Annotated in this window: 37 protein-coding genes and 5 pseudogenes; 6 read left to right on the forward strand and 36 right to left on the reverse strand. The window is 35.3% G+C overall.

What is annotated here, in order from left to right; genetic code table 11:
* Window positions 1-803 precede the first annotated feature (803 nt).
* A complete protein-coding gene (locus tag ACQKMR_RS17730) occupies window positions 804-2,042 on the reverse strand; it encodes an MFS transporter (RefSeq protein WP_427698471.1) in 1,239 nt (412 codons plus the stop codon).
* 228 nt (window positions 2,043-2,270) lie between these two features.
* Here ACQKMR_RS17730 and ACQKMR_RS17735 point away from each other — a divergent pair, with 228 nt between their 5' ends.
* Complete coding sequence (locus ACQKMR_RS17735) at window positions 2,271-3,122, forward strand: LysR family transcriptional regulator (RefSeq protein WP_427698472.1); 852 nt, start codon at window positions 2,271-2,273, stop codon at window positions 3,120-3,122.
* 207 nt (window positions 3,123-3,329) lie between these two features.
* Here ACQKMR_RS17735 and ACQKMR_RS17740 read toward each other — a convergent pair whose 3' ends face one another.
* The 22 genes and pseudogenes from ACQKMR_RS17740 to ACQKMR_RS17845 form a co-directional block, all read right to left on the reverse strand.
* A complete protein-coding gene (locus tag ACQKMR_RS17740) occupies window positions 3,330-3,467 on the reverse strand; it encodes a hypothetical protein (protein ID WP_427698473.1) in 138 nt (45 codons plus the stop codon).
* A 724-nt stretch (window positions 3,468-4,191) separates the two neighbouring features.
* A complete protein-coding gene (gene truA, locus ACQKMR_RS17745; RefSeq protein WP_427698474.1) occupies window positions 4,192-4,929 on the reverse strand; it encodes a tRNA pseudouridine(38-40) synthase TruA in 738 nt (245 codons plus the stop codon).
* A gap of 706 nt (window positions 4,930-5,635) precedes the next feature.
* Window positions 5,636-5,956, reverse strand: a pseudogene (locus ACQKMR_RS17750) (HTH domain-containing protein); the annotation flags it as partial.
* 305 nt (window positions 5,957-6,261) lie between these two features.
* Window positions 6,262-6,792: an ECF transporter S component gene (locus ACQKMR_RS17755; RefSeq protein ID WP_427698475.1), complete on the reverse strand. Its 531-nt coding sequence runs from the start codon at window positions 6,790-6,792 to the stop codon at window positions 6,262-6,264.
* Window positions 6,793-7,055: 263 nt separating this feature from the next.
* Window positions 7,056-7,452: pseudogene (locus tag ACQKMR_RS17760) on the reverse strand (MFS transporter); the annotation flags it as partial.
* Window positions 7,453-7,560: 108 nt separating this feature from the next.
* Window positions 7,561-7,656: pseudogene (locus tag ACQKMR_RS17765) on the reverse strand (ACP phosphodiesterase); the annotation flags it as partial.
* Window positions 7,657-7,878: 222 nt separating this feature from the next.
* A complete protein-coding gene (locus ACQKMR_RS17770) occupies window positions 7,879-8,706 on the reverse strand; it encodes a hypothetical protein (RefSeq protein WP_427698476.1) in 828 nt (275 codons plus the stop codon).
* A gap of 481 nt (window positions 8,707-9,187) precedes the next feature.
* A complete protein-coding gene (locus ACQKMR_RS17775) occupies window positions 9,188-10,006 on the reverse strand; it encodes an alpha/beta fold hydrolase (protein ID WP_427698477.1) in 819 nt (272 codons plus the stop codon).
* Window positions 10,007-10,463: 457 nt separating this feature from the next.
* The gene (locus ACQKMR_RS17780; RefSeq protein WP_427698478.1) at window positions 10,464-11,243 is read right to left on the reverse strand and encodes a sulfite exporter TauE/SafE family protein; all 780 of its coding nucleotides are present in this window, start codon (window positions 11,241-11,243) and stop codon (window positions 10,464-10,466) included.
* Between the two features lie 51 nt (window positions 11,244-11,294).
* Window positions 11,295-11,522, reverse strand: coding sequence for a sulfurtransferase TusA family protein (locus ACQKMR_RS17785; RefSeq protein WP_427698512.1), 228 nt, complete (start codon window positions 11,520-11,522; stop codon window positions 11,295-11,297).
* A gap of 46 nt (window positions 11,523-11,568) precedes the next feature.
* Window positions 11,569-12,696, reverse strand: coding sequence for an MBL fold metallo-hydrolase (locus ACQKMR_RS17790; protein WP_427698479.1), 1,128 nt, complete (start codon window positions 12,694-12,696; stop codon window positions 11,569-11,571).
* Window positions 12,697-12,743: 47 nt separating this feature from the next.
* Window positions 12,744-13,139 carry a DsrE/DsrF/DrsH-like family protein gene (locus ACQKMR_RS17795; protein ID WP_427698480.1) on the reverse strand — a complete coding sequence of 132 codons (396 nt, stop codon included), beginning with the start codon at window positions 13,137-13,139 and terminating at the stop codon, window positions 12,744-12,746.
* A gap of 30 nt (window positions 13,140-13,169) precedes the next feature.
* On the reverse strand, window positions 13,170-13,742 hold the full coding sequence (locus ACQKMR_RS17800; RefSeq protein ID WP_427698481.1) for a sulfurtransferase TusA family protein: 573 nt from the start codon (window positions 13,740-13,742) through the stop codon (window positions 13,170-13,172).
* Between the two features lie 51 nt (window positions 13,743-13,793).
* Window positions 13,794-14,090 carry a rhodanese-like domain-containing protein gene (locus ACQKMR_RS17805; RefSeq protein ID WP_427698482.1) on the reverse strand — a complete coding sequence of 99 codons (297 nt, stop codon included), beginning with the start codon at window positions 14,088-14,090 and terminating at the stop codon, window positions 13,794-13,796.
* Between the two features lie 20 nt (window positions 14,091-14,110).
* Window positions 14,111-14,476 carry a rhodanese-like domain-containing protein gene (locus tag ACQKMR_RS17810; RefSeq protein ID WP_427698483.1) on the reverse strand — a complete coding sequence of 122 codons (366 nt, stop codon included), beginning with the start codon at window positions 14,474-14,476 and terminating at the stop codon, window positions 14,111-14,113.
* A gap of 53 nt (window positions 14,477-14,529) precedes the next feature.
* Window positions 14,530-15,009: a DsrE/DsrF/DrsH-like family protein gene (locus ACQKMR_RS17815; RefSeq protein WP_427698484.1), complete on the reverse strand. Its 480-nt coding sequence runs from the start codon at window positions 15,007-15,009 to the stop codon at window positions 14,530-14,532.
* Window positions 15,010-15,296: 287 nt separating this feature from the next.
* Entirely contained in the window at window positions 15,297-15,602 is a 306-nt protein-coding gene (locus ACQKMR_RS17820; protein WP_427698485.1) for a monooxygenase, read from the reverse strand.
* A gap of 131 nt (window positions 15,603-15,733) precedes the next feature.
* Window positions 15,734-15,994, reverse strand: a complete 261-nt coding sequence (locus ACQKMR_RS17825; protein WP_427698486.1) for a metal-sensitive transcriptional regulator — start codon at window positions 15,992-15,994, stop codon at window positions 15,734-15,736.
* Window positions 15,995-16,009: 15 nt separating this feature from the next.
* Window positions 16,010-16,345, reverse strand: coding sequence for a sulfurtransferase (locus tag ACQKMR_RS17830; protein WP_427698487.1), 336 nt, complete (start codon window positions 16,343-16,345; stop codon window positions 16,010-16,012).
* A 564-nt stretch (window positions 16,346-16,909) separates the two neighbouring features.
* On the reverse strand, window positions 16,910-17,293 hold the full coding sequence (locus ACQKMR_RS17835; protein WP_427698488.1) for a DUF302 domain-containing protein: 384 nt from the start codon (window positions 17,291-17,293) through the stop codon (window positions 16,910-16,912).
* A gap of 164 nt (window positions 17,294-17,457) precedes the next feature.
* Window positions 17,458-17,813, reverse strand: a pseudogene (locus ACQKMR_RS17840) (YybH family protein).
* A 199-nt stretch (window positions 17,814-18,012) separates the two neighbouring features.
* Window positions 18,013-18,498 carry a peptidoglycan-binding domain-containing protein gene (locus tag ACQKMR_RS17845; protein WP_427698489.1) on the reverse strand — a complete coding sequence of 162 codons (486 nt, stop codon included), beginning with the start codon at window positions 18,496-18,498 and terminating at the stop codon, window positions 18,013-18,015.
* A 367-nt stretch (window positions 18,499-18,865) separates the two neighbouring features.
* Here ACQKMR_RS17845 and ACQKMR_RS17850 point away from each other — a divergent pair, with 367 nt between their 5' ends.
* A complete protein-coding gene (locus tag ACQKMR_RS17850) occupies window positions 18,866-19,459 on the forward strand; it encodes a hypothetical protein (protein WP_427698490.1) in 594 nt (197 codons plus the stop codon).
* 1,208 nt (window positions 19,460-20,667) lie between these two features.
* Here the strand turns inward: ACQKMR_RS17850 and ACQKMR_RS17855 are convergent.
* From ACQKMR_RS17855 to ACQKMR_RS17880, 6 genes are all read right to left on the reverse strand, one after another.
* The gene (locus ACQKMR_RS17855; protein WP_427698491.1) at window positions 20,668-21,447 is read right to left on the reverse strand and encodes a hypothetical protein; all 780 of its coding nucleotides are present in this window, start codon (window positions 21,445-21,447) and stop codon (window positions 20,668-20,670) included.
* 142 nt (window positions 21,448-21,589) lie between these two features.
* Complete coding sequence (locus tag ACQKMR_RS17860; protein ID WP_427698492.1) at window positions 21,590-22,393, reverse strand: LysM peptidoglycan-binding domain-containing protein; 804 nt, start codon at window positions 22,391-22,393, stop codon at window positions 21,590-21,592.
* 734 nt (window positions 22,394-23,127) lie between these two features.
* Entirely contained in the window at window positions 23,128-23,376 is a 249-nt protein-coding gene (locus ACQKMR_RS17865) for a hypothetical protein (protein WP_427698493.1), read from the reverse strand.
* Window positions 23,377-23,393: 17 nt separating this feature from the next.
* Complete coding sequence (locus tag ACQKMR_RS17870) at window positions 23,394-23,684, reverse strand: SAV0927 family protein (protein WP_427698494.1); 291 nt, start codon at window positions 23,682-23,684, stop codon at window positions 23,394-23,396.
* Between the two features lie 35 nt (window positions 23,685-23,719).
* Window positions 23,720-24,997, reverse strand: coding sequence for a Glu/Leu/Phe/Val family dehydrogenase (locus tag ACQKMR_RS17875; RefSeq protein ID WP_427698495.1), 1,278 nt, complete (start codon window positions 24,995-24,997; stop codon window positions 23,720-23,722).
* A 237-nt stretch (window positions 24,998-25,234) separates the two neighbouring features.
* Window positions 25,235-26,581, reverse strand: coding sequence for an APC family permease (locus ACQKMR_RS17880; protein ID WP_427698496.1), 1,347 nt, complete (start codon window positions 26,579-26,581; stop codon window positions 25,235-25,237).
* 407 nt (window positions 26,582-26,988) lie between these two features.
* On the opposite strand from ACQKMR_RS17880, the gene speB reads away from it, so the two are divergent.
* A complete protein-coding gene (gene speB / locus ACQKMR_RS17885; RefSeq protein ID WP_427698497.1) occupies window positions 26,989-27,951 on the forward strand; it encodes an agmatinase in 963 nt (320 codons plus the stop codon).
* Between the two features lie 303 nt (window positions 27,952-28,254).
* Window positions 28,255-28,608 (forward strand): GNAT family N-acetyltransferase, encoded by a 354-nt coding sequence (locus tag ACQKMR_RS17890; RefSeq protein WP_427698498.1) that lies wholly within the window; start codon window positions 28,255-28,257, stop codon window positions 28,606-28,608.
* Between the two features lie 1,293 nt (window positions 28,609-29,901).
* Here the strand turns inward: ACQKMR_RS17890 and ACQKMR_RS17895 are convergent.
* The 7 genes and pseudogenes from ACQKMR_RS17895 to ACQKMR_RS17925 all read right to left on the reverse strand — a co-directional run bounded on the left by ACQKMR_RS17895 (window position 29,902) and on the right by ACQKMR_RS17925 (window position 40,690).
* A complete protein-coding gene (locus tag ACQKMR_RS17895; protein WP_427698499.1) occupies window positions 29,902-30,618 on the reverse strand; it encodes a FadR/GntR family transcriptional regulator in 717 nt (238 codons plus the stop codon).
* A gap of 845 nt (window positions 30,619-31,463) precedes the next feature.
* Window positions 31,464-32,831 (reverse strand): MFS transporter, encoded by a 1,368-nt coding sequence (locus ACQKMR_RS17900; RefSeq protein WP_427698500.1) that lies wholly within the window; start codon window positions 32,829-32,831, stop codon window positions 31,464-31,466.
* 425 nt (window positions 32,832-33,256) lie between these two features.
* On the reverse strand, window positions 33,257-34,423 hold the full coding sequence (locus tag ACQKMR_RS17905; RefSeq protein WP_427698501.1) for a saccharopine dehydrogenase family protein: 1,167 nt from the start codon (window positions 34,421-34,423) through the stop codon (window positions 33,257-33,259).
* Window positions 34,424-34,446: 23 nt separating this feature from the next.
* The gene (locus tag ACQKMR_RS17910; protein WP_427698502.1) at window positions 34,447-35,400 is read right to left on the reverse strand and encodes a 2-hydroxyacid dehydrogenase; all 954 of its coding nucleotides are present in this window, start codon (window positions 35,398-35,400) and stop codon (window positions 34,447-34,449) included.
* 901 nt (window positions 35,401-36,301) lie between these two features.
* Window positions 36,302-37,506: pseudogene (locus ACQKMR_RS17915) on the reverse strand (LysM peptidoglycan-binding domain-containing protein).
* Window positions 37,507-38,283: 777 nt separating this feature from the next.
* A complete protein-coding gene (locus tag ACQKMR_RS17920; RefSeq protein WP_427698503.1) occupies window positions 38,284-38,571 on the reverse strand; it encodes a hypothetical protein in 288 nt (95 codons plus the stop codon).
* Window positions 38,564-40,690: a transglycosylase domain-containing protein gene (locus tag ACQKMR_RS17925; protein ID WP_427698504.1), complete on the reverse strand. Its 2,127-nt coding sequence runs from the start codon at window positions 40,688-40,690 to the stop codon at window positions 38,564-38,566. The genes ACQKMR_RS17920 and ACQKMR_RS17925 overlap by 8 nt, the downstream gene beginning before the upstream one ends.
* Window positions 40,691-41,748: 1,058 nt before the next feature.
* Here ACQKMR_RS17925 and ACQKMR_RS17930 point away from each other — a divergent pair.
* Both ACQKMR_RS17930 and ACQKMR_RS17935 read left to right on the forward strand, forming a co-directional pair.
* Window positions 41,749-41,949: a hypothetical protein gene (locus tag ACQKMR_RS17930; protein ID WP_427698505.1), complete on the forward strand. Its 201-nt coding sequence runs from the start codon at window positions 41,749-41,751 to the stop codon at window positions 41,947-41,949.
* An 18-nt stretch (window positions 41,950-41,967) separates the two neighbouring features.
* Window positions 41,968-42,228 (forward strand): hypothetical protein, encoded by a 261-nt coding sequence (locus tag ACQKMR_RS17935; RefSeq protein WP_427698506.1) that lies wholly within the window; start codon window positions 41,968-41,970, stop codon window positions 42,226-42,228.
* Window positions 42,229-42,478: the final 250 nt, after the last annotated feature.

Below are 42,478 nucleotides of genomic sequence, written 5' to 3' on the forward strand. Positions count from 1 at the left end.
TGTAAGTAACGGTCTAATCATGTTTAATCAAATGTTAACTACTCCTCCTGCTTTCTTCATGATGATGATGATCGGGATGATCTTCTAAAATTATTCTTGTTGATACTCCTTTGATCAGAAGTCCATAGCCCCCTTTTTGGGTTCTATCGCTCTGAGATTCCCCGACTAATTCTGCTTCAATTGGATTCCAACTTTTTCTATAAAATATATATTCTATTCTTTGGTTTAAATGGACTTGTGGGCAAATCCTTTGCCATGCGAATGATGCACATGGGATAGGTGAATAGCTAATCCTAGCCTAATCGTGAATAGGGTCTTTAGGGAAAAATAACATTTCACCGTTTTATACTCTACTCACTATAGATTTCAAAGCCTTGCAAACTTCTGAATCACAGTGAGGCACTGTAGTCTTATATAAATTTTATATAAATTTTATATAAATTCATTATTAATAATATATTATGCGTATTAAAATCTGGTCTTTATTCATCCGTTCGTTTTCTGTAGGCATGCCGTCTATCAATAACGGATGTCCCATTTGTTGTATTACTTTATAAAATTATAGAAAATAATAGTAATAGTCAACAGTCTACATTTTAGACATTGACGGACTCGAACCTCCGAACCCACCTCAGTCAATTTTATCTTGTTCAAAAAACTTGAGTTTAATAAAATCTAATTTATAACTTTTAAAATTGCTAAAAATAAATTAGGTTAAATAAAAGCAATTGAATAAATTAAGAATGTTAGCATTACATAAGTATTTTGGACCTACATTTTATGCTGTTTATAAAAAAGTTCGATCATTTTCTGTGTCTCTCAACAATCGCACTTTTGCGATGGCCCTTTGACCATACTATTTTTATATTTGCTCTGTATAAATTAATAGCTCCTAAAGCTACTGCGATTCCAACAATATATAATGCTAGCTGATAACTAAATATATTTACTACTAAACCGAATAACGAAGGTGCTATAACAATAAATAATTGATTTAATGTCAAAGCTGAACTCACCGTTAAGCCTATATAACGGGGATCCGATTGCTCTGTGACACAAGCAATGAAAATAGAATACCAACCAATTGCTACAAATCCTAAGAGAAAACAGAATAGTAGCATCAATATTTTAAATTCCACACCAATTATTAATGGCAACATCACTGTAAGCAATACTGCAACAACCATCACAATAAGCAATAATCTTTCTCTATTATGTTCAAAGAATTGATCACTCAACCATGCAATGACTACCCTTCCAATCATCCCACCTATTAAAACGAGACTTAAATATTTCCCTGCCTCTGTTAGCGAATAGCTACCTTCTTGATGCAAATAACTCATAAAATGTGCAATGATAATCATCTGTAATGACATCATCACAATACCTACAATGTACACCGGATATAGCTCTTTATTATTTTTGATAGCATTCATTTTCTCTTTAAACGACCCCGATTTCGCTTTTGTAGCACTAGTTCTTTCTGGCTCATGATAAAATAATAAAAAGAGTAGACCTCCTATTATTGCTACAACCCCTTGTACCACATGCGTGACCGACAAATTGAAATGATTATATGTATAGGATAAAATAACAGAGGCTAAAGCTCCTCCTATTGGTATACCAGTCTGTCTTATTCCTAGAGCTAAACCTCTATGTTTGTTGGGAAACCATTTTACAATAGCAGTACTACCACCAGTTTGAGCACTGCCGTACCATATCCCAACCAATAATAATAAAAGTAGCAATACAATATAATTGTTAACAAAAACTAGTGTCAATGCTGAGACCCCTAATATAATTGTCCCCCATCCAATAATTTGTTTTTCTCCTTTTTTATCCATTAAGTAACCAAACACTAACATTGAAAACATCGGACCAATATTTACAGCTGAAACAATAAAGCCTGTTTGCAGTGGTGTTAAGTTCCATTCAATTTGATAGAATGTAGCGATAGGTCCCATGCCATATGTCACAAATGTTGCTGCAGTCTGTGATAGTGTAGCCACTAATACGATTAACCATTTATAATATGTATTCATTTATGCCCCTCCAATATCTTGCTATTACATATGTATTCGATCAGTATAATTCGGCTATGGATATTTATTATAGAGTGAATAGTCTCGCAATCTATTATTAGCTTGTAGCATCATCTCGACTCCTTATTTATTAAGCTAACTAGAGTTTACTCTGCCTACTGAGAAGCGTAAAATGAAGGAAAATGATAGGTTCCATAAATTTTTTTTATAGGGTGTGTGACAAACAAAATGAACATCGAAGAAATTGCATTAAAAATTGAAATATTAAATCGACAAAATTTAAGTAAATCCGCAGAAATCACAAACTATACTCAATCCGCACTTACTGCTAAAGTGAAAAAAATGGAGTCAGAAATTGGAAAACCCGTTTTTAAACGAACACCCCAAGGATTGAAAATAACTAGCGTAGGCACCCAGTATCAAAACTATCTTCAACTTATTACTCAAGAATACGGAGAATTTTTACAATCCATTGGTGCCTATCAGCTTAACTCTAAAGTGAATTTTGGCACCTCACATACAACCTTAAAAATCTACGGAGCCCCCATCGCCAATACGTTGAATACGAGAGACATTCAATTGGATGTAGACTTCGCAGTAGATTCTAGTAATGCCATAAATCAAAAAGTACACAATTCCGAATTGGATTGTGCACTCATTAGTGAACCTATTAAAAAATACCCCGATTTAACATACGATATTGTTGCCACTGAAACATTTGAGATTATTTCAAGTAATGATGATATCATCAGTTTCGATCAGAATACACCTATTACATTGCTCGTTTTGAGTAAAGGTTGTATGTATACAAGAGCTGTGGTTGATTGGCTTATGAATAATCAAATACCATATAAATTAAAGGAAATAAAATCTATTAGTAGTATTCAAGATTTTTTACAAATCAGTAATACCATCGCTGTATTAAATACTAAGCTTATTGACTTATACAACTATACAAACATTCACTATTACAATTTAAAGTTTGACAATGTCCTTAATACCGTTTTTATTTATAAGAAGAAAGAAAGTAAGCAGAACAATATTTTACAATTAAAAAATGTACTCGAGACGATTTGTTAATTTTATTATTAATAATAGACTGTACAAAATAGAAATATCGCATAGTTATAATTAATTAAAAAATCCAGTTTGAACAAATAATGTTTAAACTGGATAGGCTACAATAGAATTCATTCGCTTTTCCTTTATATCAACGAAGGTGTAAAGATAAATAATATATGAATGACATCACTTTTGTTCAAAAAACTGAGTGGAATCCGTAAGACATCAGCCTTCAAGCTCTACATAGCATTCCCCTTTCATCACGACGACGATTTCTTCTTGATCACTGTGTGAATAATTACTCTCTATTGTTACTCCTTGATGATTAAGTTCCATCATTAAACGTTTTAAAACATCCTGCACTCTTACAAAATCCTTTAGAATGTCGAAAGCCTCTCGATTGAACTTAATCCCTGATTTTTGACTTTTTGTAAAAAAATAAACTAAGGCTGTCAACTCGCACCTAGGTCGATTTAACGAAAAAACGCCCGGAATCCAGGCGTTTTAATGTATCACTGTCTTATTTAATTATTGAATGATTGGGAAAGAAAATTCTGTTTTCCCCTCACTTTCTCATAGAGCGTGCCTAGCTTTCAATAAGTTAATATAAAAATTTTGTAATAGCGAATAGCTTGTCAATTAAAAATAACAATGTGTGTAGATCATTAATCAACCGCAATCGCCCGAAAGCATGCAACATGAAAAAAGACTCAAATCCTTGTAAGGATTTAAGCCTTTGATAGATGATGACCTGTGAGGGATTCAAACCCTCGACCTCACCCCAGTCAATTTTCCAAACTATCTTTGAAACAGTATTTTTGCAAGAATAGAATACATTAATTCCAATAATTCAAGTACACAATGTTTATTTATATAAATAGATTCTCTTAATTCCATTGTTTCTAGAAATTCTGCGCAATTTTTATCAATGAATAATAATTGAGATGAGGGTATGGTGTATTTTTTCTGTTATTTTTGCGACACACTCCACATATCCAGAGTGTATGTTACAACACACTGGATATCGGAAATGGTTTACAACATCAATCCAGTCGCATATTGCATAGAAGACGCATCAATATTCGGTTTAAAAATCAACCTTTACCAAGTACAACCCAGCTGCCTCCGCCATACGGCCCGTTTGGATTCTTTCTTTTGACTCTAAAATACTTGGTATATTTTCAGCATCTATTTCACCCAACCCAACTTCTATCAACGTCCCAACAATCTTTCTAACCATATTATAAAGAAATCCATCGCCTCGCACTGTAATTTGGATGAAGCCGGCATTTTCTTCTATATCAATAGAATATATTTCACGCACCATGGATTTTTTCTTAGACTTTGCATTTGAAAAAGCTGTGAAATCATGTTCACCTATAAAATGTTGACATGCTTTTTTCATTCTTGTGATATCCAGCTTTTTCTCTACATGCATACTGTACTTTCGCATGAAAGGATTTGTAAATTGCTCGTTCCAGATCTTATACAAATAGGTTTTATCCTTAGCGTTATAACGTGCATGAAAACGTTCAGGAACTAACCTAACCTCGACAATGCTGATATCTCTTGGTAAATATCTATTCAAATAATTCATGATTTCAGTTTCAGTCAGATTTTCACCAATCTTAAAATTGGCGATTTGAGCAAGGGCATGTACACCGGCATCTGTTCTGCTGCATCCGATGATCTCGATTTTTTCCCCTACCATTTCCGTTAATACATTTTCTATTTTTCCTTGAATCGTATCATCACTATTACCGAGTCGCTGCCAGCCCTTATAGCGCCCGCCATCATATTGAATTGTCAATTTATAATTGTTCATTTCTTCCTCCTTATTTTATTGCTTTATAGTCTTCTAAACAGAAAATTCTTGATAAAATACAAGCCCCCCATACAACTCCTGCTGTATGAGGGAACATATCAGTTTTTCTTAGAAACATAATAAATTGTTAAGGTGTTTGTATTATATTGTAATGTGTTTTTGTACAACCAAAAAATATATCTCCGAAGTTCCCCGATCCCCACCGTTCGAATTAAAATAAAGATTTCCACTGAACCCTTATTTTGCTCCTTTTTTGTTTCAAAAAGACTTTTTTAAGAGAGGAGAGTAAGAAAAGATAGGAATGGCAAGGGATTGACATCATACATATAATCTATGCCATTCCATAATAAATCCTAGCAATCAAAGTGAAAAGTACTTCACATAGTTTACCAAAGAGGCTGACGTCATGCAACGAACGAGACATTCAAAAGATCTTAAGATGCATCAAGATCCCAATAAATAATCAAAGTGAGTGGCCCACTTTGTCTATCTATTGTTGCATTAAAAAACTATTTTTTGTTTTTTATTCATAAAAGCTATAGAAGCAGGAGATCTTGATGAACGCCTACAAGAAATTGAAAAACATTTAGGACTAAAAATGGTATTTAATAAAATAGAAAAAGCCCCAACCTTGTCAATTTTCTAAACTATCTTTTATACAGTGTCTTTGAATAAATACATTCCATAGCTGTACTTGAGCTTCTTATCTAGCATTTTTCTCTTCCAAGGTTATTTCTTACGAGAGCTTCCTGAATGGTCTATTCGTGAATCACTCAATCCCAAAACACCCAATTTTTGTAAGCCACACGCCTTCTGTAGGCTGTTTTTTTAACCCTGTCAGCACCAATGATTTCAATATCAAATCCATACTCTTCAAAAATAAGAAGTGGTAGCTTTCCTTTTTCACATTCAGCGATAAATATACTTTTAAACTCATCTGTATATGTAATTGACTTTGAACTTTCACATAAGGATTATTCGATAAGTTATTTATTTCTCTTTCAGTAAAGTGTTTTTCATTTGAAATTCCCCAATTCGATTTTTGACTCTTAATACAAAATAGTACCCTATAGAGTAGTCCTTTTTTCAAAGTGTCTACTCTATAGGGTACTTTTTACAATCCCAAAGTCATTTAATCGCTGCTAAATTAGCAGGGTGTCTTTTATTAAACTGTCCGAAATTTAGGGCGCAGTTCATCAACCAGAGGGTACTATCATATAGCTGAACAACAGGTAAAGAAAATAGAGTAAAATAAATAATAATCAGGAAAAAATGAATCAGTTTAATCCACTGCTGAAAGACCAAAAGAAGAAACCAAAATATGTTTCACTCCTATATCTGTCCAGCTCTCTTCTTTAAACGTCCTGCAAGTGGTACTACAATTATACCAGCTATTACGACCTGCATAACGTTTCCGGGGATGGAGCCGATTGGCTGTATCCAGTTACCGTAAAGGATAACTTCGACAAAATAGTAACCCACGATTTTTATAATCAGTGCAACGGCAACTGCCAGTGTGTATACAAGTTCTCTTTTGCCGGGTACCTTTTCGGAGATGAGTCCGGCTAAAAAGCCCATTGCACCTACGATGATGAATGTAAACGGTGCCCATGCTGCCCAACCAGAGATAAGGTCGAAGAAGCACATTCCGAAGGCGCCTGCTATGGCTCCTGTTTTTTTGCCGTAAACCAATGCTGCTATAAAAAGAGGAACGTTACCAAGATGGATTAGGCCTCCGTTACCCATTATTGGTAGCTTTATGTTGATAAACATTGTGGCTACAAGGGTAAGTGCGATGAAAAGTGCATTGATGACTAAGGCTCTTGTTTTAGTAGTTTCTGTCGGTAAGTATGTCGAATTCATGTGATAACCTCTTTCTTTTTTTTAAATATTACCATACTCCTAAACAGATTTGTTGAATTAATTGCGACTGTAAAAAAAATACACAATCTTTTATCTAAAGCATTGCAAAAAGCTGTTAAATGGGGATTAATCAAGAATAATCCGGCTAAAGATACTTCTCCTCCCTCTATTTCTAAAACGCCCAAGCAAATATGAACATTGGAAGCATCTATGACTCTTCTAGAAGTTTGTGAACAACAAAACAAGCTTATCCCTTTTCATTTCATTGTTAAGACAAATAGTGCGACTATCAGTGTAAAAAGCGCAAGAACAATAATGACCCCTTCTACCATGTTTATCGGAGATCTTCCCTGCAAGCAGCCTAATTACTGTAAGTGTGACAGCATAAACTAAGAAAAAGTAACAACATTAACTTGATTGTTTGCCCCAAACAGTGGTGAACATGTTGTAATGCCACCAAAAGTAAGCGATAGGAAAATGTAACAATAGCGATTGGTTAAACGGTTTTTTCAAAAAATGATATTGGGTTTTTTGATGTAGGTTGAACTGCTGGAATTTTTGTACCAAACGCTAGTATGAATGCGATAAGTGCTAATGCTTTGCATAGAAGATTTATAGATAATGAAATGAAAATGATTTTGCTACCCAAAGACCTAATATCAATTGGGTTCTTACTACCCAACAGTACCGAGATATGCGAATAAAAAAGCAGTACCACCGCTATAAAAGTGTTGGTACTGCCATATTCAGTGAAAAGTATTTTGTTAATTAGAACGTACTTACTACTTTAACAGCCTTTTCAAGCCCTGCTGCAATAATTTCTTCTGTTCTATCTTGGAATTGGTTGTGACCTTCAATCACTACTTTCACTATCTGTGGAATAATCCTTTCCTTCAGTTAACATATTTTCTCTATGTTCTTTTGCCGATACTTCTGTGCTTTGCAAGTCTTTCGCAAAACCATTTCATAATGCTAATACTCTTGTAAAACCAAGAGTTAAAACTAATATTCGTTTCATAAATAACCGCCTAATAATTTTTGGTTCTGTTAAGGTTGATGGTATTAATTAGGCAAGAAAAAGAGAACCTAAAACACGTATAATCTATCGACTTCATTCTGTAAACCTAATTTAATCATTTCATGAATGACCAATTCTTTTAACGCTATCTCATTTGCAATTAAGTAAGTAAATTGGACATCTCTGATGAAAGCCAGTTTACTTTCTGTTGTTGCCGAATTAAAGAAGGCTTTCACTTCTTCCAAGTTAATCGTCATATCTTTTTCAAGTTTGTATAGGATAAAATTGCTAGTAATGTTCTCTACAGGTATTATGCCTAACCCATCAAGAGTTGGTAAAATGGTTTGTTGCTCTCTTTCTGTCCTTACTTTTCTTTCGACATAATGATATACATCCTCTATTAGTTCGCTTCCAAATGTGGCGATTATCTTTTCCACTACATAGTTTGCGTTCTCTTCAAATTCCTCATCTTCAGGTTCTACTTGTTTTAGTTCTTTGAGCAAACGAATATACTGTCCCTCTTCTTCCAGGATATTAAAGTTAGAAATAGTTAAGGCACCTTTCATCGTACAAACCAAGTTAAGAAAATCCCTTATATTCCTTGCAACAATCTTTATATGTGAATCAAAATCCATTGGACTAATACATACAACAAAAGCATTCTCTAAATCAGATACTGTTCCGAAGTCAGTTAGAAATCCGAAATGTATGCCGTCAACGCCTGTACTAGCAAATGTAATGACATCATAGGGAGTAACCTCATAAGGGGTGAAGTCAAATTCTAAAATTAGGGATAAGTCATCTAAGGAGTAGCCTTCTTTTTCAATTTCCTTCTCTAATTTATGGAGCTTTTCAATTGTTGGTGGCATTTTCAAATACTTTCCGAGATAACTCACTATTCTCTCCTTTAATATTGTGCCTTGTTAAGTGATTTAAGAATAACTTTTGTGTTAAATTTTTACAATATTAAACCATCGAAAGTATTGTCGACACCAATTCAGCTGATTTGATCGAAAATTAATTTCACTTGGTACAGCTGATAATATCGAACACGAATAGACATTGGCTAGTTCGATAGGAATCCTAATGTGACAACATAGGTAAGGTAAATCAGCGTAAATAGCAAGAAAAAGCTGATGCTTATCAATTGTTCTCGAAACTTGGGAAACCGCAGAGACATTAAGAATTAGAAACATCGCTTTCTAAAAATAAAGAATATCTCTAATAGGAAATCACAAATATTCATCAATGGTTTCACATTAAAAATGAACTTGGAAATGTATCTCCAAGCTCATTTATTTTACTGTCCATTTTTTTGCTAAAGCACCCTATAGTTTAAGTACAATATTTCACAATCTTCACGTACTACGTCAATTATTAGTCAATGGACTCTTCAATTCTATTCAACCATTCATTTACTAGGCTGCTAAAAAGTTGTGGTTGATCAATTTGTAAATTGTGACCTGCTGTATCCAATACAGCAAATGTTCCTCGTGGATACTTGTTTATTATGTCAAGAGCATCTTTATATCCAACCGAAGAGTCTTGTCTTCCTAACAGGAATACACTGGGTTTAATAAAATCTGACTGGTCAATCTTAAAAGAAAACCCATATTTATTCTTAACCTTATTTAGAAACTTTTCATCTCCAATTTTACAACCACTTAGAATTTCTTTGTTGTATCTTAACCATGTGTACTCATCAAGTACAATGTTGTTATTTCTAAAATCTTCTAATTCATCCTTTGATAAATTTTCAATAAACTTTTCATCTGTTCTCAATATTTCATGTTTCTCAACTGTTCTATTTTCTGGCAGAGGAATAATAAGAGGACATATAAATGCTGCACCGAGTATTTGTTCTTGATGCTTTTCAATAATGCCCCTAGCTATATAGCCACCGTAAGATTCCCCAGCAATTACGTACTCTTGGTTAGGAATTACAGCTTGAATAAAATCTAACACAGCATTCAACATTTCATCAGAACTGCTTATTTCATTATATTTTTTTGTTAATCCCATTCCAGGTAGGTCAATATAGATGCGTCTCCACCCATCCCTCTTTGTGAATATAGGTTCCATACAACCACTCATTAATCGATGGTCGGGGGCATAACCGTGTATCATTAAAATCGGTTTACCTTCCCCTAAATCTTCATAATATATTTCAGCTTGGTGAACTTTGCAATATGGCATATTAAATCCTTCTTTCTTAAATAATTACAAATTGCTTTAACTAACATTATGTATTCTCTTTTTGTTTCTCTAAGTCCTTGTTCAACCAACCTGCACCTTTATTTTAAGTAGAAATTTTCACAATCTCATATTACAAGTTGGGCTGATTTTGCACTTTCTACACTAACAATTAATTTTAAGATGACCAACATCGTTAGCTGAATAAGCAAAAGGCTTTACCTACGGTTCCTTGAAATATTAATTATTACAAATAATTGTCCTGTAATATGTTTGAATGCTTCCCTATCCGCCACCAATTAAGTAAATAATACATAATGAACTATATCTTTAAAAACAAAAAAAGACCCAAATCCTTGTTATATCAAGGATTTGAGCCTTTGGTAGTTGATGACCTGTGAGGGATTCGAACCCACGACCCCTTCCCTGTCAAGGTAAGGGTCCAATATTCCCAAAAATCTTAAGACAAAATCCCCATCCAAATTTTCACAGCCGTTGCTAGAATTAATAGAGCTAAGATGACTTGAAGTATTTTTGTATTCATTTTTTTACCAGCCATCGCTCCTAGAGGAGACGCTATTAAGCTTGCTATAACCATGATCAAGGCAGGATAGAAGTCAACTTGCCCTGTTGAGACTTTCCCTACCGTTGCGCCAATCGATGATATGAATGTAATCGCTAAGGAAGAGGCGATTGTTACCCTAGTTGGGACTTTTAAGACAACCAACATAATAGGAACTAATAAGAATCCACCGGCAGCACCGACAATCCCTGAACCCAAGCCGACAATCAAGGCTAAAGTTGCTGCGAGCCATTTGTTAAAGGTTACTTGATCCAAAGGAACGTCATCTATTCCTTTTTTAGGTATAAACATCATGACAGCTGCTATTAGAGCAAGTAGGCCATACACAATATTTATCCCGTCTTCAGACATGGATTGCGATCCAAAACTCCCAATTACACTACCTATGAGTACACTAACACCCATATAGATGATGAGCGTCTTATTTAAATAGCCACCTTTACGATAAGCCCAGACACCACCCATGGATGCAAATAATACTTGGACGGCACTAATTCCTGAGACTTCATGAGCACTAAAAGCCGCTAAACCGAAAAGTGGTGGTATATACAAAAGCATTGGGTATTTAATGATGGATCCGCCTATACCTAGCATTCCTGAAATATATGAACCAATAAATCCTATCAAAAAGATGGTAATGATAAACGTAATATCCATTTTTATTGCCTCCTCGAAAAGAAGGGAACCAATAAGGTTCCCTTATCATTATCAGCCTTTTTTAATCCAAAATTTTAGAACTTCATTTTCTTCTGCAGTTTCCACTACCTCATGACCACCAGATTTTGACCAAGCAGTTAAATCTGCTTTAGCGCCTTTATCTGTCACATGTATTTCTAACACTTGACCAGATTGTAAATCATTCATAGCCTTCTTTGTTCTAACAATCGGCATCGGACAAGCAAGTCCCTTTGCATCTAACATTTTATCTGATCTCATCATACATCTCTCCTGTTTTCTTAGTATTTATAATCTTTTTTTATGTTTAACGAACCGCACAGCGGTTTGGTCCAATTTCCATTTCGCGCTGTTTTTCATCATCAGGGGTGATTTTCCCCATATTCGTTTCGCGGATTTCTTGATATGCGTTTGGCTGAGGAGGTAAGTTTCCCGTAACCAACTCTCTGAATTCTGTTTCGTCAGCAATGTTCAAACCATGATTTTCAGCAAATAACGTTCCTAGTTTCTTCGCAACACTTCCGTCTTCATTTAATTCTTCAATGATCATAAAGTGAGATGGCAGTACAATTAACTCGTTTGATAATTCTCTATAGCGAGTATAAAGTGTTTCTCTCAAGTCTCCTACCCAATCCTCAGCCAATCCTGCTAAGTCTGGTCTACCAATGGAATCGATGAATAGAATATCTCCTGAAAGCAAGTATTTTTCATCGACTACAAATGAAGTGGAACCAATCGTGTGACCCGGTGAGTATAGAGCATGAATATTGATAGCTGTATGACCAATCGTAACCACATTTCCGCCTTCTAATGGCTGATATTCAAAAGTTACTTCTGTTGCATCTTTTGGTGGTAGCCAGTAAGTTGCATTTGAACTTTCTGCTATTTGTCTTCCACCTGAAATATGGTCAGCATGTAAGTGTGTATCAAATACGTGAGTGATCTTCGCTTCAATACTATCGGCAAAATCAAGGTAGATATCAGTCATTCTTGTGGAATCAATAACTGCTGCTTCACCATTAGAAACGACCATGTAAGATAAACAACCTTTACCAAGACGTACAAATTGATAGATTTCTCCGCCATTATTCAAATCCCCAATTTTCACTGGTTCTAAGTGTTCACTCCATGCTTTCATTCCGCCCTTCAAATAGGAAGCATCCAGCCCTGATTCAGATAGCATTTCAGCAACCATAATAGATGAGCCTTCTTTTGCACAGACAACTAAAATTTCTTTATTTGCTGGAATTTTATCGATGATTTCTTCAACGCCATCTAGTAAATCAAAGTAAGGGATATTAAGGAATTCAAATTTCTCCCCTTCAATTTTCCAATCGTTAAAATCACTTTCATTTCGAACATCCAAAATAAATAATTCATCTTTATTGATTACTTTCTTTGAAACCTCTTTGGCTGTCATTTCATTCAACGTCATATATATACCCCCTATAGTATTTAATATTTCAAAATTTTTTACCTGAATTAAAAGGTTAAAGTTACATCCGCATCTTTCGCGAATTCTAAAAATGTAACAGCTCCACCGACTTCGATACCGTCAACGAGAGCCTCTTTTTCCAAGCCCCTAACGTCCATGGTCATTTGACACCCAATAAACTTGACTTCCATTTCTTGTGCCATAGAAAGCAACTCTGGAATAGAAGGTACATTAGCTCTGGCAAATCCTTCTGCAAAATGTTCCTTACCTACTGGCATCGGTAGTTGTTGATTGGCCTCTTTATGAATTAAATTTAAGCCTTCGAATGTAAAGAAAATAGCTACTTCTTGATCCGTTGCTGCAGCTGCTGTTGCAATGTTAAATACTTTATATGCGTCAAACAAACCACCGTTACTAGCGATTATCGCTACTTTTTTAGACATGATATGTTCCTCCATTTTTAGAATTATATGTTATTCATTCACTGATTTTTGGGTAGGACCATTCCATTGGCTCATGCCCGGTTCAACATTAACCACATGTTTAAATCCAGCAGCTGTTAGTTTTTGTGCAGCTAGGTCACTTCGGTTGCCGGTTCGGCATATGACAAAAATCTCAGACTCTTTATCAAGTTCACTAAAACGTTCTTCTAATTCACCCATTGGAAGGGATTTAGCAGATGGAATATGATTAAACGCATATTCTGCCGATTCACGTACATCAAGTACTATCGTGTTTTGATCTACTTCTATTTTTTGTAGTAGTTCTTCATTTGAAATAACTTTTTCATGCTTCTTTTCTTCTTGTTCTTCTCCACTTGCTTTCCGAAGATAATGTTTAAGGGCGGTTCCTTCTTCTACCGTACCTAAATATTGATGACCTGTACTTTCTGCCCAAGCTTTCATATCGGCAGTTGACCCTTTGTCAGTCGCTTGAACTTCCAGCACTTCTCCTGCTTCTAGGCCATTCATGGCTTTTTTCGTTCTTACAATCGGCATTGGACATGCTAACCCTTTTGCATCTAATACGGAATTTGTTTTTATCATTTTTTTTCCTCCTCGATTTTAATAGGGGTGGGGGTATCTAATAAATTGAAATTATTCTATTGGACCTTCCCATTCATTCATACCGCCCATCATGTTCATCACTTTATATCCATGATCTTCAAGTAACTTTGCTGCCCTTGCACTTCTGCCTCCTGAACGGCAGACCATGATATATTCTTGTGATTTTTCCAAATCTTGCATTCGAAATTCCACTAGCCCCAATGGAATATGCATCGCATTTGGTATTTTCCCTGTCTTTACTTCATCTACTTCTCTCACATCAATAATATTAATTGTCGAGTTTTCTTTTAATAATGCAGCCACTTCATTTGGTAAGATTTCTTTCATGATAGTAATCCCTCCTCATATTATTTCCAAGCGCTCATACCGCCTTTTACGTTGGTAACTTCTTTAAATCCAAGTTTTTGTAAGGTCTTACTTGCTTTAGTGCTCCTCATTCCACTTTGGCAGATGACAACTACTTCTTTATCTTTTGAAAGTTCTTGTGCTCTTTTATTAAGTTCGAATAATGGAATATTCTTAAACTCCCTTATGTGATTACCCCTATACTCATTTGGAGTACGGACATCAATGAATTGCTTGTTTCCTTTTTGACTTAACACAGCTTTTAACTCTGTCGTATTTATATTCTTAATTCCCTTTGCAGGGACAAATTTCTGATATAAAAACCAAGCGATAGCTCCAATTATTATGACATTAAATGCTGTTCCCATTTTAGTATCCTCCCCTCCATATCATGAAATTTACTCTATTTCACTTTTATTGCTTAAATAAATAGGTTTACATTACCATCTTCTGCATCAGCTAGATAAGCTGCCACACCCGCATATTCAATCCCCTCTAATAATTCCGCTTGTTGCAAGCCCAATAAATCCATTGTCATCGTACAAGCTATTAATTTGACCTCTTGTTCTTGAGCCAACTCAATTAAATGAGGCAGTGACATGGCGTTATGTTTTTTCATTACATGTTTAATCATTTTAGGGCCCAATCCAGCAAAGTTCATGTTAGATAACCCCATCTTATCAGAACCGCGAGGCATCATTTTTGCAAACATTTTTTCAAGGAAGCCTTTATTTAATGTCGATGGCTCATCTTTTCGTAAAGCATTTAATCCCCAGAAAGTATGGAAGATGGTTACTTCATGATCATAAGCCGCTGCACCATTTGCAATTATATAGGCAGCCATGGCCTTATCATAATCACCACTAAATAAAATGATCGTTGTTTTTTTCTTTTCAGTCATTAATGTTTTCCCCCTTGATTCCCAATTACCCATACGGGTATATTTTTCATTAAAAAAATATTCTTTTATATGGATACATTGTTTAATACCCCTATGGGTATATACTATTGTAAAAAGTTTAATTCGTCAACCCTCTTCTTTTGAAATATTATAAAAGAACACCTCTTGAATGATCCCTGGAAGGGTTAGTAACCATACAGAAGGATATGCTCCATGATAACCTTATCCACCTGTATGTTTTAAACCATAGATATAGGTAACCTATCTTTATTAGATTAATCGACTTTTTATTTAACCGGTCCATGATTGATTTGAGTTAATCCTTCATTCACTTCGAATATTTTCCCATTAACTGTCCCAATTCCAAATCCTTTTAACCGTGCTGTGTGCATAGTTAAATATTTTTGAGCTGATTCTTTGGACTCGAACAGATAAATACCACCAGCTTCCTTTGCCTCACTATCTTCAGTCCAAATTTTCCAAATCATTCCTTCTTCATCATTGATGCTTTTTGCTAAATCAGTAAATTGTTCAACCATGTCGTCACCAAATGGTCCATCCATTTTAAAATCCACTTGTAAAATATATGCCATTTTTAAACACTCCCTTTTTAAGTAAGAAACATTATTTAGTTGAGTTTGTTGTAATCGTGTCCAACTTAATATAATTTACGCATTTTCGGGAATAATAATCTAGAATGTTATTTACAGATGCCTTACTATTTTTATCTGCTTTTTATCAATAACTCAACAGCTTCTTTAACAAGATGTTCAGTGCCTTCACCTTTCTCGATGTTTTCCCGAACACACTGTTCAAGGTTGGCACTTACAATAACGCCCATAGTCCTATCAACGGCATTTCGTGCAGCAGACAACTGTGTAACGATATCTCTACAGTCTTTTCCTTGCTCCATCATTCCTAGAACTCCTTTTATTTGTCCTTCTATTCGCTTTAACCGATTGATGACGCTTTTATCGTATTCCATATTCTACCCACCTATCTATTTACAAACACAATCACTAATCTCATAACTGGTTACCTTAATTCCCTTTCCAATTAAGTAGCGCAACCCCAAGTTCACTTCTATTTTATCGGAAGCAATTACATGAATGTTTTCATGTGGGATTTCTTTATTAAAACGTTTCAAATATGCATAAGGGATATTTAAAGTATCTCTATTGATATCATCCCGTTTTTGATTATAAGCCCTTATATCTAATAAAATGAGACCATGATCTTCATTCTTTTGGCAAGGAACGTTTTTAATAGGAACATAACGTTTATACAAACTCGGGACCAAAATAACTACAAATATTATAAGTAATAAATAAATCACAGCCCACCACCCGTATCAATTTCTAATATTTGCTCTTCTACTCTTGAATTGGCGCTTTACTCGTAAGTTTGCGCACTTTACTCGTGAGTTTGCGCATTTTACTCGTGAATTCATGCGCTTTACTCGTGAATTCATGCGCTTTACTCGTGAGTTTGTGCTTTTTACTCGTGAATTCATGCGCTTTACTCGTGAATCGGTGTTGCCTTTCTCGTGAGTTCATATTATACCTATAGGGGTATATTGTCAAGCAGTTTACTCTCACTTTTTTCAAACTCTTTCCGTATATATAAAGAAGTGTATATTATAAAATATGATAGATGTTTTTTCTTTATTTCATAGCTGTGTTCGTAAGCATGGACTTGTATTGGAAGATTATGAAACCACAGTTAATCGTTTCAGGGATTGAATAAATGCCTAAATTAATTAATGAAAAAAAGAGACCATCTTTTATAATAATTAAATCAAGAAAGTGAATCATAACCCCAAAATATTGGATCATAGACGAAAAAGAAAGTGCTTAATCTCAGCACTTTCTTTTTTAAAATTCTTAGTCCATTTTATTCTCTATACGCTCTTATCCATACATGAAATCAGTCGGGTCTCTATATCCTTTGCCAATGCCTTTATATTGTCATTTTCTATCATGTTAAGCATGGCTGTTGGTTTAGGCATCCCGATTTTTGTTGTATCTCCATCCTTGTACACCACTATTTTACACGGTAAAAAATAGCCGATTAAAAGATCTTCCGAAAGAACACGTTGGGCCTCTTTTGGGTTGCATACTTCTAAAATTGTATATGGAGTATTGAAGTCCTGTCCTTTTTCTTGGAGCTTTTCAGTTAGATCGAACTTCCATAATACACCGAACCCTTCTTCTTTTAAGCTTCTTTCAAGAGTTGCTATTGCTTCGTTTATGTTCTTAGGTGTGTTAACAGTGTAGTCAAACAATATTTCACCTCCAAATTTCAGTCTTATTTTACATTTCCCTAGATTCCAATGATAAACACGCAAGTTTCATAAAGATATTTATTTTACTGATTAACAAAAGCTATTAAAACAAATGAAAGCTACCTAAATGGCAGCTTTCATCTAATTCTTACATGGGGTTATTTTTAATCTTCAATTATTTCAGTACCATATGAGTTGTCGATTATGCAACGCCAGGTACCCATGGAATCCTTTTTAAATACATATGTCGCGGTTCTTTCCATAGAGAATTCGGAATCGTTCTTTTGATTTGCACGAAGCTGTGCTTTTGCCACAGCCAATGCGTATCACCCGTTTCGATTATTACCATCTTTTCTTGATTGATGATTAAAATAATCAGCGATGGCGACGAATTCCCAACTTATTTCTTCTTTTCCTTTGGCGAATGTTCCGGGTTTAACAACTAAGGTTGCATCCTCGGAATAGAAATCATTAAATGATCGAAATCCTCGTTATTTATTGCTTTGTCTGCATTCTTTATGACTTGTCCAGCTCATGATTTTGCATATTCACCACCCGATACCATAGGTGGAAATCACTCCCTAATCATGTGGAATGAAAGGAGAAATTTAATAGAATTATCCCCCCTCTCCTTCTTTGAGACTGGATCGCTAGTAACCATTTATACATGGGGGACAATCATTTTTCCTCCTTTAACTTATTAAGGCCATCCTGAGTTTTTAATTTGCATACAAGCGATATTGGTCACTTAATGTCTCACCATTGCCGTAAATATAGGCTTTTGACCCGGATGTATAGGAAGAATCGTCGTACTTCCACTTGATTCTGAGACCCATGTGTCCGCCTGCTCCATATGAGTTCTCGCCATTCTTTTTAATATATTGTGAGAAACTAGCCCACGTCTTAGGGCCAACCACACCATCCACTTTCAGATGGTTTTCTTTTTGATATTTCTTTACACCCGCTTCCGTTTTCGGCCCAAAAATCCCATCAACGTCAACCACTGCTGAATCAGTATAAAAACCCATGACATTGAGGATATACTGCATATTTCTGACTTCTACCCCATGAGTGTCCTTCCGCAAAATCGAGTTTTTATCCCAGCTTTGCGGGTGGTGGAATCCTCCAGCAGATGCTGAAGCGGTGGAAAAAGATATACCCAGGGCTATTGATAATACTACCAAACTAATAAGTAATTTCTTCATAGCGCCATCTCCCTCTTTTTTGTGCATTCAATTCACTTTACTAGTTCCCCTCAGATTTTATATTCCCCTTCCGACCAATGTCCTGTTTTTATTTTGAAGCTGTTAAACAAACTAAATCACCAGAAGGACCATAGAATATGGATAAGTTGTACGAATACTTAAAGCATTAAGTAGATCCAAACTCTAAACCCAAGGTTCTTTGATAGATAAAAGAGTATCCACCATTTGGATTCATTTATTATCCGTTCACGACTCATTTCCTTAGTTTCAGGTACACAATTCATTTACAGATAGAAGTTAAAAAAAGGGAGGTAATTCACACCAGTATGGAGAATATGTGAATAAAAGTCGTAATGGAGTGTGAAATATGAAAATAAAAGAGCTATTAGATGAACTATCCGTAACTGGAAATACAATAGCAAATATCGCACAGGACAAGGTAGGCATTGGAGAGAAACGATTAAAGAACGCGTTACACAATGCTGGATATGAATACAGGAACAAAAATCCGAAAGGCTGGTTTTATGCAAAAGAAGGGAGAGAACCCCTTTATCATTCAGTGTTTGAGTTCATTGAATCAAAAAATAGTTCACCTAATGTGAAACAAAGTTCACCCGACCTAAAAGATACTTCACCAAGAAGTTCACAACCTATCACACTCGATTTGAAGAGTGTAAGAAATGAAGGAGAAAAATATATTCACACCGTTTTCACACCGGAAGAAGTAACGATATTAAAGGAACTGATAAAGGCATATGTCCTTGATGACCAGCAAGATAGTCAAAGAGATGATCTTTATCAAAGGGTAGTCACTTTAGAAAAAGGCACCAAAGTAAGAAAAACGATTGTCATTAACGAAGAAGTTGGGGCATTGCTTGATAGGTTCGCAGATCAACAGAAGTTAAATAAGTCCGACATAATTGAACTTGCCATACTAGATTTAATTAACAAATACAAATAACTCCACGGCAAGTTCTACTTTATGGCTCCCAGCAAGCCCTATACTGTAATTTTGGGTTCCGGTGCAAACCCTCAAAATTTGTCAAAATGAACAAAAATTATACCGAACATTTCAGCTTTCAATACTCCTAGAGAGTAGTTACCCTTCACAAAAGTGGCTCTGTATGAGTCTTTTTGCATCAGACTGATCTAAACAAGGTAATATTCATTGAACACCAAAAATTTTGAAATAGTAGACGATCTGATATAGTTCCTGTGTACTTCTCAGAGTAGATTTTACATCATTCTTCTAATGCTTGAAATTATACGCCAAGTCTTAGCTAATTGTACTTACCCTTGCATGCCTATATATCATGGCAGTATCTCCACTTTTACACCTTATTTATGCCCCTAAATTACACAAAACCTAACCATTACTACACTATCAAAATGGGGTCAGTACTTTTAGGTTTTGGGTAAGGTTAGTTCAAAAAAAAAGAGACTGACTTTAAAAAGTCAGTCTAAGGTGACGTCAGGTGCTTCCCCACGTCTTATATATATTATGCAAATGTTTGGACACGCGATACTCAATCTTAAGTTATGACTAGTACATTTTTGTTCTTTGTCGAACACCTTATCTTTTATGCTAATATATAAACAACATAACTTCTTCTATACGTCTATCACTTGGTAAGGCTAGATATTGACAAGGTTTTGTTATATGTTATTAATATTATACATTTAACAGCAAGGTTATTTTACAATGTTTACCCATTCACCAATGCTGATATATTATGTTCTTTCACAGAAAAAAACTACTTTATATTGAAAGTTGATAAAGGGGGATGTCTAATGAATATAAATAGACTATTAAAACATCTTCTAAATGCTTTTTTCAATAGAGATTCCTAAAAATACTAATGAAGATGAAAATAAGATTGAAGAATTAGTTAAAGAATTGGAAAGTGAAGGAAAAATCAATTTAAGAGGATGTATTCAGAGAGAATGCTTGGTTTATTTACATGGAATGATTAGATATGCACCCGAATAATCGGGTGTTTTTTTATTAAGGGCATCGAATTTCTTTTAACCGCCACCTAGTTTCATAAAGAACTGAAAAGTAACAGATTTATTATCATCCCACGGCATGGAAATCAAAAAATTCTGATTAGCTTTCACTTGGTTCCATTCTTTTCCCTTCTCAGCGTTTATTTTTAGGAAAACTAATAATCATTTACCTTTGATAAAATTTCTAAAATTATCGTAATCAGTCTTAATGTAATGAAATACCTTTGCGTTGCCGTCATGATCTGGATGAGTTATTTTTAATAACCCTTTATATTCTGCTAACAATTCTTTGTTACTCGCCATTTTTGCAAGTCCTAATTTTTCACTATAATCATTTGAATGATTATTCGAGACGAAATTGTAATTGTCTCTTTTGTTTTCTTTTACTTTTATCAATTCATTACGCAATTCAATATTTTCTTTTAATAAATCCTTTGTTTCTTTTTGTAATTTACTTTTCTCATTCTTTAGTGTTACAACTTCCTTTTTACACTTATCTCTCTGCTGAATCAATATTTTTTTTGCAGACTCATGAAGTTCTTCAATTCCTTCTATATGCTTATCTTGTGCTTGTATTTTTAATTTTAATCGGTGAATAAGCTCTTCCTTATGTTGATCAATACGATCATTTATAGACAGCTTTGAAGCTGTGTCATTAATTATGTATCCAGTTTCCCTATTCCCGTTTCCCTCATATTTAATCTTACCTTCACGCAGCCAACGTCTAACAATTTGAATACTAATACTTTCTGTTATTCCTGCATCTTTTAAAAGATCAAATGCTTGATCAGTGTCATCAATTATGTATCCAGTTTTTCTATTCTTGTTTCCTCCCTCGTATTTAATCTTACCTTTACGCAGCCAATGTCTAACAGTTTGAATACTAATACTTTCTGTTACTCCTGCATCCTTTAACAGGTCAAAAGCTTGATCTGTGTTCATGATGTTCCCCCTTTCACTTTTATTACGCCATGTAATGTTACATTGAGTGATATTACCCTATTATAAGAAAAAATGAGTCGTTTTTTGTACTTCTTCGCAACGAATTAAAAATATTTTTTAAGCAATCAATTATATGAATGAGTTAATTCAAGACTTTCATTTTCACATTTTTAACGCCCCAATTTAAAGCATCCTGCTCATTAGGAATAAAGATATCTACTCTATTTCCTTTTATAGCACTGCCAGTATCTGCCGCTGTTGCGTAGCCATAGCCTTCCACATACACTTTTGATCCAAGTGGGATAATAGATGGGTCAACAGCTACTACTTTTGCATCCGGATTTGCTTTTAAGTCGATTCCAGTCGCTGTAGTGCCGCTACAGCCTTGACAATCAGCAGTATATGCAGTTGCTCTTACAGTAATCTCTTTTTCTATGCTTGATTGATTCGTAGATTCACTGTTAGATACTGTTTTTTCTTTTTCTTCTTTTTCTGCTTTTTCAGCTGGTGCTGCTGGTTTTACTTGCTCAGCTGGCACTGCTTGTACAGAATTCTGTTCAGGCTTTACGCTCGCTGCCTTTTCTTTGTTTGCCACAGGTTTAATAACTAGTTCCTGTTTCGGATGGATTGTATCTGAATTTAAACTGTTCCAAGATTTAAGGTCATTTACTGATACATGATTTTTGTCTGCAATAGCCCATAACGTGTCCCCGGACTTAACCATATAATGCTTTTCTTGAGAAATATGTATGGTTTTTCCTGCATAAATTGTGTCTGACGATAAATGGTTCCAAGACTTAATTTCTTCTATTGAAACTTTATATGTTTGAGATATCCCCCATAATGTGTCTCCATCTTTCACTTTGACATCTTCTGCTTGTACCGGAATAGTGAATGCACCGGATATTGCAGCCGCTGCTGCTAACGATAAGATTGATTTTTTCATATGTTGTTACCTCCTTGTAAGCTAGTTAAATAGCTAATTTTTTCAATAATAGCATAGTTATTTCCTATACAAAGAACAAACAGATAAAGAATAGATGACAGATATCACAGGAGGATAACGAAAAGATATCAATATTTAAAATAACGCTAGAATAATTAACCTTATATGTCCGTCATATCTAAATCACGACACCAATGGCCAGTTTGGTTAATTGCCACCTCAACTGGACCGTACCATTCAACAGGATATCTTCCAGAAACACAAGATATATGGTCCAACATTTTCATAGAATTACAATGGATTTTGTCGGACAAAAGGTGGTTCGAAAAGTCCTTATCATGAGTTATAAAAAGGAAGTGGATCTTAATTCAAGCACTAATCCTTTTAATATTCAACTATGCTGCCACGTTCAACAATAAAAAGCCGTCATATGACGGCTAAGATTCAAAATGACACCCTTTTAATTCTACTTTTTGACTGTACAAAATAAGTATACATTCGCATGGGATCACGTCACGAGATGAAATATTATCCCATGTGAATGTAACAAAGATAAATCACTACACGAAAAAAATGGTTCTAGTGAAAGTACTTCAAGAATTGCAAGCATATGTCTAACTCCTTTATTGCTGCATATGTAATTCACACTGCCCTTATCCAGAAAGTAGAAGATTGTAATTAATGGATAAGGCAAAAAAAGAAGATGATTCAGTTCATCTTCTTTTCTTTGTCTATTAATCGCTACCAGTCACAAATAAATCTTCTTTAAAATAGGCGAGGACCTTGCCAGCTTCCACTTGTTCCCCCTCAAGGACTTCCAATGATTCTACCTCACCGCTTACACCAATATCAATGATTTCCACACGTCCATCTGCCGTCTTAATATGGAACAATGGTTCCCATTCGTAGAATCCGGAATTTCTGGTTATTAAAACTCTTTCAACTTTACCATGACAAGGACTAAGAATCACATCAAAATACATATACACCATTCCTTCCTTTAGTATTCTTCAAAATGAAATTGGGATTGTAAGACTGACCTGAGAAAGTCTTGAAATTCAGGAATATCTTCTAGTTCAATGCCAAGCTTTGGAGCCCAGTACTGATCTAAATTAATATCATCGGCACACAATAGGATCATTCTCCCGTTTTGAAGGGAGGTGACCATTGCTTTACCGCAAAATTGAGCCGAGTAGGCAATAGTCACATCATATCTATAATTTTTTGACAATAAGCAATAATGATGTATAGCCTGGTTTTCTTTATTTTCGGAAATAATATCAAAATTCAACTGATTGCCTCCATTCTTGTAAAGCCTTAATTAGTTCAGAACCTGACCCACCCTCGGAGCCGGGATGCTTCAGCTATTTTACGAATCCCTTCTATATAAGCAGCAACTTTCATGTTCACGGAATATTTTTGAGAAGTATGATAGACATTCAAAAAGCTGTCTGTTATCTTTTCTTTTAATCGTTTATCTACAAGCTCTTCTGTCCAGTAATATCCTTGGTTGTTTTGGCACCATTCAAAATACGAGACAATCACTCCTCCTGAATTCGCCAAAATATCCGGGACTAGTAATATTCCTTTTTCATCGAGAACTTTGATTGTTTCCTTTGTTGTCGGTCCATTTGCTGCTTCAATTATGATTTCACATTGCAGTCGTTCGACATTATCTTTATTTATCACTCCGCTAATAGCTGCGGGAATTAGCACATCACACTCTTTTTCCAATAATTCTTGATTGGATAATGAACCATTAAATAAGTTCGTAACAACCCCATACGAGTCTCTGTTTTCCAAAAGGTAAGGTATATCTAAGCCGTTTGGGTCATATAAACCGCCAAGCTCATCCGCTATCCCGACAACCTTAGCTCCCAATTCATGCAAATACATTGCCAAATAACTGCCAACATTTCCGAATCCCTGAATAATTACACGCATACCCTGAATAGGCATTTTCTTTAAATCACTTACCATTTGAAGAGTATATAATACTCCCTTGGAAGTAGCTGTTTCTCTGCCCTTCGATCCTCCTAATGACAATGGCTTACCTGTAATAAAGCCGGGTGAATCAAATTCCCTGATGTGATCGTATTCATCTAGCATCCAGGCCATTATTTGAGAATTTGTATACATATCCGGTGCAGGAATATCCTTGGTCGGCCCTACTATTTGACTAACTGCTCTGACATACCCTCTGCTTAATCGTTCTAGTTCAGACAAGCTCATCTTTCTGGGATCACAGACTATGCCACCCTTTGCTCCTCCATATGGAAGATCTGTTATTCCGCATTTCAAACTCATCCAGCCCGCCAAAGCCTTTACTTCTCCAGGAGTGACATCCGGGTGAAAACGAATCCCCCCTTTCGTTGGACCGGTAGCATCATTATGTTGAGCCCGATATCCTTGAAACATCCTTGTCTCGCCATTATCCATTTGGATAGGAATGCAGACTTCTAAAAAACGCATTGGTGTTTTTAAAAAATCAAAAACCTGATCTGGATAGTCCAAAACATCAATTGCTTCTTTTAAGATATCCTGAAATTCTTGCAGAGAATTATCTTTTTGGCGTTTTTTAATTCCCTCAGTTTTAACAGCCATTTTAGCACCTCATTTTTTATTCGTATAAATGTATAAAGCAATTTCCGTGCCAGGCTTTATACATATTGCTGATTGGTAGTGTATCGCCATTTGCATTCATGGTTACACCTTTCATTCATCCAGAAATATGTATTAATTCATAAGCAATTCAAATTTGCATAATGTTAATTTATGATTAGGAAACAAACAAATAGAAAAAAACGCACTCTTTTTAGAATGCGTTTTTCCTTTCAAACTCTATACCTGAATTTCGTCAACTTGATATTGAGGTGGAGCTGTTCGGAATGCCTTTGTGATAAACAATAGATAACAAAAACCAATTATAAACCAGCCTAACCCCATTATTAGTGAGCTGATTTCAAGATTGATCCAGAGAATAGCAATTGATATAGCTCCGATTAAAGGCATAATTAAGTAATTGAAACATCCCTTTATAGTTCGATGCTTCTTTTCTCGGATGATAAAATGGCTGATCACTGACAAATTTACAAAGGTAAATGCCATTAATGCACCAAAGTTTATCAGTGATGCGGCAGTCACTAAATCAAAGAACAAGGCCGACAATGAAATGACTCCTACTATGACAACATTAATAGATGGCGTTTTCCACTTAGGGTGAATAAATCCAAACCATTTTTCCGGGAACACTTTATCACGGCCCATAACATATAAAAGGCGTGATACACTGGCATGTGATGCTAGTCCAGATGCTAGTGTATTAACGAATGTTGCACAAAGAAAAATAGATTGGAACAGCTTCCCACCTACATAAAGAGCGATTTCTGGTAAAGCAGCATCCGGTTCCTTAAAACGGGACATGTCCGGGAAAAAGAGCTGAATAAAGAATGAAGAGGTGATAAAAATAATCCCCCCCCAAAGGGCAGTTAAAAAGATCGCTTTCGGAATCGTTTTTTTCGGATTTGGTGTTTCTTCTGAAAGTGTTGTTACTGCATCAAACCCCAAAAAGGAAAAACAAAGAATGGTGGCTCCAGTTATTATAGACGAATTGTCCATTCCTCCATTTATGAAAGGCTGAATTGTAAACACTTGACCTGTACCTTCTCCATTATGCAAGCCTTTGACAACAAGAATGATGAACACCACCATGATGGCAATCTGAATTAAAACAAAAAGGGTATTAAAGTTAGCAAGTACATTAACACTCCGGAGATTGAGAATGGTGACAATCCCTACAAAAAATATTACCCATATCCATGTTGGAACTTCTGGAAATAATGCTGTGAGATAGATTTTGGTCAGCAATGCATTTACCATAGGTAAAAAAAGATAATCTAACAACGAAGACCAACCTACCAGGAATCCTAAATGTCGGTTAATTGCCTTTTGCGTATAAGTATAGGCAGAACCAGCTGTCGGGAAAACTTTTACAAGTTTCCCATAGCTTGCGGCTGTAAAAAGCATACCCACCAATGCAACGATATACGCTGTTGGGACGTGCCCCCCCGTAATTCCAGATACAATACCAAATGTATCAAATACGACCATGGGCGTCATATAAGCTAACCCCATCATAACAATTTGCCATAATTTTAGAGTTCTTTTCAGTTTAGCACCATTTTCCACCTATCATTCCTCCTTGTAATCGCTTTCATTTATTAGGATTAACACATCTTTAATAGATTTAAAGACCTCCCCATTTTACGAATTTTCAAATATATCTAAATGCAAATTCTGTGCCAAAATGATTACTGTTTACTTAAATACATGAATTTCGCAATAATAAGCTTTGAAATTATGCAATATTAGACAGGGCTTTTAATTGATTCACAAGAAAGAAGCAGTACATCTCTTTCAGATAAGCGATTCAATTTTTCATAGATTATGCGCTCCTTCATAACCCCTGCAAATAAAATCTAGTTAGAATATATAAAATATCACCTAATAGGGACTTGGCATGATAATTGCATTAATTTTCTTCTAATAAAAGTTTCTTCTAATAAAAGTAATAAGAAAATGGAGGAATACAAAAAATGAAATATCCGTTATCTCCTGACGTAAAACCAGAGTTTTGTACCACCGGATCATTTATGCGCTTACCTGCTTCAAGAGAAAACGCCAAATTGGCAGTATTAGGTATACCTTTTGATACAGCTGCTTCATTCAGGGTAGGAGCACGGTTTGCTCCACAGGCAATCCGCCAGGCATCTATGACCTTGTTTCCTTACCATCCGATACACAAGGTGTACCCATTTGACGATTGTAATGCCATTGATATTGGGGATATTTCAGTGATTCCCCATAATATACACCGAAGCTATGAGTTAATTGAAAGTGCCATGACAGACTTAATGAAAGAAGGAATCATTCCAATAGGTATTGGCGGGGATCATTCTGTAACATTGGCAAACCTGCGAGCTGCCGCAAAAGTACATGGACCTGTTGCAATGCTCCATTTTGATTCACATACTGATACCTGGGATACCTATTATGAAGAGAAATATTGGCATGGTTCCCCTTTTATCCGTGCATATGAGGAAGGTTTGCTCCAAACGGATAAAGTTTTTCAAATTGGAATTAGAGGGACGCTCAATCATCCAGGAGATATAGATTCTAGCACGGATCTAGGCTACAACGTGATAACTACGCCTGAGCTGAAGGAAAGAGGAATCGAGGATGTCTTGAAGGAAGTTAAGAAGACCATTGGAGATACACCATGTTTCTTGAGCTTTGATATTGATTTTGTTGATCCATCCTGTGCCCCTGGTACTGGCACCCTAGAGGTCGGCGGTCTAAACAGCTTTGAAACCCTAGAGATGATTCGTTCTCTGAAGGGATTTAACTTTATTGGATTCGACCTGGTGGAAGTCCTCCCCCCCTATGATCCAACACAAATCACATCACTATTGGCAGCCACTATCATTCATGACTTTGCTAGTTTAGTAGCCTTAAAAATAAAAGACGAACAAGAAAAAACAATCCAAAATAATTTATAATATTGTTATTAGAAATTTGTGACATTAACATATAGAAGCAGGAACCTTAACTATGTTCCGCTTCTTTTTTTATCAGCTAGCGAGAAGGCCCTCATTTTCAAAACGAAACAATGCGTGAGCGAGTGCAGGTTTAGTTGGGAATGAATCTCTAGATTGATATAGATTCCACTGAAAATAGAAGCTTTTTAACTAACAAAAAAAACAGCACATTGGACAGGTTTTTATGCCAGAAATTCAATCCAGATTTATATAGGGAAGGCGCAGGCTAAGCAATAAAAATTAAAAAAGTTAGGAGAATTTAGCATGAAAATACCCGTTGAAAATATAGTAGAGTTAACTGTAGAACATCAATTCTTACAGGCTTATCCTATAATGAGTCAGTTACATACTAATTTGACTTTAGAGGAATATCTAGAATTATTAAATGATATGCGTAAAGAGGGTAATCAGTTATTTGCTTTATATCATGATACAAGCATCGTAGCTTTAGCAGGTATTAGTTGGCGTGAAGATTCATATAATGAACGCTATTTGTTTGTACAAGATTTGGTTACTGATGTAAATCATCGTCCTAGTGGCCTTGGATATAGCCTGCTCAGTTATATACATAATTGGGCAAAAGAACAGGGTGCTGAATATATTACATTGGAATCTTGATTTCAACGCCTTGATACCCATCAATAAATTCAAAAAAATTCGGCTATACTATATTTTGTTTTCACTTCAAGTACAATTTTCAAGAGGGGGCCTATACCTATAAAGTATAGCCCTTTTTTGTACCTAAAATATCCTACCCATGAAAGTTTGAAGTTTTGAATAAGGGTTATGAATGTAGCTTTTTAATAATGTTTGCAACTTTATAAAAAAGTTGAACCGTTATTAATAAAGTTTGCTCAAAATGAATGCTTTGATTTTCAAAATAGATTTTTTTGTTAGCCGTAAAATGCTGATTCACACGATATGTTTGATCAAACATAGTTTCACTTTATAACAATAATTATACGCAGATGTAATGGAAAAGAGTTTTGTTGTTGAAGTATCTCCATAGGTATTAATAAAAATGCGTTTTTACACAATATTATTTATTCTCCCGACTACTTTTTTGACGAGTTTCTTCTTTTCAGTTGTTCTCGCTGAATAGAATCATGTTTAGAAAGCATCCTTTTCACCTCAAGTTTTAATACTTCCATTTTAAAACAAAAAAGACTGTAGGCAAAAGAGGTTCTATCTAAATGTTAAAACAAAGTTGATTGGAACGGAAGGTACGAGACTCCTGCGGGAAAAGCGCGTCTAGGGGAGACCCCCCGCAGGCGCAAGCCGAGGAGGCTCCCGGACCGCCCGCGGAAAGCGAGTGCCCTACGTTCCAATCAACGGTCAAATTTTAAAAACCTAAAAAAACTGTAGACAAACTCAATTATTATCGAGTTTGTCTACAGTTTGAGAGTAACCATTTAGGTTACTCTTTCTAAGCTTAATTGCTATTATCTTTATCGGGTCGTTCAAAGAAGACCCTTTTTATTGCTGTGTTTCTGGCTCCTAGACTAAAATGTCAAGATAGTAAACATAGTTACCGATTGCTACATCAAAGAGTTTAATGCTGACATATTTAAATAAGATTGGCCAAGAATTATCACCCTTTATTTCTTCTTTCCGCTTGGAATATCTGAAAGTAAAATTTCCCGTTCCTCGCTTATTCAATGATTCGCAACCGGATCTATTATATCACCACTAAATTCCTTCCCTTGCTCAGAATCAATATAATAGTGTTCTGCTTTGTGAAAAAGAGCTTCTGGAAATTCCCTCATATTGCTTTTATAAGAGCCCACACTATTAGCTAATTTATGATAATACAGCTCTCCGACGTTTGGCAGCACTGGAGTTAGAAAGGTAGTAGCAGTAAAAATGCATATTTACTATGAAAAGCACACAATTAGAATTATTTTTAAAGATTTAAAGATCATCTAAATCATCTTCATCTATTCTTGGAAGTTCTGGTTCGATACCTTGGAAAATCATTTTCAATTCACTTTCTAATGAATCTAAGTGTTCTGTCATGATTTTCTCTGCATATTCAACATCTTGATCTTTAATTGCTTTAAAGATTGAAAAATGTTGGGCATAAATTGCCTTATCCATTCCACTGTATTGTCCTAGTTTTTCTCTTGTGATAGATAAGACCTCTATAAATAAATCGGATGCCGCTTCCATCATTATTGAGAGAACCTTATTTTGACTGGATTTTACTATATAAGAATGAAATTTATGATCTGCAGCTACACTCTTCTGAAAATCATTTTCAATGAATGCCTTTTTCATTTCTTCTAATATTGCAGATATGATCGCCAGGTCATTACTTGTTCTCCGGATTGATGCTAATTTTATTGCTTGAACCTCAATGATTTTCCTAGTTTCTAATAAATCAAATATAGTAACACTATCCAGAGCCATTGTATAGGATAGGGTATGATATATCCCTTTCAACTCAGGTTCCTTAATAAAGGTACCACCAGCCTTCACTTCAACCATACCAAGCATTTCTAATGACTTTAAAGCTTCTCTTATTACTGTCCGGCTAACCTTTAACTGTGTAGACAATTCACGTTCAGATAGCAATCTATCTCCTGGTGATAACCCACCTTCAAGAATTAAGTGTCTAATTTCCTCCATTATTTTTACGTACGACTTTACTGAAGACTCTTTACTTAGTTTAATTTTCAGTACCCCCCTTTTACTCTCTTAATAAAATATATTTCTATAGTTTTTAGCTCATAAGCAAATGCAACTTTTGGTCAGACCAGGTAGTTATTCCCAATTATTATACGAGACTTCTAGTGGTAATTCAAAGTATTTTATATTATTCAAACTATTTCTAGATTTTTTTATGAAATAACTTTTATATTATATTTGCCTGTTTCCCTGTATCAATATAACTAATACTCCTATTATTGAGATGACCAACCCCAAAACTATTGAGATAACTTTTCTTTATGTTAGAATGTGATACTTGTAAGGAATATAGAGTTTGAATCTACCTAATACTGGCAAACTATTTTTGGGCAGGTAATTTTATTTCTGGAACCTATATCTTTTCGTAGATGTCACCAACCTGGACCACTTTCGCACGTTGGTTGTTTACATTGGTTTTATTATTAATAATTGCTTATTTTACCAAAAAGCCTAAGTGGGAGGGTTATAACGTACCCCTTTTAACAGATCTTGAGCATAACGGTAACGAATGCTGCTTTAGTTAGTGCTTTACAACCAGGATTACCCCTCTTTTAGGGAGTATCTTTCCCAATCAAATTTTTTATATAAAAAGGAGTCATCCTAAACTTATAAAATAGCTTTGTATGGGGCTACTATGTTAAGAAGACTCCTAATTTTTTTGAATAATGATAAAGTGTTATCTATCTTTATAAAAAAAGAGAAAGCAGACTTCTTTAATAGTCTGCCAATGTAACTTCATTTTTCATTTTTTACTTTCAGAAATTTTTTTTAAGTTACGTTTTCTTTTAATAGTTTGATACATCCTCTTTTTCATCCATTTTGCTCGCTTCATCTTGGCTCGCTTCTTCTAAGCTAAGGTTCTTTGTTTCAGGTGCCATAAAGACGGATACTAGTAATCCTATAACGTTCAATCCTGCTGCTATTAGCATCGTGGGTCCAACTCCAAATGTTGCTAAAGCAATTGGTAAACCGAATGTTCCGACTGAGGCACCGATTCTAGTTACTGTTGTAGCAAAGCCAACTGCAGTTCCTCTAATTTCTGTCGGGAATAGTTCATTTGGATAAGCCCATTCAAGAATAGCAGGAGCTCCTGCGAAAAATGCATACATAAAGAACAAACTAACGATGATCCAACTGCTTGCTTCAGGTGCTAACCCCAGACCTAGCAGGGCGATTGTGGTAAAAAAGAATCCCCCGATACAGAGAGATCTCCGTCCAATGCGATCAATAAAGAACATAGAGACCGTACATCCAATTAAAAACATGAATGAAATTAATGCCGATCCAATATGGGACAAATCCCCCCTATTTAAATTAAAGGTTTCTAACAAAGTTGGTGCAAATGTATAAATTGCGAACATCGGGATTAATTGAAAATTCCAGAATAACATGACAAAAATCGTTCGTTTTCGATAGGCGGGCGAAAAGAGTTTCATGAGACTTGGTTTTTGAACTGGTCCTGAAGGAATATCTTCTAGTGTCGTGGATTCCCCATAGATATTTTTCATGATTCGTAATGCCTTTTCTTTCTGTCCTTTGCTTAAAAGCCATCTTGGTGATTCAGGAGTATTTAAACGCATTAATATAACAATTAATGTAGGTATAGCACTTGATCCTAACATCCATTTCCAAGCATCTGGTCCTAAGTTTAATAAAAAGTAGCCTACAAAGTAAGCGACAGTTGCGCCCAAATACCAAGATATAGTAAGGAATCCGATCATTTTTCCTCGATATTTTTTAGGTGCAAATTCCGTTAACAACGAGGTGGCAATTGGATAATCAGCCCCTATGGCTATACCTAACAACACTCGGATAATAAATAGCTGTTCGACATTTGTTGCAAATATTTGAAGTATGGATAGAACAAGAAATGCTATTAGATCCAAACGATACATACTTTCTCGGCCAACCCTATCCGCTAGATAACCGAATATTATTCCACCAATGAATATTCCAATTAAAGCAGAAGAACCCAGTAGCCCGTTCCATAAACCGTTGATTTCAAATGATTGATTTAATGGGATTAAAGCCATTGCAACGATGCTAAGTATATAACCATCAAGAAAAGGACCACCTGCTGTAAATATTGTTAATTTCATGTGGAATTTCGTTAATGGTGAATCATCAACAATATTACGCGCTTTGGTTGACATTACTATTTCCCCCTTTGATTAAAAGGTTTCTTTTTTTTCTTCATAATAATTTGCGCTTCATTTCTTTTTTGTTCCCGCTTTTCAAAGATCTGTCTGGATGAAAGGTGGGTAAAATGAATTTTGCAAATAGTCCAAAAATGATAACATTCTCAATAGCTTGTATGATTAAGAAATACATTATGAAGAACTAAGAAGGAAAAGTAATGATTTACTGGATTAAGGATTTTCGTTATTAAATTGACAAACAAAATCGCATTTTTAACGAAAATCCATAAAATATCAACGAATTATTGGTAAAATACTAAGCTGAGCCCCCACAAATAATTATTACCAATGATATTGAACCAAAGCAATCGATTTTCAGGACATCAAATTAAATACGTTGTCTGCCGGTAAATCATTTTTACTAATGTCGTATTTTATATTTACAAAGTATGTTCAACCTTATTCGAGTATACTTCCATACCTCTTAACGCTAATTCTTTAAAGAATGCAGCGGTTTCAATACATTTTTCCGGAGGATATACACCTTTTCGTTTAACTTGGCCCTTTGCAAGCATTTGAGCCACAATGGAAGGAGGTACAGATGTTTTCAATGCTCCAGCAGGAATATTCCATTTCTTTTTACTCCCAACATAAACCTCAACTACAACTTTCTCTTTCCGACCATTTTTTTCACCTGTTACGTCAACACGAGTTACACTATACTGATCTTTATCCACTTTTGGTTGTATAAGTTGATTAGCAACAGTTAGTAATGCTTGCCTTGGAGATACCTCAACCCCACCCATATTAATAGGTTCCTTACTACCAAACCCAAGTTGAACTAAAAACTCCACTTTCTCATGGAACTCCTTTGGAAGAGCAATGCTGAAGGTAGTATTTTTACAACCCTGGTCTTTAAATGAATCATAGAGTGTAACGGGTTCTGGATGAATTGTATATACAGGATTTGCAAGGCCAATCGGTTCCTTAAATTCAACAGGTCTAGAAATAAGTGGATCAATTTTCGTTATTTCACCATCTTTTACAACTACTGGATTTAAAGTATACTCGTCGATAATAGTATCTAGCATATATGGTGTAACTAACGGAGAAGAGTATTCTGTAAAATCCTTCATGGCAATTGTAATATCAATATCAGATACTGTATCTAACTGTTCTACCCCAGCTAATGCCATCATATTTGAAATTCCAGGGCCACTTCCCATTCCAAGGACGGCTGTGATCCCGTTTGCCTCAAATTCTTCTGTCAATTCTAGTTGTTCTGCAGTTTCTTTTGGCCAAGCACCAAGGTCTACATAATTAACTCCCGCCTTTAATGCTGCCCTGGTTACATTTGGACATAGAAAAGCTGGACCGCTATTGATAATAACATCAAAATCTTTAATGACATTGGCAGTTTCTTCTTCGTTAAGAACATTAATCTGCTTGGCTGTTAAACGTGGATCTCCGATTTGCTTAGCTCTTTCTTCTGCTTTTTCTATTAAAATGTCAGCAACCATAACCTCTATAACTTCATCATTTTCTAACAAATCATAAATTGTCCCTAATGCTTGGATTCCTGCTCCACCAATAACTATAATTTTCATCTTAATTCCCCTCTCTTAATAAATTAAATAACAACATTTTGATTGATTCCATTAAAAAATTGAACTAGATTATTTATTGCTATAATAAAAATTTCTTTTGAAGCCTCGGGTGTATTAAATGCAATATGCGGACTAAGAACTACATTTGAAGTTGATAGCAGCGGGTTATTTTCCAAAATAGGCTCTTCATCAAAAACATCAATACCAGCGCCTGCAATTCGTGATGAAGAAAGAAATTCAACTAATGAAATTGTATCGATTAATTCTGCTCTTGATGTGTTAATTAGATATGACTCTCGTTTCATCAGTGAAAGTTCCCTTTCGCCTAATAGTTTCCTCGTTTGTTCCGTTAACGGCAGATGAAGTGAAACAAAATCTGATTGTTCTAGAAGCTTTTCTAAGCTAGTAAATGTTACACCTAATTTTAGGGCTCGTTCTTTATTTGGGTTAAAAGTCCAACAAATGACATTCATGCCAAGTACCTTACATAGTTCAGCCATTCTCTGCCCTATTCCACCCAATCCAATCAAACCGATTGTTTTTCCCTTTATCTCCATGATCATATTGGACTGATCCCAAATCCCTCTTGTTACATTTTTGTGGTTCTGGTTAATATTTTTTGCTAGCGAAAACATTAATGCTAATGCATGTTCTGCAACTGAATTATCTGCATATCCAGGGGTATTTGTAACTGTAATACCTCGAGACGCTGCAAATTTCAAATCAATGAAATTAGAAGCACCAATCCCGGTAAATGAAATGATTTTCAATTTAGGGCATTTAGCAATAACCTCATTCGGTATTGACCATCCTAGAAGTATCCCATCGGCATCCTTTACCCTGTTAACAAACTCTTCTTGAGTTTCTGGTCTTCCTTCATAAACACGAATTTCGGCAAACTGTTGTAATGGATCGAGAAGTTCATCCGTTAGTAACTTTTTAAATTGCGGATCTGCATCTGGATATACTATTAACACCTTTATCACCCCCTTACCAACTTCTCTACTAATTTAGGAAACTTTTATTAACAGATATGACTGAAATGACAGTCTTTAAGTACTATGTTTTCAGGCATTCTTTTTAGATATAGTACAATATCCATTTCTTCTTTTTTTACCGTAGGTTAGATATCAACTCCACTCAAGGTGAAAATCTAAATTGAATCCGTTTACATTAATCCGTAATTTCACTGCTATGTTGGTCTGACCATGGAATACCGTAATTATATAACAGAAAATTACATTAGTCAAAATATTTTAAATATTTAATTAACCAATATAATTAACATAAAATTTGCCTTTGGACTACCCTCTAGTTATTAATATAGGGAACGCATATTTGATAATAAAACGAGAAGTCGCTGGGTCTGCATCGTGAAGATACCTCGAAGAAGATGGAGATCTGTATCCCCTACGATATTGCGTGTATTTTTCAGGAGATGTGTGGGGAGTAATAAAAAAAAATTTATCAAATGGTGAAAGGTTATTAATCCTCAAGGATTCATATATTAATCTGATGATTCGGTTTATTTCCAAATTTAACGACTTGTTAACATATGGTGTATTATCAATTGGTTGAATCTACATTATAGGTGGATGGAACTTAGATTTCACGCACTTTACTATGAGCATCGACAGAATCATCTAGATTATACACCAAGTTTTCGTGGAAGAAATGTTTCCTTTCATATAAAAAATTTTTTGAGAAAATGAACTACATATTTTTTTTTGTAACTACTTATATAGTCAGGCTATGTTTATAAATCAGAACTTGACAAAGCTAATAATGTATTACCCTTTTTGTTGAAAATGCATCTGTAAAGGTGAGAACAGATACTCTTTTTTTGACGAGTTTCTTCTATTGCTGTTAAAAAACGCCTTACAATTTCCGTACAATAAATGTATCTCCAAGTAATTCCCAATTCTGAGGAAAAGGATAACCAAGCACCCAATAACTGAGGCCCCTTGCCCTGTAACTCTTCACCAGGTCAAATTTAGCTTTAGCACTACGTGCGTCCTCAAACCAGACTTCATGTGTGCGTCCTTGACTGTCTTTGTATCTATTAATACGGTGATTGGACTGTCTCGTCATATTTTATTTCTACATTCATATGTCATCAGTACAACGAAATCCAACAGCCGTCCGTGAACTGGATAATCATGTGCTTCAACTAATAATCCCTTTTGATTGGCACTCGTTTTTGGGGCAAGGGAGGAGGACACAAAGTAGCCTTCAGGACGCAATCGCTCCACTGCTCTTTGGAGAAAACGATTGTAGTAATCGCGATCCTCTGGTGCTACACTTTCAAAATCGATATTCAACCCACGGTAACCTTTATTTTTCATCGTATTTATGACGTTGGTCAATAATTTTTCCACTAAACTTAAATCAGAGAGTATCGTATGTGCAAGGTTTGTTCCCGCTTCAGTGGCGGAAAAATTCGTTATGCACATCATGGGTACAACCCCAGCTGACTGCGCCGCTTTTATGGTCGGGTTGTCATCAATAACTTCTAAACTCCCATCTTGCCTCATTCTATAACCAAATGGACTTACGTAGGTCAAATCGTAGGCTACTTCACGTACCTGCTCCGCACCACTTTGCCCATAAACGTTTGTAAAACCATTCACATCAATCGTGGGTTTCGGTTTCTGGGGAATCTTTAATATCTGTCCGGGATAAATACTAATAGGGTCTGTAATTCGATTTGTCTGCATAATGGCTTGAACTTTCGTTCCATAACGTCTTGCTATTTCATAAAGGGTATCTCGGTCTCTTACTGTATGATAAATGACCGGAATGATAAGTCTTTGTCCTGGATAGATATAAGAAGGATTTGTGATGCGATTCGCTTGCATGATTTCCTGCACTGTTGTTCCAAAATGATTCACGATTTTTTCAAGAGTATCCCCTGGTTGAACTCTGTACTGAAGATAAGGTTCAGGAATCAAAAGTGCTAGACCAGTCACTAACTTTCCGGGATTTTCAAGACCATTGATCCTAACAATTCGGTTGGTGCTGACACCATATTGCTGGGAAATCTTCCACAAGGAATCTCCCTGTTTCACCACATGGATTTTCACATGCACTGCCCCGCTTTCCTTCATATATTTCATTCATTTTATTCCACGTAAAGACCTTATATGCTTCATGATGGTTTCGGTATTCCATAATTATCAGTTTATCGCTCTTCTAGCTTTTAATTTTCCCCACAAAGGTGAGCCCTTAATGTACACCATTACTCCTTCGCATTCCAAACGTATATTCGCTAACAGTTTATTTATATTCTTATTAAAACAAGGGAAGATTTCAGTTGAAGTAGATTTATTTTTTATCTATACTTGTTAAATATGTATTTATAGCAATTTGGGAAGTTCGTTTTCCTGCTTAGGCTTTTACTGAGCTTGCTATTGGCCCCATTTTTCCTATAATCGGTTTCTAGCTTATTGTTATTTAAAGAACAACCAAGAAACCGGTTACATTTTTTATCCTAGATCCTTGCTCCGGTAATTCAGTCATTTTACCAAATGGAGAACATTAACTTTGAAGGGCGAAACGTTCAGGGCTCCCAACACTTCATCTCCCTGACTCTCGTCCTTCATATTTATTACTACATTCTATTGTTGGGTTATATGCAGAATAGGCATCCAATGGTTGCCATCAATGAAAAAATACGAAAAAACCCTTTTTTCTACTATAAAGGGCTTTTCTTGTTCAATAAATTGTACTTTTTCGGATAAGGTAAAATAATAATCTCCTTAAATTTTCTGTGCTATGGAATCTATTACATTAAATACAAAAGTAAACCGCATGTTGGGTTCAATAGCTATAGCTAGTTCTACTCAAAAGAATCCAAATCGTTACACTAAACTATGCTTTTCTATATCATTTATAGGCTGATAGTCTTTTACCCTTAACCTTTTATCTGCATAGGCAAGATTTTTCAAACATTCTATTCGAACTTTTTCGTCACATACAAAGTCGAATAAAATTTCATTTTCTAATCTTGAATATATTAATGAGATTTCATCTTCTTTAGTCCATTTTCCCATTTGACAAATTTCTAAGTGTCTTAGCATTTCTTGTTCAAAGTATTCTACCGTACCAAACAATACAGTCATTTTAAATTCTCCCCCTTCCTTATCCATGATTCTCCTTCTTATCTTTGTTTTCTTTATCATTTTTTCCCTTTTTTTCTTTCTTATCTTTGTTTTCTTTATTTTTGTTTTTTATTTCTTTTAAATTTTTTTTATGTTCATGTCTTTTGTTCTCTTCACTTTTTGGTACTTTGATTCCACTTTGGTTTTCATTATCTTGTTTTCTCTTTTCTTGTTTTCTCTTTTCTTGTTTTCTCTTTTCTTCTTTAGCCTTTTCTTTCTTCTCTAATTGTTTTATATAGTTGCCTCCAAGTAATGATAGGTCAAACCCTTTAGGCGGGACCTCATTGCCAGATTTCAATAAAATCTCTTTAAAAATAACAGTAGCAGTTCCACTACTGGACGATGAAAGATAATGGCTTTGATCTGTTTTGTCGTATCCTAACCAAATGGCTCCTACAACTTGCGGAGTATACCCTACAAACCAATGATCCTTCGCTCCATTTTGCGAAGAAAATGGCAGTTGTGTTGTTCCTGTTTTACCGGCAATTTCTCTACCTTCGATCTGAGCCTTTACCCCTGTTCCTTCGTTTACAACACCTTTCAGCATAAAAGTGATTTTTTGGGCAACAGATGGTTCTGTTACTCGACTTTCTTTTTTATTCCACTTTTCGAGTGTTACGCCACTGGCGTTCTCGATGCGTTGAATAGCATGAGCTTCTACCATAATTCCATTGTTAGGGAAAGCGGAAAAGGCTTGTGCCATTTGCAATGGAGAAGTTCCTTTGTTCATACCCCCTAATGCTAGACCGGGAATATAGTCTTTTTGTTCCAATGTGACTCCAAAACGTTCCACTGCCTTGCCCCCGTGCTCTAGTCCCATCTTTTGTAACAACCAGACAGCCGATACATTATAGGAATGAATCACGGCATCATACATAGAAACGCTACCGCGAAATTGATTGTCATAATTCTGAGGTTGATATCCATCAATATTAAGGGGGCTATCTTGTAACATATCAAAGATATCATAGCCTTGTTCCAACGCAGGGGTGTATACTGACAATGGCTTCATTATTGACCCTGGTTGTCGTTTTAATTGGGTAGCACGATTAAACTGGCGGAAGCTATGCTCTCCTCTCCCACCAATAAGGGCACTGATTCCTCCTGTCGATGGGTTGATGAAGATTGCCCCACTTTGAATCAATTGAACTGGCTGGCTTTTTGGAAACATATTTTCACTTTTATATACCTCTTCAACAGCATCCTGCATCGTAGGATTTAATTCTGTATAAATACGGAGACCACCTGAAAGCACTTCGTTTTGTGTGAGATGATACTTATTTATTGCCTCATCAATAATGTTATCTACATAATGAGGATATTTCCCTTTATAGTCTTCAGTTTGCTTTCCTTTCAACACTATCGTTTGTTGCTTTGCTTTCTCTAAATCACTTTGACTAATATAGCCTTCATTCTTCATAAGTGACAATACAATATTTCTACGCTGAATTGCCATGTCGTAATTCTTAAATGGAGACAGGATAGAAGGTGCTTTAATAAGGCCTGCTAGCATTGCGGACTCACTTAATGTTAATTTGTTAACGTCTTTTCCAAAGTATACTTGAGCAGCACGCTGAATTCCCCAAGCACCTTCCCCAAAATAGATTTGATTTAAATATCGTTCCATAATCTTATCTTTAGAGTATGTACGTTCAATTTTTTTAGTAAAAATGAGCTCTTTGAACTTCCTGGTATATGTACGTTCCTGGGTAAGAAATACATTTTTAGCTAACTGTTGTGTTATTGTACTTCCCCCCGCTACTAATCCCCCACTAAATAGATTCTTAACCATCGCTCTAGCAATACCTACATAATTAATACCATGGTGATCGTTAAAACGCTGGTCCTCAGTTGAAATGACTGCATTGGTCAAATCGCTAGGAATTTGTTTAATACTAACTCCCTCAATATTTGAAGTTGAAATCTTACTAGCAACGCTTCCCGCTTGGTCGTAGATAATAGTCGGTTGTGGTACAGGATTCTCTAATTTACTTACATCGGTGTTCCAAATAAACACATTAAGAATAATTAAAAAACAAATAGTAAATGCAATTACTATGGCCATTATCTTTAATAGAAACTTTTTGGAATACCTCCAATTCCACATCTTTCTTAATGAAAATTTTCGTTGTTGTTGTCTCTTTTACATTCTCCCCATGCTTATGTATCCGCCCTTAAGTAAAATCAATATAAAAGAATAATATAATCGTTCAGGAAAGTGCAGTTAAATCCCATCCAAAAAGTAAAAAATATAGGTAATGGTCATGTCATATCATTCTTAAAATCTTGAATAACATCTTAATCAAAAATTCGTACATAATTCGTATATAAGCAGCCTTAAATATATTCTTACCCTTGTCGTTATTCAGATTTAAAAACGTACAGTTTTCAATCGTTTTTAGCACCTAAGTAAAACGTCTTCTGATTTTACATCCTAATATTGTGTTACTTTCTCCCATTTCACTTCAGTGTCAAGTGTAAACAAACACTATATTCTTTCAATAAATCAATTACTACTTTCTTTTCCTATAATCAAATTATTTCAGAATATTTATAAAAACCATTATAGATAGTCAAAATACATTTGTTTCAGTATTTTATATAAACCAAATTCAAAAAAATTATTTTATTATACTATATACAGATTTCCACCCTTATAAAGTTCGAAAGACTCTACTGTTTTGTTGGTGTAAAGACATTATTTTTTTAAAAATTGGATTTGAGTCAATATTCAAAAGGGAACTTATACATTTAATTACAGAACATTATATGTATACCAATCCAACTATTAAAGAGAACCAAGTACGACACAAGTAAAAGAGCGATACCAATAACCAATAATCCGTAATCCACCCTCATCGCTATATTAATTTTATTAACTCTTTCCAACATGGATGAAAAAGAAAGGTATTCTGACATTAAATCTGAAAAGAAAAATAGGAATAATGGTCACTATTGGAAAAAACTATTAGATGGCATTAAGGACATTTCATATACCCCATTATTAAAAAGCTCAGTTTTCCTATCCTCTATAGCGTTTTTTATCATTTTCCTGTACGATGGACTATTCATATTTATTGCCCAAAACCTTGGCTTCACACGCAAGGGAACTTTGGGTTACTGATAAGTGCTGTAGGTCTAGGAAGCGTGGCAGGCTCACTTTTAATGGGCAACTGGACTCATTGGAAAAGAAAACCTATTCATTTTATGTCAAGTGCATTACTTTTTAGCGGTTCATTAATCATTGTAATGGGACCTGATAGTATGGAGATTGTAATTCTTCCTGCATTAGCCTGGGTGATTGGAGCATTTTTCCTTGGTTTCATGGGCTCCGGTGAGTCGGTCCCTTATGGATTTATCTTGTAATCGGAGAAACCCAAGCAAATGATGGGCAGAGTATCTGCTGCGACCACATCATTACAAACCTTTTCTATGCTTATTGCACCTGCTGTGGGATCCCTTCTTGCCAAATGGCTTGGAGTTTCTTTCGTCTTGATGAGCAGGTGGGGCAACCTGCTTATTGGGTGCAATTGTCCTCATCTTTATTGTGAGAAGAATAAACGTTCAAAAAGATATTCAGGAAAAACAATTCCAAACTTAAAAAGTTACATGATGATACAATTTATTTTGGAACATGAACGTTGAAGTTGGGATGAGGTTTTTAGCAACCGTAATCTATTGGTCATAAAAAATAAAGCAAGATGAAATAAGTATGATTCTGGAACTCTATCAGATTGTATTCAACAATTGGGCGCGATTCTTGAATAAGGTTCGATTTTCTTATAGAACTAACGGGTGCGTTAGTTGTGCGAAATGTTTCTAACTTAAATTGAGAATGGTCACATTACTCAGGTAAAGGTTAGACAGTTCCTTACGGAACTGAAGGGTTATATCG

Origin of the sequence: Peribacillus sp. NPDC096540 (genome assembly GCF_050278525.1) — a bacterium.
Taxonomy (GTDB): Bacteria; Bacillota; Bacilli; order Bacillales; family DSM-1321; genus Peribacillus.

Excerpts from the sequence above, each read along its gene's own strand:
- ACQKMR_RS17780 (WP_427698478.1), bottom strand. The coding sequence starts at position 11,243 with ATGGATATTACGTTTATCATTACCATCTTTTTGATAGGATTTATTGGT.
- ACQKMR_RS17850 (WP_427698490.1), top strand. The coding sequence starts at position 18,866 with ATGAAAATAAAAGAGCTATTAGATGAACTATCCGTAACTGGAAATACA.
- ACQKMR_RS17890 (WP_427698498.1), top strand. The coding sequence starts at position 28,255 with ATGAAAATACCCGTTGAAAATATAGTAGAGTTAACTGTAGAACATCAA.
- ACQKMR_RS17875 (WP_427698495.1), bottom strand. The coding sequence starts at position 24,997 with ATGGCTGTTAAAACTGAGGGAATTAAAAAACGCCAAAAAGATAATTCT.
- ACQKMR_RS17845 (WP_427698489.1), bottom strand. The coding sequence starts at position 18,498 with ATGAAGAAATTACTTATTAGTTTGGTAGTATTATCAATAGCCCTGGGT.
- ACQKMR_RS17900 (WP_427698500.1), bottom strand. The coding sequence starts at position 32,831 with ATGTCAACCAAAGCGCGTAATATTGTTGATGATTCACCATTAACGAAA.
- ACQKMR_RS17810 (WP_427698483.1), bottom strand. The coding sequence starts at position 14,476 with ATGGGAACAGCATTTAATGTCATAATAATTGGAGCTATCGCTTGGTTT.
- ACQKMR_RS17925 (WP_427698504.1), bottom strand. The coding sequence starts at position 40,690 with ATGTGGAATTGGAGGTATTCCAAAAAGTTTCTATTAAAGATAATGGCC.
- ACQKMR_RS17815 (WP_427698484.1), bottom strand. The coding sequence starts at position 15,009 with ATGACTGAAAAGAAAAAAACAACGATCATTTTATTTAGTGGTGATTAT.
- ACQKMR_RS17860 (WP_427698492.1), bottom strand. The coding sequence starts at position 22,393 with ATGAAAAAATCAATCTTATCGTTAGCAGCAGCGGCTGCAATATCCGGT.
- ACQKMR_RS17895 (WP_427698499.1), bottom strand. The coding sequence starts at position 30,618 with ATGGAGGAAATTAGACACTTAATTCTTGAAGGTGGGTTATCACCAGGA.
- speB (WP_427698497.1), top strand. The coding sequence starts at position 26,989 with ATGAAATATCCGTTATCTCCTGACGTAAAACCAGAGTTTTGTACCACC.
- ACQKMR_RS17865 (WP_427698493.1), bottom strand. The coding sequence starts at position 23,376 with ATGTATTTTGATGTGATTCTTAGTCCTTGTCATGGTAAAGTTGAAAGA.
- ACQKMR_RS17805 (WP_427698482.1), bottom strand. The coding sequence starts at position 14,090 with ATGAAAGAAATCTTACCAAATGAAGTGGCTGCATTATTAAAAGAAAAC.
- ACQKMR_RS17905 (WP_427698501.1), bottom strand. The coding sequence starts at position 34,423 with ATGAAAATTATAGTTATTGGTGGAGCAGGAATCCAAGCATTAGGGACA.
- ACQKMR_RS17935 (WP_427698506.1), top strand. The coding sequence starts at position 41,968 with ATGATGGGCAGAGTATCTGCTGCGACCACATCATTACAAACCTTTTCT.
- ACQKMR_RS17785 (WP_427698512.1), bottom strand. The coding sequence starts at position 11,522 with ATGAGATCAGATAAAATGTTAGATGCAAAGGGACTTGCTTGTCCGATG.
- ACQKMR_RS17735 (WP_427698472.1), top strand. The coding sequence starts at position 2,271 with ATGAACATCGAAGAAATTGCATTAAAAATTGAAATATTAAATCGACAA.
- ACQKMR_RS17795 (WP_427698480.1), bottom strand. The coding sequence starts at position 13,139 with ATGTCTAAAAAAGTAGCGATAATCGCTAGTAACGGTGGTTTGTTTGAC.
- ACQKMR_RS17800 (WP_427698481.1), bottom strand. The coding sequence starts at position 13,742 with ATGATAAAAACAAATTCCGTATTAGATGCAAAAGGGTTAGCATGTCCA.
- ACQKMR_RS17755 (WP_427698475.1), bottom strand. The coding sequence starts at position 6,792 with ATGAATTCGACATACTTACCGACAGAAACTACTAAAACAAGAGCCTTA.
- ACQKMR_RS17855 (WP_427698491.1), bottom strand. The coding sequence starts at position 21,447 with ATGAACACAGATCAAGCTTTTGACCTGTTAAAGGATGCAGGAGTAACA.
- truA (WP_427698474.1), bottom strand. The coding sequence starts at position 4,929 with ATGAACAATTATAAATTGACAATTCAATATGATGGCGGGCGCTATAAG.
- ACQKMR_RS17825 (WP_427698486.1), bottom strand. The coding sequence starts at position 15,994 with ATGGAATACGATAAAAGCGTCATCAATCGGTTAAAGCGAATAGAAGGA.
- ACQKMR_RS17730 (WP_427698471.1), bottom strand. The coding sequence starts at position 2,042 with ATGAATACATATTATAAATGGTTAATCGTATTAGTGGCTACACTATCA.
- ACQKMR_RS17820 (WP_427698485.1), bottom strand. The coding sequence starts at position 15,602 with ATGGCATATATTTTACAAGTGGATTTTAAAATGGATGGACCATTTGGT.
- ACQKMR_RS17775 (WP_427698477.1), bottom strand. The coding sequence starts at position 10,006 with ATGCCATATTGCAAAGTTCACCAAGCTGAAATATATTATGAAGATTTA.
- ACQKMR_RS17920 (WP_427698503.1), bottom strand. The coding sequence starts at position 38,571 with ATGGATAAGGAAGGGGGAGAATTTAAAATGACTGTATTGTTTGGTACG.
- ACQKMR_RS17790 (WP_427698479.1), bottom strand. The coding sequence starts at position 12,696 with ATGACGTTGAATGAAATGACAGCCAAAGAGGTTTCAAAGAAAGTAATC.
- ACQKMR_RS17930 (WP_427698505.1), top strand. The coding sequence starts at position 41,749 with ATGGGCAACTGGACTCATTGGAAAAGAAAACCTATTCATTTTATGTCA.